Origin of the sequence: Demequina sp. (assembly GCF_016278775.1) — a bacterium.
Classification (GTDB): domain Bacteria; phylum Actinomycetota; class Actinomycetes; order Actinomycetales; family Demequinaceae; genus Demequina.
In genome coordinates, this window is the sequence record NZ_JADQBF010000078.1 from 1 (window position 1) to 43,576 (window position 43,576).

Annotated in this window: 41 protein-coding genes and 1 pseudogene; 24 read left to right on the forward strand and 18 right to left on the reverse strand. The window is 67.2% G+C overall.

The window, feature by feature from the left end:
* Positions 1 to 516: VanZ family protein (locus QZZ33_RS08995; RefSeq protein WP_291379538.1), on the reverse strand; the 516-nt coding region annotated here is incomplete at its 3' end.
* Positions 517 to 658: 142 nt separating this feature from the next.
* Between QZZ33_RS08995 and QZZ33_RS09000 the strand changes: the two genes are divergently transcribed.
* Positions 659 to 898: a hypothetical protein gene (locus QZZ33_RS09000; protein ID WP_291379540.1), complete on the forward strand. Its 240-nt coding sequence runs from the start codon at positions 659 to 661 to the stop codon at positions 896 to 898.
* Positions 899 to 928: 30 nt separating this feature from the next.
* Here the strand turns inward: QZZ33_RS09000 and QZZ33_RS09005 are convergent, their stop codons facing one another.
* From QZZ33_RS09005 to QZZ33_RS09025, 5 genes are all read right to left on the reverse strand, one after another.
* On the reverse strand, positions 929 to 1,243 hold the full coding sequence (locus QZZ33_RS09005; RefSeq protein ID WP_291379541.1) for an AzlD domain-containing protein: 315 nt from the start codon (positions 1,241 to 1,243) through the stop codon (positions 929 to 931).
* Positions 1,240 to 2,010 carry an AzlC family ABC transporter permease gene (locus QZZ33_RS09010; protein ID WP_291379543.1) on the reverse strand — a complete coding sequence of 257 codons (771 nt, stop codon included), beginning with the start codon at positions 2,008 to 2,010 and terminating at the stop codon, positions 1,240 to 1,242. The genes QZZ33_RS09005 and QZZ33_RS09010 overlap by 4 nt, the downstream gene beginning before the upstream one ends.
* A gap of 38 nt (positions 2,011 to 2,048) precedes the next feature.
* Positions 2,049 to 2,714 (reverse strand): hypothetical protein, encoded by a 666-nt coding sequence (locus QZZ33_RS09015; protein WP_291379545.1) that lies wholly within the window; start codon positions 2,712 to 2,714, stop codon positions 2,049 to 2,051.
* A 91-nt stretch (positions 2,715 to 2,805) separates the two neighbouring features.
* Positions 2,806 to 3,120: an AzlD domain-containing protein gene (locus QZZ33_RS09020; RefSeq protein WP_291379547.1), complete on the reverse strand. Its 315-nt coding sequence runs from the start codon at positions 3,118 to 3,120 to the stop codon at positions 2,806 to 2,808.
* Complete coding sequence (locus QZZ33_RS09025) at positions 3,117 to 3,956, reverse strand: AzlC family ABC transporter permease (RefSeq protein ID WP_291379548.1); 840 nt, start codon at positions 3,954 to 3,956, stop codon at positions 3,117 to 3,119. The genes QZZ33_RS09020 and QZZ33_RS09025 overlap by 4 nt, the downstream gene beginning before the upstream one ends.
* Before the next feature lie 345 nt (positions 3,957 to 4,301).
* Here QZZ33_RS09025 and msrB point away from each other — a divergent pair, with 345 nt between their 5' ends.
* Positions 4,302 to 4,733 (forward strand): peptide-methionine (R)-S-oxide reductase MsrB, encoded by a 432-nt coding sequence (gene msrB / locus QZZ33_RS09030; RefSeq protein ID WP_291379549.1) that lies wholly within the window; start codon positions 4,302 to 4,304, stop codon positions 4,731 to 4,733.
* A 33-nt stretch (positions 4,734 to 4,766) separates the two neighbouring features.
* Positions 4,767 to 5,366 carry a hypothetical protein gene (locus QZZ33_RS09035; protein ID WP_291379551.1) on the forward strand — a complete coding sequence of 200 codons (600 nt, stop codon included), beginning with the start codon at positions 4,767 to 4,769 and terminating at the stop codon, positions 5,364 to 5,366.
* Positions 5,367 to 5,571: 205 nt separating this feature from the next.
* On the opposite strand, the gene QZZ33_RS09040 is transcribed toward QZZ33_RS09035, so the two are convergent.
* Both QZZ33_RS09040 and QZZ33_RS09045 read right to left on the reverse strand, forming a co-directional pair.
* Positions 5,572 to 6,546 (reverse strand): NUDIX hydrolase, encoded by a 975-nt coding sequence (locus QZZ33_RS09040; protein ID WP_291379553.1) that lies wholly within the window; start codon positions 6,544 to 6,546, stop codon positions 5,572 to 5,574.
* The gene (locus QZZ33_RS09045; RefSeq protein WP_291379605.1) at positions 6,543 to 8,699 is read right to left on the reverse strand and encodes an RNA degradosome polyphosphate kinase; all 2,157 of its coding nucleotides are present in this window, start codon (positions 8,697 to 8,699) and stop codon (positions 6,543 to 6,545) included. Before QZZ33_RS09045 ends, QZZ33_RS09040 begins: the two co-directional genes overlap by 4 nt.
* Before the next feature lie 443 nt (positions 8,700 to 9,142).
* On the opposite strand from QZZ33_RS09045, the gene QZZ33_RS09050 reads away from it, so the two are divergent.
* The 5 genes from QZZ33_RS09050 (at position 9,143) to QZZ33_RS09070 (ending at position 13,672) form a co-directional block, all read left to right on the forward strand.
* Positions 9,143 to 9,616, forward strand: coding sequence for a MarR family transcriptional regulator (locus QZZ33_RS09050; protein ID WP_291379555.1), 474 nt, complete (start codon positions 9,143 to 9,145; stop codon positions 9,614 to 9,616).
* Positions 9,613 to 10,545 (forward strand): ABC transporter ATP-binding protein, encoded by a 933-nt coding sequence (locus QZZ33_RS09055; RefSeq protein ID WP_291379556.1) that lies wholly within the window; start codon positions 9,613 to 9,615, stop codon positions 10,543 to 10,545. Before QZZ33_RS09050 ends, QZZ33_RS09055 begins: the two co-directional genes overlap by 4 nt.
* Complete coding sequence (locus QZZ33_RS09060) at positions 10,542 to 12,200, forward strand: ABC transporter permease subunit (protein ID WP_291379558.1); 1,659 nt, start codon at positions 10,542 to 10,544, stop codon at positions 12,198 to 12,200. Before QZZ33_RS09055 ends, QZZ33_RS09060 begins: the two co-directional genes overlap by 4 nt.
* Positions 12,201 to 12,265: 65 nt before the next feature.
* Positions 12,266 to 12,961, forward strand: a complete 696-nt coding sequence (locus QZZ33_RS09065; RefSeq protein ID WP_291379560.1) for a hypothetical protein — start codon at positions 12,266 to 12,268, stop codon at positions 12,959 to 12,961.
* Between the two features lie 9 nt (positions 12,962 to 12,970).
* Positions 12,971 to 13,672, forward strand: coding sequence for a phosphatase PAP2 family protein (locus QZZ33_RS09070; RefSeq protein WP_291379561.1), 702 nt, complete (start codon positions 12,971 to 12,973; stop codon positions 13,670 to 13,672).
* On the opposite strand, the gene QZZ33_RS09075 is transcribed toward QZZ33_RS09070, so the two are convergent.
* Entirely contained in the window at positions 13,637 to 15,019 is a 1,383-nt protein-coding gene (locus QZZ33_RS09075) for an FAD-dependent oxidoreductase (RefSeq protein WP_291379562.1), read from the reverse strand. The two genes, QZZ33_RS09070 and QZZ33_RS09075, sit on opposite strands and share 36 nt — an antisense overlap.
* Before the next feature lie 226 nt (positions 15,020 to 15,245).
* Between QZZ33_RS09075 and QZZ33_RS09080 the strand changes: the two genes are divergently transcribed.
* From QZZ33_RS09080 to QZZ33_RS09110, 7 genes are all read left to right on the forward strand, one after another.
* Positions 15,246 to 16,901, forward strand: coding sequence for an ABC transporter substrate-binding protein (locus QZZ33_RS09080; protein ID WP_291379564.1), 1,656 nt, complete (start codon positions 15,246 to 15,248; stop codon positions 16,899 to 16,901).
* A 92-nt stretch (positions 16,902 to 16,993) separates the two neighbouring features.
* Positions 16,994 to 18,067 carry an ABC transporter permease gene (locus tag QZZ33_RS09085; protein ID WP_291379607.1) on the forward strand — a complete coding sequence of 358 codons (1,074 nt, stop codon included), beginning with the start codon at positions 16,994 to 16,996 and terminating at the stop codon, positions 18,065 to 18,067.
* 1 nt (position 18,068) lies between these two features.
* A complete protein-coding gene (locus QZZ33_RS09090) occupies positions 18,069 to 19,094 on the forward strand; it encodes an ABC transporter permease (RefSeq protein ID WP_291379566.1) in 1,026 nt (341 codons plus the stop codon).
* Positions 19,091 to 20,800, forward strand: coding sequence for an ABC transporter ATP-binding protein (locus QZZ33_RS09095; RefSeq protein ID WP_291379567.1), 1,710 nt, complete (start codon positions 19,091 to 19,093; stop codon positions 20,798 to 20,800). The genes QZZ33_RS09090 and QZZ33_RS09095 overlap by 4 nt, the downstream gene beginning before the upstream one ends.
* Before the next feature lie 144 nt (positions 20,801 to 20,944).
* Entirely contained in the window at positions 20,945 to 23,470 is a 2,526-nt protein-coding gene (locus tag QZZ33_RS09100) for a hypothetical protein (RefSeq protein WP_291379568.1), read from the forward strand.
* A gap of 39 nt (positions 23,471 to 23,509) precedes the next feature.
* The gene (locus QZZ33_RS09105; protein ID WP_291379570.1) at positions 23,510 to 26,836 is read left to right on the forward strand and encodes a DUF5979 domain-containing protein; all 3,327 of its coding nucleotides are present in this window, start codon (positions 23,510 to 23,512) and stop codon (positions 26,834 to 26,836) included.
* 135 nt (positions 26,837 to 26,971) lie between these two features.
* Positions 26,972 to 27,754 (forward strand): hypothetical protein, encoded by a 783-nt coding sequence (locus tag QZZ33_RS09110; protein ID WP_291379572.1) that lies wholly within the window; start codon positions 26,972 to 26,974, stop codon positions 27,752 to 27,754.
* Between the two features lie 22 nt (positions 27,755 to 27,776).
* Here QZZ33_RS09110 and acs read toward each other — a convergent pair whose 3' ends face one another.
* On the reverse strand, positions 27,777 to 29,807 hold the full coding sequence (gene acs, locus QZZ33_RS09115; protein ID WP_291379573.1) for an acetate--CoA ligase: 2,031 nt from the start codon (positions 29,805 to 29,807) through the stop codon (positions 27,777 to 27,779).
* 136 nt (positions 29,808 to 29,943) lie between these two features.
* Between acs and QZZ33_RS09120 the strand changes: the two genes are divergently transcribed.
* Positions 29,944 to 31,245 carry an APC family permease gene (locus QZZ33_RS09120; protein WP_291379574.1) on the forward strand — a complete coding sequence of 434 codons (1,302 nt, stop codon included), beginning with the start codon at positions 29,944 to 29,946 and terminating at the stop codon, positions 31,243 to 31,245.
* 87 nt (positions 31,246 to 31,332) lie between these two features.
* On the opposite strand, the gene QZZ33_RS09125 is transcribed toward QZZ33_RS09120, so the two are convergent.
* Together QZZ33_RS09125 and QZZ33_RS09130 are read right to left on the reverse strand one after the other, a co-directional pair.
* Positions 31,333 to 32,841 carry a hypothetical protein gene (locus QZZ33_RS09125; protein WP_291379576.1) on the reverse strand — a complete coding sequence of 503 codons (1,509 nt, stop codon included), beginning with the start codon at positions 32,839 to 32,841 and terminating at the stop codon, positions 31,333 to 31,335.
* Position 32,842: 1 nt separating this feature from the next.
* Positions 32,843 to 33,379, reverse strand: a complete 537-nt coding sequence (locus QZZ33_RS09130) for a sigma-70 family RNA polymerase sigma factor (RefSeq protein ID WP_291379578.1) — start codon at positions 33,377 to 33,379, stop codon at positions 32,843 to 32,845.
* A 116-nt stretch (positions 33,380 to 33,495) separates the two neighbouring features.
* Here QZZ33_RS09130 and QZZ33_RS09135 point away from each other — a divergent pair, with 116 nt between their 5' ends.
* Genes QZZ33_RS09135 through QZZ33_RS09145 form a run of 3 tightly spaced genes read left to right on the forward strand, consistent with a single transcriptional unit; the run spans position 33,496 to position 35,356 of the window.
* On the forward strand, positions 33,496 to 33,690 hold the full coding sequence (locus tag QZZ33_RS09135; RefSeq protein WP_291379580.1) for a hypothetical protein: 195 nt from the start codon (positions 33,496 to 33,498) through the stop codon (positions 33,688 to 33,690).
* 55 nt (positions 33,691 to 33,745) lie between these two features.
* A complete protein-coding gene (locus QZZ33_RS09140; RefSeq protein WP_291379582.1) occupies positions 33,746 to 35,035 on the forward strand; it encodes an acyltransferase in 1,290 nt (429 codons plus the stop codon).
* Positions 35,036 to 35,080: 45 nt separating this feature from the next.
* Complete coding sequence (locus QZZ33_RS09145) at positions 35,081 to 35,356, forward strand: hypothetical protein (RefSeq protein WP_291379584.1); 276 nt, start codon at positions 35,081 to 35,083, stop codon at positions 35,354 to 35,356.
* A 33-nt stretch (positions 35,357 to 35,389) separates the two neighbouring features.
* Here the strand turns inward: QZZ33_RS09145 and QZZ33_RS09150 are convergent, their stop codons facing one another.
* The 6 genes from QZZ33_RS09150 to QZZ33_RS09175 all read right to left on the reverse strand — a co-directional run bounded on the left by QZZ33_RS09150 (position 35,390) and on the right by QZZ33_RS09175 (position 40,965).
* On the reverse strand, positions 35,390 to 36,253 hold the full coding sequence (locus QZZ33_RS09150) for a thioredoxin domain-containing protein (RefSeq protein WP_291379586.1): 864 nt from the start codon (positions 36,251 to 36,253) through the stop codon (positions 35,390 to 35,392).
* Positions 36,250 to 36,813: a sigma-70 family RNA polymerase sigma factor gene (locus QZZ33_RS09155; protein WP_291379588.1), complete on the reverse strand. Its 564-nt coding sequence runs from the start codon at positions 36,811 to 36,813 to the stop codon at positions 36,250 to 36,252. Before QZZ33_RS09155 ends, QZZ33_RS09150 begins: the two co-directional genes overlap by 4 nt.
* A gap of 72 nt (positions 36,814 to 36,885) precedes the next feature.
* The gene (locus tag QZZ33_RS09160) at positions 36,886 to 38,475 is read right to left on the reverse strand and encodes a hypothetical protein (protein WP_291379589.1); all 1,590 of its coding nucleotides are present in this window, start codon (positions 38,473 to 38,475) and stop codon (positions 36,886 to 36,888) included.
* On the reverse strand, positions 38,472 to 39,461 hold the full coding sequence (locus tag QZZ33_RS09165) for a hypothetical protein (protein WP_291379591.1): 990 nt from the start codon (positions 39,459 to 39,461) through the stop codon (positions 38,472 to 38,474). Before QZZ33_RS09165 ends, QZZ33_RS09160 begins: the two co-directional genes overlap by 4 nt.
* The gene (locus QZZ33_RS09170) at positions 39,458 to 40,174 is read right to left on the reverse strand and encodes a hypothetical protein (RefSeq protein WP_291379593.1); all 717 of its coding nucleotides are present in this window, start codon (positions 40,172 to 40,174) and stop codon (positions 39,458 to 39,460) included. Before QZZ33_RS09170 ends, QZZ33_RS09165 begins: the two co-directional genes overlap by 4 nt.
* Entirely contained in the window at positions 40,174 to 40,965 is a 792-nt protein-coding gene (locus tag QZZ33_RS09175; RefSeq protein WP_291379594.1) for an HAD family hydrolase, read from the reverse strand. Before QZZ33_RS09175 ends, QZZ33_RS09170 begins: the two co-directional genes overlap by 1 nt.
* 132 nt (positions 40,966 to 41,097) lie before the next feature.
* On the opposite strand from QZZ33_RS09175, the gene QZZ33_RS09180 reads away from it, so the two are divergent.
* From QZZ33_RS09180 to QZZ33_RS09200, 5 genes and pseudogenes are all read left to right on the forward strand, one after another.
* Entirely contained in the window at positions 41,098 to 42,144 is a 1,047-nt protein-coding gene (locus tag QZZ33_RS09180; protein WP_291379596.1) for an ATPase, T2SS/T4P/T4SS family, read from the forward strand.
* Entirely contained in the window at positions 42,141 to 42,635 is a 495-nt protein-coding gene (locus QZZ33_RS09185) for a hypothetical protein (protein ID WP_291379598.1), read from the forward strand. Before QZZ33_RS09180 ends, QZZ33_RS09185 begins: the two co-directional genes overlap by 4 nt.
* Positions 42,632 to 43,084: a type II secretion system F family protein gene (locus tag QZZ33_RS09190; RefSeq protein WP_291379600.1), complete on the forward strand. Its 453-nt coding sequence runs from the start codon at positions 42,632 to 42,634 to the stop codon at positions 43,082 to 43,084. Before QZZ33_RS09185 ends, QZZ33_RS09190 begins: the two co-directional genes overlap by 4 nt.
* Before the next feature lie 105 nt (positions 43,085 to 43,189).
* Positions 43,190 to 43,372 (forward strand): DUF4244 domain-containing protein, encoded by a 183-nt coding sequence (locus QZZ33_RS09195; protein WP_291379601.1) that lies wholly within the window; start codon positions 43,190 to 43,192, stop codon positions 43,370 to 43,372.
* 4 nt (positions 43,373 to 43,376) lie between these two features.
* Positions 43,377 to 43,576: pseudogene (locus QZZ33_RS09200) on the forward strand (pilus assembly protein TadG-related protein); the annotation flags it as partial.

A 43,576-nucleotide genomic window follows, 5' to 3' on the forward strand; every position in this document is an offset into this window, starting at 1 on the left:
CACCGCGACCATTCCCACCGCAGCGCCCAGCAGGGCGCCCGCTCCGTTGAGAATGACGTCGTCAATATCGGCCACACGCCCGAGCGTGAGTTGCGCCAACTCGATGATGATCGACAGCCCGGTGCCCGCAACGGTTGCCATGATGACGCGGGCGATGAGCGGCGAGGTCCACAGCCACATCAGCAGGAAACCTAGCGGCACGAACATGGCGACGTTGCCCCACACATTCGCGGCGACAGCGTCGGATGCCCCTGCGCGCAGTCCACGGCGAATCTCCACGAAGGGCTCAATGTTGATGCCCCCCGGTGCGTCCGGGTCGCCCACGCTGAACCCCAGCGTCGCCACCAGGATCGTCACGGTGGTCATGGCCAGCAGCACCAAGGGAGTCAGCCGCAGCGCGCGGCGCATTCCGCCCAGCACCGCCACGACCACCACCAACAGTGCCAACGCCGCGACAACGCCGACGCCGACGAGCACTCCCGTCGTCACGCCGAACGACTCCCAGCTGCCCCGCATCACATGCCTCCCTGTGGGCGATCAACGACCGGCGCCGTCCATCGGTGCCTGCGCGTAGCCCCCATGATGACCAGGAAGGATGAAGTCGCCCGCCCATATCGTTGCACTAGTGACCGACCGTTCCCAAGAAAGGGAGTGTGTGATGACCGATCACGAGCATCGTGACCAAGACAAGCCGGTTGACGTCGACAACGCGGCAGATCACCGCCCGGACCATGCGGGAGCGCCTCCGTGGCAGAGCGGTTCGCACAGCGACGGCGACGGCGAGAACCAGAACCCTGACGCCAAGCAGCCGCCCGACTCGCAGATCCAGAAGCAGCAGCGAAGCCAAGGCATGAACCACTCCGGCTGGGAAGGCAAGAAGGGCCCGGTCCAGAAGTAGCGACGACGCTGGCGATGCCCACTCTCCCGCCTACAGTCCGAGCAGGCGGAACACCACGAAACCGACGGCTCCGCCGAGCAGAATCCAGTTGGTGTCGCGCTTCCAGATGGCGACCGCCGCGGCCGCCACGGCCATGAGATGCCACGCGCCAAATCCGCGGAAGCCGTCGTTGTCGAGTAGCAGCGTGTTGGCCGCGATGGCGGCCATGGCCGCTGGCCCTGCGAGTTCCAGGGTGCGCGCCCAGCCTGGTGACAGTTCTCGGTCACCTGCGAACAGCGCGATGCCGGAGTAGCGGATCGCGAACGTCAGCGCGGCGGCCAGCGCGAAGAGGATGAGGGTGCTCATGGGGCGCCCTCCCTTGGCTCGGTCTCCTCACCCGTTGGCGCGCCGCGATACCAACCAGCTGGGGCAACGAGCCTGGTCACGAGGATCCCAGCCAGCGTGGCGACGATGACGTTGGAGCCGTAGGGAAGGTCGCGGGTGGCGACGGCGGTAACCGCCGCAACAAGCACCGCCATGACGCCCGGCCTGTCGCTCACCGTGCGCAGGATGATCGCCAAGAACATGAGCGGCACGATGAACCCGATCTGCCAAGACAGGGGGATCACTGGCCCTACCAGGATCCCCACGAGCGTTCCAGCCATGGCCAGACCGGCGAACAGCGACGCGCCTCCCAAGAAGAACCAGCGTCGTCTCACGGCATCTGGGATGCGCGGCGCGAAGTGCTTCTCGAAGGCCGCGGCCTGATCGGTGAGCAGGAACGCCAAGGCGAGCCGCCATCGGCGAGGGAACACCGTGTACTCGTGCGCTAGCGAGGCGGAGTAGAGCGCGAAGCGCGCCTGCACCACGGCCACAGTGGCCAGGATGATCACCCACGGCGCGCCCTTGGTGGCCAGGTCAATGAGCGCCAGTTGCGCTGCCCCCGCATTGATGAGCACGGTGCCGATCCCGGCGGCCCACAGGGGCATGCCTGACGCCGCGATGAGCGCGCCCATGGCCAGGCCGAATACGGCGCCGCCCACCGACAACGGCAGCATCTGCTTGGCACCTTGCACGAACTGGTGGCGGAGGTGACGCGGGACGCGCAGGCTGAAGGAGTCGCGGTCGGTCACAGAGCGAGTGTGTCACGCAGCGGGGGTGCTCCCGCTAGTCACATCGTGAAGGGGCACGCTCCCGCGAAGTCCTCGGAGCCGTACACCGGCCCGTTGGGGTCCTGGTCGGCGGCGTAGATGCGGATGTTCACCACGGTCCACGGCTCTGTGCCCCACGCGTCCGCGAGCTCGATCGTGACGAAGCCTTCCGGTCCGTCAAGCACCACGAGTTCCGTGCCAGCAAAGGAGGTCACCGAGGGCGTGGCCGGGTAGGCGGCGGCGACATCTGCCTGAGACGAGCCCACGTGAATGCCCTCTGCCGTGGTGAGCGCGGGGTCGTACACGTCGATGCGGTCGATGTTCCCGCCGCTTGAGCCGCCGAGGCTTACGAGTTCGGGCGACGCGATGTACACGTAGCGGCCATCCCCTGCCGAGCAGAAGTCGGCGTCCCACAACACATCGGACTCGCCGGGGTTTCCCGCGACTGGCAGGTTGGTGTCGAGGCAGTTGAGGCGCCCAGGCACGATGCCGTCGTCCGCGCAGTCGGGCGTGGTGGGGGACGGCGACGCGGAGGTCGGCTCCGCTGACGGGCTGGCGGAAGCGGCGGTCGTGGGCGGGTCAGAAGGAGAGGGGCTCGGGCTTGGGGACTCGGCGCCTGTTGAGCATGCGGCGAGAGCGAGCGCGAGGCCTGTGGCCACGCCGACCAGGCGGAGGCGGGCATTCATGACGGACTCCCATCCCGGCAGGCATCCGGTGAGCCTTCGCCGCTTGAAGGCACCAGAATGCATGCCTTCTGAGGCTGGCGCAACGGCTCGGCTACATCCCCGCAAGCAGCAGCAAGGCAAAGGCAGCGGCCCCCAGGGACATCGCCCAGCCGGATGAGCGCTTCCACAACGCCACGGCGATGGCCACGGCGGCACCGAGGTGCCACGCCCCGAACTCCCTCCAACCGTCCTCGTCAAGAAAGAGCGAGTTGACGATGATGGCGCCCATGGCAGTGGGTGCTACCAGGCCCAAGGCGCGGCGCACGCGTGGCGACAACTTCTCCGGATTGCTGAGGAGCGCAATGCCGGACACCCGGACCAGATAGGTGCCAACGGCCACCACCGTGAAGATCAGGAAGACCCTCATAGCCCGCCCTCCGCCTCGTGCTCGGCGGCGTCGGCGAGCGACTCCGGGGGCATTCCGCGCGCGCGCCGACGAGCGTCGGCCCACTCCGCCCACGCGGTACCAGCCACAATGCCGGAGATGATGCCCACCATGACGTTGAGCCCATACGGCAGGCCCCGCGACGCCACCACCACGACCGCGGTGATGCCCAGCGCGACCACGTCCTCCGAACGGCGCAGCGTAGGCACCATCACCGCCACAAACATCAGCGGCACGATGAAGCCGATTTGCCATGAGTCGGGGATGATCGGGCCGGCGACCACCCCCACCAGGGTGCCCACAATCCACACCGTCACAAAGGGCAGCGCGCCGCCCAACACGAACCAGCGACGACGCACGGGGTCGGGGTAGCGGTCAGCATGCTGCAGCGCGACCACGGCCGCCTGATCGGTCATGATGTGGGCGAGGCCCAGCTTCCAGCGTCGCGGGAAGGCCGAGAACACCGGCCCGAGTGCCGCCGAGTAGAGCGCGAAGCGGGCGTTGATGATGAGCGCCGTCACGACGGCAATGACGGCTGGGGCGCCAGCACGCACCGACTCCACCACGGAGATCTGGCTGGCGCCCGCCACCACCGACACCGACGCATACAGGCCGGTCCAGGGGTTGATCCCTGCGACGGGCACGAGCGCACCAAAGGCAAGACCGAAGGCGGCAGAACCGGGCATCAGCGGCGCGATCGCCTTGAGCCCAGCCCAAGCGTCGGCCCATTGCAGGCGGCTGATGCCAAGAACGGGGCCGCCGGTGGCCGCGCCACTGCCGCGGTCAGCCGAGTCAGAATCGGGCCGGTGTGGCGTCACCGGGCCAGTCTGGCACGAGCATCCGACGCCAGTGGCGTGAGAGTTGGCACCCGTGTCAGAACCCGGTTCACCATCGGGCACAATGGCGGGAACAAGTTTCACCGTCCCGTCGTTGGGAACGGTGTACCCGCCAAGGCGCGAGCCTCACGGGGAGATGTAGTGCGGCGCCCAGCTCCAACCCCCCCTCGGAGTTGGGCGCCTGCGCTCTCTTTCCGTGGGTCTCGCACTCTGGCGGGCGTGCGGCTGGTCAAGCTGCGCATGGCCCGGTTCGCCTCTCGACGTCGTGGAGACGCCGTCAAGGCGCCTCCGTCTGGCCCGCTAGCGTGAGGCACGGAAGGAGTGGCAATGTCACCCAACAAGATCGTGAAGACGGACGCCGAATGGCGCGCCCAGCTCGGAGACTTCGAGTACAAGGTGTTGCGCGAGGCCGCCACCGAACGCCCCTGGACCGGCGAGCTGCTGGAGGAGAAGCGAGAGGGCGTCTACCGTTGCCGCGCGTGCGGAGTGGAGTTGTTCCGCTCGGACACCAAGTTTGATTCTCACTGCGGCTGGCCCAGTTTCTTTGAGGCCGAGAACGACGCTGTCACCCTGCTGGAGGACCGCACCCTGGGCATGGTGCGAGTGGAGGCGCGCTGCGCCGCTTGCGACTCTCACTTGGGTCACGTGTTCCCCGATGCTCCGCAGACGCCTACCGGCAACCGCTTCTGCATCAACTCGGTGTCGCTGACCTTTGACGACGGTGAGAACGACGACGCCGATCCGGGCGAGGCCGACTAGGTGGCTGAGCGGCGAAATCACCGGCGCCCCGCCATGCTTGACATGGAGGAGGCCGAGCAGATCGAGGGCGACATTGACCCCTTGGATCGCGCGCTCGTGGCGCACGAGTCCGCGGCGGCGCTCGTCGCTCAGGCAAGGGCGTTGCGCGACCCTGAGGTGACGGCCCGTCTGGTGCGACTCGTGGACGAGGAGGGCATCGACACCGTCGCCATGATGTGGTCCAAGGCCGAGCCGCACACCCTGCCGGGTGCCCTGTGGCGCATCTACATGCTGCGCGAGTGGGTGAAGTTCTCTGCGGAGTCCGTCGCGCGGTCCTATCACCACGGCGTGCAGGCCGCGCAAGTGCGTCACGCGATCGCGGGTGTGGAGGATCCTCCCGGCCCTGACGAGGTGCGCACTCTCGCCGACCTCATCCTGTCGGGGGTGTTCACTGGGGACCTTGCGGTCGCGCTCGAACGGGCAGGCGCGTTTTGTCGCGTGGTCGCCACCGGCGCCGCCTTCGAGGCACAGTCGGACGAGGGCCACGCCGATGCTCGCGCCCACGAGGCCACGGTGCGCGCCGCCCAACTGTTGCGCACCGGCGAAGAGCTGGAACGCTCGGCGATGCTGTGGCGGGAGCAGAAACTCGACTAGGCGCCGCGGGCGCGCGAGGTGTCTTCTTCGTCACTGGTTTGACTCGCGAGCCCGCATGGCGGAGTATCCTGAGAGAGGCGTCGGACCGTGGCAGCCCCGGGCTCCAACACCAGCCGCCTAGAGCGGCCTAAGCGCCGTCTGGCGCTCCCGGTCCGGCGCTTCTTCTTTGCCCATGTGGGCCCCACGCGAGCCGTGGACGGTGCGGCTAGAGGGCTGGCTTGAGCAGGTGGCTCTCGACAGCGATCACGCGCGGCTCGCCCTCGTGGTCGATCACGTGGGCAATCAACACGCCTCCTGCCGGCAGATACGGCATGGTGCGCGGCAACGCTCCGCGCGTCTTCGAGGTGGTGTGTTCCCTCAGGATCTTCACGATGGTCGGCAGGGTGGGCCGGTGCACGCTCACCACCCTGTCGCGCTTCTTGCTGAGCAAGGCCCTGAAGGCCTTGGCGGTCGCCTCTGGATGCTTGGCGTGCTTGGGCTCGGTGAACGACGCGATGGTGCGGATCGGCAGACCCGCGGCCTCCGCGTACGGCTCGAGGGTCTGGCGGCAACGCAGCGCGGGTGAGGATGCAACCTTCGAGGTGCCGAACGCCGCGAAGAGCCCCACCAAGTCGCGCGCCCTCACCCTGCCGGCCTTCGTGATGGGTCGGTCGATGTCCTTGCCCTTCCACGCCTTGCGGCGCTTGGCCCTGGCGTGACGGGTGAGGATGAGCACTCGACTGCGAAGCCTGCCCGCCTCGTACTCGTCGATGAGGCGCTCGAGGGGGCGTAGGTCGTCGTGGAACGTGATGAGGTGTCGTGCCTGCTCGATCGTGAGCCACTTGACGTTGTCGATCTCGTTCTTGGAGGCGTCCTTCACGGCCTCGCGCGCGATCGCTGCGGGGGCCTCGGACGAGATGACCCGCGCCGCCCAGTAGCGCACGATCTTCACCTTGCCGCCCGCGATGGGGTAGCGCAACGTGGGTAAGGGTTGGCCGAGCTCGATCACGCGCCCGGTCTCTTCCGCCACCTCGCGCACGGCACACGCCGGTAGCGTCTCGTCCACGTCCAGCTTGCCCTTGGGCCACGACCAGTCGTCGTAGCGCGGACGATGCACGGCGAGGACTTGAAGCTGGCCGCCCCGCACACGCCACACCAGGGCGCCTGCCGCAAGAACGACGTCGGCGGGCTCTACTTTCACTTGCGCTGTGTCCTACGTCGGGGCTGGCGTTCAATGAACATCGACTGCAAGTCGCGCAGCGGACCGTCAGGACCCGTGGTGGAGCGTTGCCAGGCGCCATCCGAGTTCAACTCCCACGCGGCGACGTCGTCGGCCATGGCGAGGTCGATGTTCTCGATCAGCAGCTCGCGTTGGGCGGGGTCCGCGATGGAGATGAGGGCCTCGATGCGCCTGTCCAAGTTGCGGTGCATGAGGTCCGCAGAGCCGATGTAGACCACGGGCTCTTCCTCCCCGTGGAAGGCGTACACGCGGGAGTGCTCGAGGAACCGACCCAGCACGGAGCGAATACGGATGTTCTCGCTGAGTCCAGGAACGCCCGCTCGCAGGGCGCAGATGCCGCGCACCACCAGGTCGATCTTCACGCCCGCTTGGGAGGCTCGATACAGCGCGTCAATGATCTTCTCATCGACGACGGAATTGACCTTGAACTTGACCCACGCCTCCTTGCCCTCTTTGGCGCGGTCGGACTGGGCGTCAATGAGGTCGATGAGCCCAGCACGTACCGACGTGGGCGCGACCAGCAGTCGACGGAACTTGGCCTTGGGCGCGTAGCCAGAGAGTTGGTTGAAGAGCTTGGTGAGGTCCGACCCGACGTCCGGATCCTTGGTGAGCAGGCCGTAGTCCTCGTAGAGCCGCGCGGTGCGCGGGTGGTAGTTGCCGGTGCCGATGTGGCAATAGCGGTGCAGGCCGTCCTCCTCTTGACGCACCACCAGCAGCAACTTGCAGTGAGTCTTGAGACCCACCAGCCCGTACACCACGTGCACACCAGCCTGTTCGAGCTTGCGCGCCCACGAGATGTTGCGCTGTTCGTCGAACCTCGCCTTGATCTCCACGAGTGCGAGCACCTGCTTGCCGTTGCGGGCCGCCTCGATGAGCGCATCGACGATCGGGGAGTCGCCGGACGTGCGGTAGAGCGTCTGCTTGATGGCAAGCACTCTGGGGTCAACGGCCGCTTGGGCCACGAATGCCTGCACCGAGGTGGAGAACGAGTCGTAGGGGTGGTGCAGCAGCACGTCAGAGCGGCTGAGGGCCTGGAACATGTCCTGTTCGTCTGCCGTCTCCACTGGCGCCAGCCTGTGATGCGTCGTTGGCCTGAACGCGGGGAACTGCAGGCGTGGTCGGTCGAGGTCTGCGATGACGTCGAGCCCGCGTAGGTCGAGGGGAGCCGGCAGGTGGTACACGTCTGAATCCGAAATGCCGAGCTCGCGCACCAGCAGTTCGCGCACCTTGGGGCTCAGGTCTTCTGCGACCTCGAGCCTCACGGCGGGGCCGAAGCGTCGTCGCAACAGCTCGCGCTCCATGGCCTTGAGGAGGTTTTCCGCGTCGTCCTCTTCGACCTCCACGTCTTCGTTGCGGGTGACCCTGAAGGTGTAGTGGTCCACCACGTCCATGCCGGGGAACAGGTAGTCGAGGTGGGCGCCGATGACCTCTTCGAGAGGCACAAAACTGCGCGGCTCGTCCGACAACGCCGAGGCGTCTGTCACTTGCGACGCCTTGCCCTTGGCGTCGACGCTGAGGAACCGTGGGAGAGTCTCCGGCACCTTGACGCGGGCAAAGTAGTCCTTGCCGGTGTCGGGGTCCCTGATCTCCACCGCGAGGTTGAGGGACAGGCCGGAGATGTACGGGAAGGGGTGCGCGGGGTCCACGGCCAGCGGCGTCAGCACGGGGAAGATGTCGGAGCGGAACAGCTTGCGCAGGCGCCGTTGTTCCGGCTCCTCGAGGTCGTCGTGCCTCACGAGCGTGATGCCCTCCTTCGCGAGAGCAGGGCGCACACGGTCGTGGAACACGTCGGCGTGGCGATCCATCAGTTCGTGGGCGTTCTCCGTGAGCAGCTCCACGAGGCGGGTAGCGCTGAGGCCCGTGGCGCTCGGCACGGCGAATCCGGCCGCGATGCGGCGCTTGAGGCCAGCCACCCGCACCATGAAGAACTCGTCGAGGTTGGAGGCGAAGATCGCGAGGAATCTGGCGCGCTCCAGGAGCGGAGTCGACTCGTCCTCCGCGAGCTCGAGCACCCGCTCGTTGAATGCCAACCAACTCAATTCACGGTCGAGGAAGCGATCGTCCGGGAGCCCCTCGGGTGGTTCGTGTGTGGGCTCCATGGGGTTGGGGAGCATCGGCACTGGGAAGGTCTCTTCGGACTCGATGATCGTGAGCGCCTCGGTGGTCGGGTCGGCCGGGAGGTCGTAGTGCTCATCCTCTGGCTCATCCTCTGGCTCGTCATCCAGGTCAGGCGCTGGCTCCTCACGGTGCCCGCGCTCGGGGTAGCCGGTGGGAAGAAGTGAGCCATCGGGCGCCATCGCCACCACGTCGGTGACCTCGTAGTCCGCGTCGTTCACCTGCGGCACCGCGATGTCGTCCTGCTGAGTCGCTTGCTGGCCGGTGTCGGCGGGCTGCTGAGGGTCTTGGGGCATGGCCCCATCGTGGCATGGTGGCGAGGCATGTGGCGAGCGTCTTTGGTGAACGTTCACGCGCCAGACGGGCCGCGCGCCGGAACCTCCGCGCGAAATCATCCGTGGGGATGATGCGAGTTTTCATAAGTTTCAGATAGAACTGAAACATGACCTCGTCACGACGGACCTCAGCGCACGACGCCTTCGCTGCCGAGGCCGCGCAGTTCTGGGAGTACGCAGGAATGTCTCGCGCCGCTGGCGCGATCCTCGGCCACCTCATGGTGTGCGAACCCGCTGCCCAGACTCAGGCGGAACTCGCATCGGCCCTGAGGCTCTCGTCGGGCGCCGTGTCTACCCAACTCCAAGCCCTCATCACGTCTGGCCTCGTGGAACGGGTGCGCCGCCTCGGCGTGCGCACGCAGTTCTATCAACTGCCGGAGGGGGTGTGGCTCAAACTCATGGGGAGCGAAGACGTGCGCATCGCCAAGCTGCGCGCCGTGTCGGACGCCGGCCTTGCCGCTCTTCCCGCCACCCGCCAAGACCGCATCACCACGTTGGACCTCATGGTCCGGTTCTTTGAGGCCGAATGGCCGCGCGTCATGGAGCGCTTTGACGAATTCATGAGAAAGGAAGGGTCATGACCACGACCCCCGTTATCGAGGTAGATCACCTCACCAAGCTCTTCGGCAACTTCACCGCCGTCGACGACGTCTCACTCGCCATTGAACAGGGCGAGATCTTCGGGTTCCTCGGCCCCAACGGCGCGGGAAAATCGACGACGATCAGGGCGATCCTCGACCTCATCCGCCCCACGTCTGGCACGTGTCGGGTGCTGGGCCTCGACTCCCGCAAGGACGCGGTCGAGATCCGCCGAAGCCTCGGCTTTCTCCCGTCAGATCTGGCGCTCTACCCCAACCTCACTGGCAAGCAGACGCTTCAGTACCTGGCGAACCTGCGCGGTGGCATCGACTGGGCTTGGGTGGACACACTCACCGCCCGCTTTGACGCTGACCTGTCCAAGAAGGTCGGCGAGCTGTCGTCTGGAAACCGCCAGAAGGTCGGCCTCATCCAGGCCTTCATGCACCGGCCGCGCGTCGTGATCCTCGACGAACCGATCACCGGCCTTGACCCGTTGGTTCAACTCGAGTTCCACAACCTCATGCGCGAACACGTGGGCGAGGGCAACACCGTCTTCCTGTCCTCCCACACCTTGAGCGAGGTGGAACGCGTCGCCGACCGCGTCGGCTTCATTCGCCGCGGCCACCTCATCGCGGTCGAGGCCATGGCCGACCTTCAGGACAAGGCCCTGCGCCGCATCACCCTCGAGTTCCCTGAGCCAGTGCCCGCGGGGGACTTCCAGGGAATTGAGGGGGTGCATGAGGTGAGCGCCGAGGGCGCGTCAGTGACCGCCCAGTACGAGGGGTCGATGGCGCCGCTGCTCAAGGCCGCCACCGCGCACGGCGTGCTGTCGGTGAGCTCGGCGACAGTCGATCTTGATGAGATGTTCCTCGAGTTCTACCGCGACGAGGTCGAGGCTTCCGGCGAGGCAGAACAGGGGTCGGCGGCATGATGCTGCGCACCGTCTACCTCAAGAGCATCCGCGACCGGTGGCTCGGCGCTTCTATCGCCGTCGGCTCACTGTTTCTGGTCGCGTGGATGGGGCTGTGGGCATACGCGGATAGCGACGACGCCGTTGGCGAGTACATGGCCAGCTTGCCCGACGCGTACACGTCCCTGCTTGGCGTTCCCCAGGACTCGGGAACGGCCGGACTGATGCTGGCAAACATGTTCAACTTCCTCGGCCCCTTCGTGCTGTGCGGCATCGCGGTGTCCATGGGTGCGCAGGCCTTCGCCGGCGAAGAGCGAGACGGCACCATGAACCTGCTCGCCACCGTGCCGCGCAGCCGTAGCAGGCTGCTTGCCTCGAAGACGCTCGCGGCCACCACGATCATCGTGGCGGCCTCCGTGTTGTCCTTCGCGTCCTACGTACTCGCCGCGGCCATCAGCGGATCCGATGCTGGCTCGCTCAACCTGGCGGCCGCCGCCGTTCACCTCGGCGCGGTCACGCTCGCCTACGGTGCATTCGCGCTCGCGGTCGGCGCTCTCACAGGGAACAGGGGCCTCGCCTCTGGTGCAGGCACTGGACTCATCGTGGTGTCGTTCTTGGCGTCGGGACTGCTCCCCATGATCGAGGGGTGGGCGGGCATCGCGAAGATCTTCCCGTGGTACTACATCGGCGGCGCACAACCGCTCATCAACGGCGTCAACTGGACGCAGGTCGTGGTGCTGGTGGCGATCGCGGGGGCACTCGCGGGCTTGGCTTGGTGGGGCGTCAACCACCGCGACTTGAGGTCAGCCGACACTTCCGGTTCCCTCCTTGATCGGCTACGCGACAACCCTTACCTGGAGCGCTCACTGGCGCTGCTCGCGGGTTCTGGCAGCAGTCGGGGCCTGGTGTCAAAGGCGCTGAGCGACTCGCGGGCCGTGCTCACCATCGCGGCCGGTGGCCTGTTCATGGTGTTGGTGATGCAGGGCCTCATGTTCCCCACGATTCAAGACTCGCTCGGTGGACTGGTCGAGGCCTTGCCGGAGGCGATGATGGCCATGGTCGGCTTCGCGGACTTCACCACGGCAACTGGGTGGTACTTCGGCGAGGGGCTCAGCATCACGGCGCCCATCGCGGTCGCGGTGGTCGCGATCGGCGCCGGTGCCGCGCTCGCGGGAGAAGAGAAGCGGCGCACGGTGAGCGTGGTGCTTGGCACCCCCACGTCGAGGGCTCGGTTCGCGTGGAGCAAAGCGGCCGCCATGGCCGTGGGCAGCGTCATCGTCGGCGCAGCAGTAGCTGCAGGCATCGCGGTGGGCAACCTCATCGTGGGCTTGGGTCTCGACTACGGGAACATCCTCGCTGCTGGCGCACTGACAGCGGGCCTCGGCGCGGTGCTGGGCGGCGCGGCGTTCTTTGCAGGGGCGTTGACCGGGCGCTCCGTGATCGCCACGGGCTTCGGCACGGGAGTCGCGGTGCTGGGTTGGGGGATCAACGCCTTCATTCCGGTGAATCCCGACCTGGCGAGCTGGGCGAAGGTTTCCCCCTTCTACTACTACGCGACACCGAACCCCTTGGAGGCCGGGCTCACGTTGTCTCACCTTGGGGTCTTGCTGGGCGTGGCAGCCGTGCTCGTGGCCGCCGGGGTGTTGGCGTACGGGAGGCGCGATCTGAACGGATAGCAGGTGCGTTCACGCTCACGACATCTGGTGGCGCTAGAGTTCCTCCAGACAACAGGAGGGGCGATATGGCACAGCGCTCGGAGAGCACGTCCGCGATTCTGGTGATGATTCTCGCGGTGGTCGGTGCCGCCGCGCTGCTGGTGGTACTGATGGGCCCCAGCGTCGTCATGGCCGCCGCGCGCGACGCGGTGGACTTTTTTGAGGGCGACGACGCCGATACGACGCCGACCACGGAGGTTGCCGCGGAACCCACCGAACAGGACGACGCGGCTCAGGACGACGCGGCCCTAGACGGTGCAGAGTTCGACGCCGCGTTCTCGTCTGGAGGCGAACCGAGCCCCCTTGCTGTGTCGGGGGACCTGCTTCCCGCTGGCGTGCCGGTCGACATCGACATGGTGGACTTCTTCGACAACGTGCACCCGATGACCGTCACGATCGACGGTGTGACCCAGCGTGGCGAGTGCACGGTGGTGCTGATGCAGGTGACACCCGATGCGGAACTCGGCGGCTTCGACCTGCCCACCGTAGGAATCGTCAGCGGCGGTTTGCACTACGAGGGCGGTGGGTGCGACACGACCGGGCTCGAAGACGCCGGCTATGCCTCGAGCATCGGGCTCGAGATTCCCGCCGGCCAGACGGCGGCGTACTACGACTTCGCCCAGCGACCCGATGGCACGCTCGCGGAGGTGGAGGCCGTCACGGTGGAGGTGGCCGAGGGCGAGTACCTGTTCTTTGAGCCAGTGGAGAAGACGCTGACCTAGGCTGGTCCGATGGTGGAGGACCTCTTGAGGCGGCTCACTTCCCCCACGGCGCGGGCGCTGTTGCCAGGGCTCCTGCTCACCGTCGCTGGCGTGTGGGCATTCGTGGGAGTGCTGGACCAGTTCCTTGAGCGGGACGACATCTACCATGTCGACCAACCCGCGCTGGATTGGTTGATCGAGGTCCGCACCCCCTGGCTTACCACTGTCCTCACGGGAGTCACCAACACCTTCGGGCCGGTGATTCTGCCGTTTCTGGTGGGCATCGCGTGCGCGGTGTGGGCGAAGGTCAGCGGCGCATGGCGAGACCCCCTGCTGCTGGCGTCGGCCATGGTGATGTCCACCCTGATCGCCATGGTGGTCAAGAGCATCGTCGCCCGGCCGCGTCCCGCCGATGACCTGCAGGTCATTCCCGGCCTCGAGACGTCCTACTCGTTTCCGTCGGGCCACACCACGGGCGCGGCCACGCTGGTGCTGGTGACGGCCTATCTGCTGTGGCGCCATCGGCGTGGCGGTCGGTCACTCGCCGTGTGGGCGGCCGTGTCTGCTGGCATCGTTCTGCTCGTGGGCGGTAGCCGCCTGTACCTCGGCTATCACTTTGTGACGGACGTGCTCGCAGGGGCGTGCCTCGGCGTGGTGACGCTCGGAATGGTGGTGGCTACGTCGCGATGGCTCGACCTACGCGGGCTCGAGGCCCCCGTAGATGGTGGGTAGGAACTCGGCCACCGTGGGGTGGATGGCGAGCCACGTGCCCAGGGCGGACGCGGGGGCATCCACGTGCATGAGGATCGACAGCGCGTGGATGACTTCGTCGCCATGGAGGCCGAACACTGCGGCGCCCACCAGCCTGTCAGCGTCGTCGTCCACCACGAGGCGAATCACTCCTGGGCTGACGCCATCGAGGGCGGCGCGGGTCACCGAGGCCATCTCGTAGTTGGCGACGGAGATGTTCAGCCCCGCCTCGCGGGCCTGCGTCTGCGTCATCCCCACCCGTCCCAGCGGGGGATCGGTGAAGAGCGCGTATGTCGGGATCCGGCCCTCCACCGACCGGTCGCCCCCGGCCAGGTGGTCGGCGAGGATCTCGTGATCTTGGTAACTGGTGTGCGTGAAGGCTCCACGACCGTTGACGTCGCCCAGCGCGTAGATGCCGGGCGCCGAGGTGAGGAAGTGCTCATCCGTGGTGATGTAGCCGCGCTTGTCGGTCGCGACGCCGACGGTGTCGAGCCCCAGGTCCTCGCTGTTCGGGATGCGCCCTGCCGCCACCAGCACGCGGTCGCCCGCGAGGCGCTCTCCGCTCGCCAGCACCACCACCACACCGTCGCCATCGGCCTCGACGCTCTCGATCTGCACGCCAGTGCGGACGTCCAGGCCCTCGTCGCGAAGCATCTGCGCCACCGCATCGGACACGTCGTTGTCCTCCCGGGCAATCACGCGGTCCCCGTGCTCCAGGATCGTGACGCGTGAGCCGAACCGTGCCCACACCTGACCCAACTCGAGGCCGATGTACGAGCCACCGATGACGATCAGGTGACCCGGAGCCTCCTTGAGGTCCAGCAGCGTGTGGTGGTCCAGGTAGTCGACAGTGTCGAGTCCGTCGATGGGCGGGGGGACTGACCTTGCCCCGGGGTTGAGGACGATGCGCGGCGCGGTGACCGTGGTGTCGCCAAAGGTGACCCTGTAGTTGTCGCCGTCCTTGCCGTCGAGCCGCGCGCGGGCGGTCACGTAGCTGATGGTCTCGTGATTCTCGTAGTAATCGGTGGCGCCGTCTCGCCAGGCGCCGATGAGCGCATCCTTGCGGTCGATGGCCTCCGCGACGTTGACCGTGACGCCCTCGACGTGGACCCCGTAAGGAGCGCCCGTGCGGGCGGCGTGGGCGGCGTGAGCCGATGCGCGCAGCGCCTTGGTGGGCCGGCAGCCGTCGTTCAGGCACGTGCCCCCGAAGGGGCCCTCCTGGAAGACGGCGACCCTCTCTCCGCTGGCGTCGAGCTTGGAGGCCAGCGACGGTCCCGCCTGGCCACCGCCGATGACGATGGTGTCGAACTGCGTGTGGTGAAGGGTCATGTGAAGGCAAGCGTGTGGCGCGGCAGGTGTATTCCCTCGCGGTCCCTCGCGCTCACGCAAAGGATCACAATTTGGTAACGGTGTGGGGGCGGGCGGTCGCGAGGTGTTGCCACGATGTAAAGAAATCCATCTGCGCAGGTAAAACCGGTATCTTGCTGTGCTAACAAGGAGACTCGCAAGACCGTCGGACGCATGTGCGACGGCGCCACAAGAAAGAAGGATAAGGATGCTGCGCTCGCTCACTCACCGGCGTGCGGCGGTCGTGTCCGGAATCGCCATCGCCACGCTGGCCCTCGCGGCCTGTTCAGGCGATGATGACGATTCGGACCCCACCGGCGACAACGGCTCAAATGAGTCGCTCATTATTGGCACCACCGACAAGATCACCACCATTGACCCCGCGGGCTCGTATGACAACGGCTCATTCGCGGTCATGAACCAGGTGTTCCCGTTCCTCATGAACTCGCCGTATGGCACCTCCGATGTGGAGCCCGACATCGCGGCTTCCGCCGAGTTCACCTCTCCAGCCGAGTACACGGTCACCCTCAAGCCAGGGCTGACGTTCGCGAACGGCAACGACCTCACGGCCTCAGATGTGAAGTTCACTTTCGACCGCCAGATGGCGATCTTCGAGTCCGGCGCCGACGACGGCAATGGCCCCGGTTCGCTGTTGTACAACCTCGACAGCGTCGCCGCTCCCGACGACACCACGGTGGTCTTCACCTTGAAGTCGCCCAACGACCAGATCTTCCCGCAGATTCTGTCGAGCCCAGCTGGCCCGATCGTTGACGAAGAGGTGTTCGCGGCTGACGCGCTGACGCCAGACGCCGACATCGTGGCTGGCGAGGCCTTTGCTGGCCCGTACACGATCACGAGTTACGACCAGAACAACCTCATCAGCTACGAGGCGAACGAGGCCTACCAGGGCGTGCTGGGAGCTCCGAAGACCTCGGTGATCAACGTGAAGTACTACACCGAGGAGTCGAACCTCAAGCTGGACATCCAGCAGGGCAACATTGACGTGGCATACCGCTCGCTGTCGGCCACCGACATTGAGGACCTGCGCGGCGATGACGGCGTCAAGGTGGTTGACGGACCAGGCGGAGAGATTCGCTACATCGTCTTCAACTTCAACACTCAGCCTTATGGCGCGGCAACCCCGGAGGCGGACGCTAACAAGGCGCTCGCCGTCCGTCAGGCGGTCGCCCACCTGGTCGACAGGGCAGAGATCTCTTCGCAGGTCTACCGCGACACCTACATCCCGTTGTACTCGTTCGTGCCAGCAGGCCTGACCGGTCAGACGGAGTCGCTCAAGGGAATGTACGGCGATGGCTCAGGTGGTCCTGACGCCGATGCTGCGGAGGCCGTGTTGGCCGACGCAGGGGTGAGCACGCCCGTCGAGCTCGACCTCCAGTACAACCCCGACCACTACGGCGGTGGCTCCGCAGACGAGTACGCGTTGGTCAAGGACCAGCTCGAGTCGAGCGGACTGTTCTCTGTCAACCTGCAGTCCACCGAGTGGGTGCAGTACGCGAAGGACCGCACCGCCGACGTCTACCCGGCGTACCAGCTGGGCTGGTACCCGGACTACTCCGACGCCGATAACTACCTGGCGCCGTTCTTCCTGGTCGACAACTTCCTGGGCAACCACTACGCCAACCAGGAAGTCAACGACATGATCCTGGAGCAGGCGGTCACGAATGACCCGGCCGCACGCACCGCCCTCATCGAGGACATTCAGGATGCCGTCGCCGCAGATCTGTCCACCCTGCCGCTGTTGCAAGGCGCGCAGGTGGCGGTGACCCGTGCCGACGTGTCGGGCGCAGAGGACACCTTGGACGCCTCGTTCAAGTTCCGCTACGGCGCCCTGTCCAAGGGCTAATCGCGAGGCGTGGGGGTCGGGATTCCCGGCCCCCACGCTTTTGCGTTCCCGCCCGCCTGTAGAGTCCAGCCGTGGACATTGAGGACGCGAGTATGACGACGTCGGTTGACACCAAGGCTCCTGAAGCGCGCCGAGAGAAATCGAGCGGCTCACTCGGGCGGTACATCGCAGTCAGAGCGCTGCTCATCATCCCGACGGTGTTCATCCTCGTCACCACCGTGTTCGTGCTGATGCGCTCCACGGGTGACCCCATCACCGCAGCTCAAGGCGGAAAGCTGCCGCCCGACCAACTCGCTGAGCGGATTGCGCAGGCTGGCTACGACCGCCCCATTCTTGTGCAGTACTGGGACTACCTCACCGACATCGCGAGCGGCGACTTTGGCACCACCTTGTCGGACCATCGGCCGGTCACCGAGGTGCTCACCAACTTTGGCGCCGCCACTCTCGAGTTGGCCTTCTATGCGCTGATCGTTGCCTTCGCGCTCGGCATCCCGCTGGGAAGGCTCGCGGCGTATCACCGTGACAAGGCGCCCGACGCCATCTTGCGTGTCTCCGCCATCCTCGCCTATGCGACGCCGGTGTTCTTCGCCGGCCTGTTGCTCAAACTGATCTTCGCGGTGTGGCTCGATGTGCTGCCGGTTGCTGGTCGCGCATCGACTCGAACGGAACTCGAACTCCAACTGGTGGACAATCCCACCAACATCTATCTGATCGACGCCCTCAAGACTGGCGACGGTGCGGTGATCGGTGACGTGCTGCAACATGCTGTGTTGCCGGCGCTCGCACTGGGCCTCCTCACCGCCGGAGTGTTCTTGCGACTGGTGCGCACCAACGTGATCTCGACCTTTGGGGCGGGGTTCATTGAGGCGGCACGCTCGCGTGGAGTGCCCGAGCGCCGACTGCTGCGCAAGCACGCCTACCGTCCGGCCCTCATCCCCATCGTGACCGTTATGGGCCTGCAGATTGCGCTCTTGCTGAGCGGCGCAGTGCTGACGGAGACCACCTTCGAGTGGAAGGGCCTGGGCTTCCAACTTGCCCAGTACCTGCAGGCGCGCGACTTCGTGGCCGTCCAGGGCATCGTCGCCCTCTTGGCGGTGATCGTCGCGCTGACCAACTTCTTTGTCGACATCATCGCCGCGCTGATCGACCCGAGGGTGAGGTACTGACGTGAGCCAGACACCCGCTGAGGACCTCGCACCCCACCGCTCCCGCTGGCAGCGACTGCCCATCGTCTCCCACTTGCGTATCAGCGTGGGAGTGCAGCACGGCATGCTCGTCGTCGGGCTGGTGCTGACCGGCATCTTCCTGCTCACCGCCCTGTTCGCACCCCTGCTTGCGCCTTACGGCTTCTCCCAGTTGCGCGATGACTCCGGCATGTTCGGCGCACAACAGCCGCCGTCGAGCGAGCACTGGCTGGGCACCACTCAGGGAGGGCTCGACGTCCTATCGCGGCTCATCTGGGGCTCGCGCACGGCGTTGTACGTGATCGTGGTGGCGGTAGCCGCATCGATCGTCATCGGCGTCATCCTTGGCCTCATCTCCGGTTACTTCGGTGGTTGGCTCGACCGCACGCTGATCGTCATCGCGGACGCCATCTACTCGTTCCCGTCCCTGCTGCTCGCCATCGTGTTGGCGATCGTGATCAGCGGAGGGCAGTCCGACATGTGGGGAGGCATCTTTGCCGCGGCGCTGTCGATCACGGTGATCTTCATCCCGCAGTACTTGCGCGTCACCCGAGCGGAGGTGGTGCGCGTCAAGGCGGAGGCATTCGTGGAATCGGCCCGCGTCATCGGCGCGTCCAACCTGCGCATCATGACCAAGCACGTGCTGCGCAACGCCACCAGAACGCTTCCGCTGATCCTGACGCTCAATGCGTCTGAGGCGATCCTCACGCTCGCAGGGCTCGGCTTTCTTGGTTTTGGGATCGAGCCGACCGCAGCCGCTGAGTGGGGCTACGACCTCAACAAGTCGCTGTCGGACGTGACGAGCGGCATCTGGTGGACGTCGGTGTTCCCAGGCGCCGCCATCGTGCTCGTCGTGCTCGGCCTCACCCTGGTGGGCGAGAGTCTCAACGACCTCGCGGACCCGAGGCTACGCAAGCGAGCGGCTGGCGCGGAGCCGGTCGAGGATCTTGGCGTGGAGTTGCCCCGCACTGACGAGGGCGCGCAGACGCCACGAGAGGGGACGCTGTGACCAACGTCGTCGATATCCGCGACCTGGCGGTCACGTTCGCCACCGACTCGGGGCCGGTGAAGGCCGTCGATGGCGTGAGCTTCGCCGTGCGCGAGGGTGAGGTGCTCGCCGTCGTCGGGGAGTCGGGCAGTGGCAAGACCGTCACGGCCAAGACCATCTTGGGGCTGCTTCCAGAGACCGCGACCTTGCGAGGCGCGGTGGTGCTGAGCAGCAGGGACGGAACCACGGAGGGTGACGTAGTTCAGGTTTCCGGCTCTCGGCTGCGCGAACTGCGGGGGCGCGACGCAGCGATGGTGTTCCAGGAGCCGTCCACAGCACTCAACCCTGTCTTCCCTGTGGGTTGGCAGATTGCCGAGGGCCTGCGCGCCCACGGGAAGCTGTCGCGCAAGGAGATTCGGACCAAGGTGCTCGACGTGATGCGCCGGGTGGGAATCCCCGACCCGGAGTCGCGCATCAACCACTACCCCCACCAGTTCTCTGGCGGCCAGAAGCAGCGCATCGTCATCGCTCAGGCCCTGGTGCTCAACCCCGGCGTGATCGTGGCGGACGAGCCGACCACGGCGCTCGACGTCACCGTGCAGGCCGAGATCCTCGACCTGTTGCGTCGCTGCAGGGACGAGTTTGGTGCGGCGATCGTGCTCATCACCCACAACATGGGCGTGGTGGCAGACCTGGCGGACCGCGTGGCCGTGATGTATCAGGGCAAGATCGTCGAGCACGCCGACGTGAAGACGCTGTTCAGCTCTCCCAAGGACCCCTATACGCAGCAGTTGCTCGCGGCCGTGCCGCGCATCGGCGAGGGTCTGGCGAGAGCGCACGAGCGCGCCGCCCGTAGGCCAGAGGGCTGGTCCGACCAGAAGCCCGTGGTCGAGGCGAAAGACCTTCGCATCACCTATCCCGGGCGCTTCCGCCAGCCCGACTTTGTGGCCGTCGACGGCGTCGACCTCGCCATCCGACCAGGCGAGGTGCTTGGCCTGGTGGGGGAGTCCGGCAGCGGCAAGACCACCATTGGGCGCGCGATGGCCGGGCTCACCAGGGTCTCTGGCGGATCCTTGCGGGTGCTCGACGTCGAGATGCACGGGGTGCGCGAGCGGCAGTTCCGCCCCACACGCCGTCGCATCGGCTTTGTTTTCCAGGACCCGGCGACCAGCTTCAACCCGCTGCTCACCATCGCGCAGTGCGTGGCTGAGCCGCTCGTGGTGCACGGGCTGGCGGAGAACGCCAACGACGCTCGCGTGAAGGTGAACGAACTGCTCGAGGCCGTGCAACTTCCCGCCGCCTTTGGCAACCGCTACCCCCACGAGCTCTCTGGCGGTCAACGGCAGCGGGCCTCGCTCGCGAGGGCGATCGCGCTCGACCCCGAACTGCTGATCGCCGACGAGCCGACGTCGGCGCTCGACGTGTCGGTGCAGGCGCGGGTGCTCGACCTGTTCGACGAGCTCCACAGGGAACTGGGATTTGCGGCACTGTTCATCAGCCACGACCTGGCGGTGGTGGACATGCTTGCTGACAGGATCGCCGTGCTACACAGGGGGCTCTTGGTCGAGGAGGGAACAGGCGACGAGGTGCTCGGTTCGCCGCGCGAGCCGTATACCCAGCGGTTGCTCGCCTCGCTTCCTGTGCCGGACCCCGTTGAGCAAGCACAACGCCGAACTCAGTGGGAGGCGCTGCGCGAGGCCGACGAGCGGTCCGCGGCAGCAAGATAGCGGGTAAACGGCGCATTTCGGGCGGCGTTGGTTGCCGGTGTGGCATTTGTCACGTTGGCCTGACGGTGCACTTCCGACGTGATCAGCGCCTTGCGTCCCGCGGCGCGCGACGGCGGAGTGAACTAGCTGAGGGGCTATTCCTCCATGAGGGTGTTTTCATTCGCGCGGCCACTATGGGCCGCCCTGTTGGCGGTCGTGGTTCTTGGAACAACGGTGGTGACCGCTGGCCCCGCCCAGGCAGGCCCCGACGACCCGCTCTACCTGTCGGTCACCAAGACAGTGTCGAACGCCACGCCAGACCCCGGCGAGCCCTTCACGTACACCATCCGGGTGAGTTGTTCGGAGGCGTCGTGCCTCAACGCCGTCCTCGAAGACACCCTGCCAGCTGAGCTGGCGGGCTACTCCATCGAGGATGTGGCGTTCAACCCGAGCGCCTCTGTCATCCCGCGCGACATCACCTGGACGGTCGACGGCGTGCCTGGACCCTCCGCTCCGGCCGTGGCGACGGCGGACACGCAGTTGCTGGTGGAGTTCCAGGAAACCGTCACCGCCCCCACCGGCGTCGGCCTCCAGAATGGTCAAACCTTCACGGTCCTGTTGACCTTGCAGGTGCCCAGCGAGCTGCCACCGGGGACCACGGAGATCACTAACACGGCCAGTACGAGGGCCGACAACTCCTCCGACTCGACGGACTCCGCCACCATCACGGTGACCATGCCGGAGCGCATCGAGGTGGATGTCACCAAGGCCTGGACGCCCGCGACGCAGACCTTCCAGGTGGGACGCGCGTCGGCGATCGCACTGTCGGCCACCAACACGTCCAACATCACCGTCGACTCGCTCGTGGTGCAAGAGCCTCAGATAGCACCGGACGGCGCGACCACGCTCGATGCGTCCAACCCGTTCTCCATCACCGACTTCACCGGCTTCGCCGGATTCGCGATGCCCGCAGGAGCCACCACGGTCCAGGTTGACGCGTACGTGTTCGAGGCGGGTTCGTGGGGCTGGGTTGCGGGCAGCCCTGGGGCCGCTCCCGCCCTCCCTGCAGGCGTCACGGCGGCCGACGTTGGGGGCCTGCGCTTCGTGTTCGCGGGGGGCGACATCGAGCCGGACGCGTCGACAACGGTGACGCTCGACCTCGCCCAGCGCGCGACCGACCGCGAGGGAGCGGACCTCTCCGCGGCCGTCCAGACCGTCCCCAACGTCGTCGAGGCGACGGCGACGGCCGACGGCCACACCCCCGCCACCGACACCGCGACGGCCACCCACACGGTCAACCCCGCGACGGTGCTGGCGGCGACCACCAAGGACATCACGCCAGGCCGGATCGCCGCAGGCGCGACCGCCAGCGGACACATCGTCGCGACCAACGCCTCCGACGTCGGTGTGGTGGAGTTGCGCGCGGCAGACCTCGGCTACTTCACGGCAGAAGTGACGTTCGGCGGCTTCACCGCGCCGCCCACCTGGCCCACGGGGGCGGAGTCAGCCGCCGTCATCTACCACCCCCTGGATGGCAGCCCCGCGGTCACCGTTCCCTTTGCCTCCGGCGCGACTCCGGCGGACCCGATACCGGCGATCTCGGGCTTTGAGGTCGTGTTCTCTTCCGCGACAGGAGCCATTGCGCCAGCCTCGTTCAGCGTCATCGACTTTGACATCGACACCACTGAGGACGCGATCGGCGGCCTCGCATCTGTCACCACCACCAACACGGTGGAGACCTCGGTTGAGGCGTCGAACGGACTCACCGATAGCGCGACCGACCCCGCCAACTTGGTGCTGCTCGAGCCAGCCATAGACGTCACGTTGAACAAGTCGATCTTGCCGTCCGCCGCGGTTGCTCCAGGCGAGCGCGTCGTGACCAGACTGGAGACGCGCCTGACCACTACCTCCGACTACATCACGGCCGACACGATTGTGGTCGCGGACTCGTGGAGCGGTGCCGGTAGTTTCTGGGACGCCTTCGAGTTGGACAGTCTCGCGCCCACTCAGGTGCCAGCGGGCACCTCTCTCACGGTCGAGGTACTGGGCCCTGACACGGTGACGTGGGCAGTCGTGGGCACCTTCGCAGCGGACCCCTCACCCTTTCTCGCATCGATGACGGAGGCCCAACTGGTGACGGCGCTCGCGAGCGAGCCCTTCACGCTGCCTGAGGTCACGGGCATTCGCTTCACGTTCGAGAACTCAACGGGATTCGCGTCAGACACCACGGTCACCCCGTATGTGGTCTCGCGGGCCATGGACACTCTGCGCAGCACCGGCGGCCCGACGGCGCCAGCGGACGGGACGGTCGTGTATGAGAACTCCGGCTTTGCGGGCGGGTCTGGCGAGACCGAGAGCGGCACTCCTCTGAGCGACACTGACGACGACGTCGACCCCTCCACTGTCGAATCGGCAGCAGGCGCTGGCACTGCAAGCATCGAGAAGGCGTGGAGCCAGATCACGGTGCCTGCGCAGTCCGGTGCGGAGCGCTCCACGAGCCTGACGTGGTCCGTCGGCGAGTCGAACACGCAAGTAGCGATCACGGACTCGGCGGGCCTCACGGACCCCGACGCGCCGGAGGACACTGTCTTCGAGGCATTCGATCTGTTGTCACTCGACCCGATTGCGGCCAGTGACACACCCTTCACCAACGGCTGGTACATGAAGTACGACACTGTCGAGTCCGTGTGACTGTACCGCGCGGGTCTCTGGCAGGAAGTGCTAGAGCCGGTGAGTGGCTGGGTTGACGCGTCAGGCCGCTTCGTGGGTTACGAACTGACGGCCACCGAGTCGGATGAGGCCACCGGCGTCAGGATCGTCCTCAGCGAGAACGCGACCGCGCGGGCCGACGCCCGTGCGGTGGGCGAGGACTACGATCCCTACGCCCCCGAGGTGGGAAGCGGCGTGGCGTCGAGCAGCGAGGCGCGCGAGTTCTCGCTGACGTGGCAGCTGCGCGACAAGATGCGCGGGAGCGGCGCGTGGGTCACGGATACCGCGCTGTACAACGGCGGCGCGCCCGGCGTGGTCGACAACACGGTGCTGCTGGAGGCGACACCCGAGAGTGGCGGCCCTGTCACCGGCACCGCCAATGACGAGATCGTGATCACCGACCCGGGCCCCGGCGTCACGGTCGACAAGTCCGTCTCGCCCACCTCCCTGCTCTACGTGCCGATGGAGGGAAGCCTCGCGTCGAGTTACCCGACCGCCAGGTTCCGGGTGGTCGCCCGAAACAACTCGGTCTCGCAGGCGTCCTACGTACGCGTCATGGACTCTCCTGTGTGTACCGATAGCGCGGACATTGTCACCTGCGAAAGCCCGGCCACGGCGGCAGGGGCGCTCGCAGACCCGTTCACGTCCGGCGTGAACTGGCTGACAGCGGCTGGCCAGGGAAATCCGTTTGACCGCTTCAACCTCACCGATGTGGCCATCGCGGCGTCGATTCCGGCTCAGGTCGATCTCAATGCCTCGACGGTGTGGCTGCTGCACTACAACGCAGGGGTGTACTCGACCACGAGCCACACGGCCGCCCAGGTCAACGCGATGTCTTCCAGCTCCCTGGCCGACGTCGTCGGCATCTCCGTGACGTTCCAGGACACAGACCCTGTCACCGACGGCGGCAGCATCTCGTCGGCCAATAACCTGACCGTCACGCTCTACACCCGCTTGCGCACGCACCTACGTGTCAGCGGCGACGCGCAAACCGTCGCCGCGAACGAGCGGCTGAACGTGCCAAACCGCGCCTTCGCCCAGTCCTACGACCCCGTCCTGAACGACGGCGTCGGCACTGGAGCGGTGGACGCGGTATCGGCCAGGTTGACTGGCGGCGACATCAATGTGGCAGCGCTCAAGTCGGTCTCCCCTGCCGCGTTGACGGAACCCACGCGCAACGACCCGGTCACGGTCACGCTCGGTGCGAACCAGGGCACCGCGCCCGTCAGTTCACTCCCGCCTGCGGAGGTGCGCCTCACGGACGACGCTTCCACGTCGCCCGAGTTCTGGAACCAGTTCTCTTTCACCGGCCTGGGCACCCTCACGCCGCCTGCCGGAGCCGACCAGGTGGTCGTCTCCGTTTACGGGCCGTTTGGACCTGCGGGAACCATGACCTGGGTGTCGAGTGCCGCCACCTCGATTGCCGGTGCGACGGTGCCGGTGCCCTCTGGGCAGTACGCAGACATCCAGGGCTTGCAACTCGCGTTCTCACGGGCAGACGGCGGCTTCTTCTCGAACACCATGCCAGCCGCGTCGTGGAGCACATCGTCCACCTTCACGGTGAGTCTGAGGGACACCTATCGCGACTCCGGCGACACCGTGGCGCTCACGGGAACGGTGGACAACACGGTCACGGTCATCAGCGACCGCCTCAACGGCGAAACCTCGGTAGAGAGGACGGCCGCGGCGCAGATCAGCCTGAGCCCAGGCACCTATGAGCTCGAGGTGAACAAGCTCGCGAACGACGGCAACCACACCGCCAGTGCAGGCGAGTCGGTGCCGTGGGACCTGACCTTCACGAACGCTGGCACGGGCTTCCTCACCATCACCGAGTTGCGAGACACGCTTCCCGCGGACCTGGTGTACCTGGGGGATACGGCACCCGTGTACACCCCGGACGCGTCTGGAATGCTGCCTGAGCCTGCCGACATGACGCAGGTGGGCAACGAGCTCGTGTTCACCTGGCCCTCCGACGCACGCACCATGGCGCCTGGCGAGACCTTCTCCTTGAGGCTGATGCTGGAGGTGCAACCCGGCCTCGCCGCAGGCGACCGGGCCACCAACGAGATGACGGTCACCACCGCCGAGACCCTCGCCTCGTGTGCCAACATCGACGACGGCGGTTCCACCACGTCGGCGTGGGCTGACGACCCCACCACGTGTGGCACGACGGACTACGTCACCCCCAGCGTCGGCCCCAACCTGTTCACGGTGAAGGGCGTGCGCGGCTCTCTCGACGGTGCGTCGAACCCGCTCAACCCCGAACAGGAGTGCCTGGCTTCTCTCGACGCCACCGGCGGCTCGTACTTCCGCGCACCTTGCGCCGCCAACAGCGTCATCGGCGGAGTCGATGACTGGGTGCTGCGTGCTCAGAATGCTGGCACCACCGGCCTGGACGAGATGGTGATGTTCGACGCATTGCCAGGGCCGGGCGACAGGTACTTGATCTCCGGTTCGAGCCGCGGCTCCAGCTACCGCCCGCAGATGCTCGACAACCTCGACATCGACGCCCCCACGGGAACGGACATCCAGATCGAGGTGACGGTCTCGCCGAACCCATGCGCCGGGACGTGGGCAGGCCTTGAGGGACAAGAACCGTGTGAGCAGAACTCCGAGGTGTGGGTGCTGTCGGGCCCCGGCACCGACTGGTCCACCGTGACCGCCTTCCGGATCTTCCTCGACTTCGCTTCCACCGACTCAGGAATGCTCTCCCCTGGAGACATCGTCGACGTCACCTACAGCACCGCGAACGTGCCAGCCACGTCGTCGGATCCCACGGGCGCCGAAGTTGACGTGCCGGTCGCCGACTCCTATGCGTGGAATCAGTTCGGTGTGAAGTACCTCGATACAGGGGCGACCGCGTACCGCAAGATCGCCCCCGCTCGCATGGGCATCCACCTCATGACGGGCGCGCTGCAACTCGACAAGGTGGTGACAGGCGTGTACTCCCGCCTCGCGCCGAGCAGCTTTGTCGTGGACGTGGCGTGCACCGTGGAGGGTGCACCCGTGAACATGGGGGACTTCTCGCGACTGACGCTGAGTCGTGCGGACGGGTTCTCGGCCCTCATTGAGGGCGTGCCCGTTGGTTCCGAGTGCGTGTTGACGGAATCCGACTCCGGAAGGGCCAACTCGGCGACCTTTGCAGGAGACGGCGTCACGCGAGTGTCCAGCGTGAGCGCCTCCGTACCCATCACGGCCGGGACCGTCACTGTCACGCTCACCAACAGGTTCGACAGCGAGCTTGCTTTCACGGGAGTCAGCGGGGTCTCGACCCTCATCCTGCTTGCGGTCGCTCTGGTTGGCCTCGGTCTGGTGCTGGCGGTGAGAGGGCACAGGCGACGCACCTGAGGTCGAGCGTCCGGACGCCGCGAGCGTGTGCGGGGGTGTCAGTGCCCTGCAGCTGTGGCACATTGTGTGCAATGCATGTGTGAGGCTGCGCGCGGAGGGAGGGTCCGATGGGCCGACGTGAGGTTGCGGGGCGCGATGGTGGATAGGCGCCTGCGTGTGATCGGGTGGAGCCTGATCGTGGGCGGACTCGTCGGATTGACGGTGCTCGCTGCGGCGTTCTACGCGATGGAGTACCTGCCGGACAGGGATGCTGAGGGCAGACCTCTCCCCAGCGCCTCCCCGGCCACGGCTACCGCCACCGCCACCGCCACCGAGCCAGCCTCGCCGAGCGAGAGCGCGCCTGCGTCGTCGTTTGACGACAGCGGGCTAGAGGCGCTCGAGGATCTCACGGTGCTGGGCGGGACCGATGTGCCAGCCGGGCTGTACCGCGTGATCGAACCCGTTGAAGGCGACAGCGGCGTCAACGGCGGGATCCTGTTTGACCGCTCCTGCAAGTGGGGCCTGTACGAGGGTGCCGAGCGGGGGATTGACCAGATCGCGATGGCCAACGTGACGGACGGCGGCCATCCTGTGATGCGCATCGCTGACGGACAGCGCGCGTACTCCCAGAACTGCGGAGCGTGGGCGCTCGTGGACGAGCCCTTGCCAGCGTCGGCCGACCTCGCTACGTCCATCGACGACGGCTACTGGGCGGTGGGCATCGATGTCGCCGAGGGCACCTATGAGCGGCTCGGAGTTGTCGACGGTGACGACCCAGACACCTGGTGTGTATGGACGGTGCTTGAATCCTTTGAGCCAGGCGCCGCGACCGTCGCGCAAGAGTTCGACTTCACGGGGGACGGCCCCAGAACGGTGGACTTGGCCGACGGTCAGGTGTTGGACTCGAGCGTGTGCGGCGGCTGGCAGCGCGTCGGGTAGTCGCGCGCCGAGCAGTCGCGCATCAGTCCGCCTTGCCTGCGGCCAGGCCCTCCCGGATCGCATCCATCACCGACGAGTCGGCGAGCGTCGTCACGTCGCCCACCACCCTGTTCTCTGCCACATCGCGCAACAGCCGCCGCATGATCTTGCCGGAGCGGGTCTTGGGCACCTCGGCCACCACCAGGATGTCGCGCGGCTTGGCGAGCGGCCCGATCTGCTTGCGCACATGCTCGCGCAGAGCAGTGGTGACGGCCTCGCCCTCCGTCGGCACATCGGCCGCGTCGGAGCGCACAATCACGAACGCCACCACGGCCTGGCCAGTGATCTCGTCGTTGGCGCCCACCACGGCCGCCTCCGCGACCCACGGGTGGGACACGAGCGCGTGCTCAATCTCCGTGGTGGTGAGGCGGTGGCCTGAGACGTTCATGACGTCGTCAACGCGGCCCAGCAGCCACAGGTCTCCGTCCACGTCCTTCTTGGCCCCGTCGCCAGCGAAGTACATGCCGTCAAAGTGGTTCCAATACGTGGACTGGTAGCGGTGGCGGTCGCCCCAGATGCCGCGCAGCATCGACGGCCACGGCTCGGTGATGACCAGGTAGCCGCCCTCGCCGTTGCGCACTGGCGACCCGGCGTCGTCCACCACCTCGATGGCGACGCCAGGGATGGCCGTCATGGCCGAACCCGGCTTGGTGCCCGTCACTCCCGGCAGCGGGGAGATCATGATGGAGCCGGTCTCCGTCTGCCACCAGGTGTCGACGATGGGGCAGCGGTCGTAGCCGATCACCCGGCGGTACCACATCCACGCCTCGGGGTTGATGGGCTCTCCCACGGAGCCGAGCAGCCTCAGCGAGCTCAGGTCGTACTGGTCGGGAATGGCCTCTCCCCACTTCATGAAGGTGCGAATCGCGGTGGGGGCGGTGTAGAGGATGGTGACCTTGTACTCCTGGATGATCTCCCACCAGCGGCCCTCGTGCGGGGTGTTGGGCGTGCCCTCATAGAGCACCTGGGTGGTGCCGTTGATCATGGGTCCGTAGACGATGTAGGAGTGGCCGGTCACCCAGCCGACGTCGGCGGAGCACCAGTACACGTCGGTCTCCGGCTTGATGTCGAAGACGATCCGGTGCGTGTGTGCCACTCCAGTGAGGTAGCCGCCGGTGGTGTGATAGAGCCCCTTGGGGGTGCCGGTGGTGCCCGAGGTGTAGAGGATGAACAGGGGGTGCTCCGCCTCGACCCACACGGGCTCGTGCTCTGCCGGCTGCGGGTCCACCACGTCGTGCCACCAGATGTCGCGGCCGTCCTGCCACGCTGTCTCTTGGCCGGTGCGCTTCACGGTGAGGATGTGTTCGACGCTCTTGCACGGCCCTGGATGCGCGGTGCCTTCACCGTGGCTGGCGAGGGCCTCGTCCACCAGGGGCTTCAAGGCGAGGTGGGAGCCCCGCCTGTTGCCGCCGTCGGCCGTGATGACCAACTTGGCCTCGGCGTCGTCAATCCTTTGGCGGAGGCTCTCGGCGCTGAAGCCGCCAAAGACCACCGAGTGGATGGCCCCGACGCGGGCGCAGGCGAGCATGGCGACCACGGCTTCTGGGATTTGGGGCAGGTAGATGGCGACCCTGTCGCCCTTGCCGATGCCGATCGACTCGAGGCCGCGCGCCGCCTTCTGGACGCGCTCGAGCATGTCGGCGTAGGTGAGGGTCTGGGTGTCGCCTGGCTCGCCCACAAAGTGGAAGGCGACGCGGTCGCCGCGGCCCTCGCGCACGTGGCGGTCCACCGCGTTGTCGCACGCATTGAGGGTGCCGTCGTGGAACCAGCGGGCCACAGGGGCGTCGGACCAGTCGAGGATCTCGGTGAAGGGTTCGTGCCACTCCAGGCGCAGCGCGGCCTCCCGCCAGTACTGGAGCGGATCGACCTTGGCCTTCTTGTACTCGTAGCTGGTCGCGTTGGCGTGCGCGGCCATGCCTACAAGAGGCGGGAAGATCCGCTTCTCGGTGTGCAGGTTCTCGAGGGTGTGACGGGACGGAGCGTAGCCGCCGGGGACATGGGCATCTTTGACCATGGGGACAGCCTAGGCCTTAGGTCATGGGTCGCTCAACGCCCGGTTATGCGCGGCTCGCTCGGCAGTGCCCGAGTCCACGTTGCGGGCCCGCGGCGCTCCGAGGGCGCTCGCAGCACGTTCGTGCCAGCATGGATGGATGGCTGACACCACGTATCGCGAGGGGTCTCTGTCGCTCCGAGGCGCGGTCGCCATGGGCACAGGCGTCATGGTGGGGGCGGGCATCTTTGCCCTCACGGGCCAGGTGGCCGACCTTGCCGGGCCGCTGTTCCCTCTCGCGCTCTTGGCCGCCGCTGGGGTCGCAGGCCTCGGCTCCTACTCGTACATCAAGGTGACCCGAGCCCACCCGTCGGCCGGTGGCATCGCCATGATTCTGAACCAGGCGTACGGGCGTTCCACCGTGACGGCCGGATCGGCCATGCTGATGGCGCTGTCGATGGTGCTCAACGAGGCGCTCGTGGCGCGCACATTCGGCACCTACCTGCTGGAGCCGTTCGGGTGGGGTTCGAGGTGGTTGGTCTCTGCCTTGGCACTGCTCCTCATCGTGGTGGCCGTGGCCATCAACCTGGCTCGCAACGAGAACATCGGCTGGTTCCAGACGGTGGGCGCGGTCGTCAAGATCGGCGGCATCGGGGCGCTCGCCATCGCCGCCATGATTGCCGCTGGGGGCGGCTACGAGGCTGGGTCAGAGGGACTCACCGCCGGATCGGGGGTCCTGGGCTTCATCGCCGCCGCAGGTCTAGGAGTGCTGGCCTACAAGGGCTTCACCACCATCACCAACGACGGAGCCGAGCTCAAAGACCCCTCCCGCAACGTCGGCCGGGCCATCGTCATCTCGCTTGAGATTTGCGCGGCCGTGTACTTGGTGGTCGCCTTGGGTGCAGGGTCCTCCCTCACGGTCCAAGAGATCGTGGCCGCGCAGGACTACGCGCTGGCAGAGGCTGCCCGTCCCGCGCTCGGCAGCGCTGGCGTGATCGCGACAGTGGCCGTCGTGGTGGTCGCTTGCGCCACCGGGCTGGTGGCCTCCATGTACGCGGTGTCGCGGATGCTCACCATGGTGACCGACATGACGATGATCCCGCACCGCCACTTCGGGATGCCAGGCCAGGTGCGCCATCACATGCTCGTGTACTTGGGCGTGGTGGCGGCGGTGCTGGCGGTGAGCCTGGACCTGTCGCAGATCGCCGCCGTCGGCATCATCTTCTACCTGGTCATGGACGTGGTGATCCACTGGGGCGTACTGACACGGTTGCGGGAGGACGTGGGCGCGCGGCGGTGGGTGGTCATCTCCGCGATTGCGGCCGACGCTGTGGTGCTGGGCGCGTTCATGGCGGCACGGGGCGCCGGGCAGCCGTGGGTGATCGTCGGTGCGGTGGTCGCGGTGGCCGTGGTGTACGCGCTCGAGGCGTGGTATCTGAAGCGGCACCCTGACGAGGGCTAGCTCGGCTCGCGCTGGAAGTGCATGAGAGCACGCTGGGGCCTCAAGCGCGCACCTGGTGCACTTCCAGCGCGGCGCACACAGCCGCCACTAACCTTCCGCACGGCCTCTCAGGGTGATGGCGTCGGCTGTGGTGGTGGTGCCGTCCTCCCAGTCAACGCGGAAGTCTCCCTGGATTGCCAGCAGCCACTGCACGACGGACGGGTCGCGATTGAGGAGCGTCCACGGTGGCTCAGTGGGCTCGGGGCATTCCGTCATGCTCTCGAGTCGCACGGACGCGTCCGGATAGCCCTTAGAGCGGTCGATGGCCACCTCGCTGGGCGTGAACACGGGAGTGCCCACCGTAGCGACCCAGTAGGTCCCGACTCCTCCCTCGATGAGTAGCGCCGCCGTGGCGTCGTCCTGGATGTGCAGTGTGCCGCGACTCCGATTGCCGCTGGTGTACACGTCGATCAGGATCGGCACCTCGGCACCGGCGGCGAGGTCCGCGAAGCTCGGGATGTCCATGAAGTCCGTCTCGAACTCGTCGTAGCCACCACTCCCGGTGAACTCGCCGCAGGCGAGGCGCTGGACGGGATCCGGCTCGGTGGGGGGCGGAGTGAAACCCAGATCGCCAAAGGTGATGTCGTGGTCAAGCGTCACGCCGACGGGTTCGGATACCAGGGTGACATCCAAGTCGTCCGAGTAGTCGGCCGAGTGAAAGGGCAGTGTCACCGAGCCGGACTCCCGGTCCAGTTGCACACCCGGCGGCAACGTCTCGGCGCATTCGAGGGGGACCACTTGGTTCCAGGATCGCCCGTCGTCGACGTATGACTGGCAATCGATGGAGCCGGGGTTCAGCACACCCCTCGTGGTGCCCGCCACGTAGTATCCATTGCCCTCGAGCTCGTGAAGCGCGACCAGCGGCGCACTCGTGTCCGCCTGTGACACCACGTACACCTGATACTCGCCAGCCGGGTAGGCGACGTCGTCGGAGCTCGGCCATGCACCCTGGTAGGCGAGGCACGGCAGGTCCTGGAACAACGCTTGGTCGAGTACCCTGCCGGCGGTCCAGTGGCTGCCGCGCGTCACCGTTTCGAAACTGTCGTCCCCGCCACCGCCACTGAAGCTATATCCGACCACCGCGTTGTTGTAGGTCAGCACCGCATAGCCACGGTTGACGAACACGGGCGCGCGGTCCGGGCCGTTGTAGTCCACGGCAGCCGTGATGCGCAGAGCGTCACTGGAGTTGCCGGCCCTGTCGACAGCGATAGATTGCGTGAAGCCTTGGTCCTCCGTCAACGTGGGCGGCACCTCCTCTCCGCAATCAAGAAAGCCCACATCCAGTTGGTTCAGGGCATCGACGTCCGTCGTGATGAACTCAACCGCGTCCGGATCGGCTGACGCCGGCGCATCGTCCCTGCGGGACTCCTGCACCACTCCCGCCACCACCAGCGCGCCCACGGCCAACGCCGACGACCCTCCCGCCATCGCCGCGTTGCGCCGCCTGCGTCGCCCGATGAGTCCACGAGTGGAACCCCCGGGTGAAGCATCGGCCGCCTGGAGGGCCCTGGCCCTGCCGTCGATCGACTCTGACATGAGGTCGTGAAGTGTGGGCATGTCACTTCTCCCTTCGCGGGGTCACGAGGACCTCGACGCGTTCTTCATCCGGATCGGCACCGAGCTCGCCTCGCAAGGCCTCGGCGCCGTCGTGCAGGTAGCGCTTCACGGTGCCGACGGCGAGGTGCAGGTGGTCGGCGATTTGCGCCATCGTGAGGTCGTCGTAGTAGCGCAGCACCACGCAGGCGCGCACCTGTGGGCTCAGCGAGGCGAGGGCGACGGTCACGGCGTCGCGGGCGTCGACATTGCTGGCGTGGTCGGGGCCGACGTCGGCGTGGGCAAGCCGCGCGGCGGAGCGCCTGAACAGCTGCTCGCGTCGCTTGTCATCCACAAACACGGACGCGATCGCTCGCCGCACGTAGTGCTCGGCGTGCCGGGCGGAGCTTAGCCTGCGGGGAGAGGAGAAGGTCCTCACCATGGCTTCCTGGACAAGGTCCTCCGCGGTGGCCTGCTGGCCGGTGAAGGCTACGGCGTACGCGAGCAGCGCGGGATAGCGCTGGTCAGCGAGCTCGTCGTAGAAGCCTTGCCACCGTGCCATGCCTCCCCCTTGCTCGGTATTCTCTTCCGCGTCTCTCATACAACACGAGCGCGAGCGGCAAAAGGTTGGTGCGCGCCCCAGCGTACGGGCCCCGGCGCGGCGGGAGGAGAAGACCGATGGGCAAGGCAGAGGGGTTCGAGTACCGCGAGCGCAAGGGCGGCGAGGTGGCCATCACCCACCATGGGCGACCGGCCACCATTCTTCGCAAGGGCGCTGCCGCGCGGTTTCTGCGCGAGGTTGAGGCCGGAGATGCTCAAGTGGTGATGGCACGGGTCACCGGCAACTACAAACGCGGAAACGAGCGCGGCTGACCCCGTGGCCCAAAGGCGCACGGCGCCCCCGTGAACAGGCGCTATCCTCCGGTGCATGGGCAATGCAGCCGACCAACGCCACGCTGACCGCATCATGGGCGCCGACGGGATACGGGCCGCCGCCGCGCTCGCCGTGATCTTCTCGCACATCTACCAACGCCTCACCCTGCCAATGCAGGCGGAGTGGTACCAGCAGGTCCAAGTCGTGTTTCTCAAGGGCGCCTTCGGCGTGTCCATTTTCTTCGTGCTGTCGGGCATGCTGTTGAGCTATCCGTTCTGGAAGGCGTACCTGGCGGGAGCGCCGATGCCGAGCATGCGGCACTACGTCCGGCGCCGTGCCGCACGCATCGTGCCCGGGTACTACGTCGGCCTGCTGGTGAGCTTTGCGCTCGCGTTCTGGCTCACGCCCGACGCCGATTACAAGGTGTGGCGGCTCATCTCTGGCCTCACCTTCACATCGGGCTTTCATTACAAGACGTGGTTCCCGTCGTCGGTTAACGGCCCCCTATGGTCCATCAGCATCGAGGTCTTCAGCTACGTGCTGTTGGCAGGCATGATGGCGCTGCTGTTCTGGTGGGTGACGCGCCGCGCGGCCCGCAGCGACCGCGCCCCGCACCCGGGCACCCCGCTGCGCGGCCTGGCCTATTGGGCAGGCAACTTCGCGCTCGTGATCGTCCTCAATGGGTTGGTGGTGTCCACCTTCACGCTGTCCGACGAGGGAAAGGGATGGGGCTTCGGCGACATCGGCGGAGCCAAGGAATGGATGCCGGGCTACAACCCCTTGGGCTTCTTCGCGCACTTCGCTCTCGGGATCCTGGCCGCGTGGGCGATCGCATCGTGGCGTTCTCGCGAGAACCGTCGGCAGACTGGCCCCGGTCCGGTGAACCTCACCCGCTGGTGGTGGGACGTCGTCGCCCTGGCGGGCTTTGCCGGCGCCGGCTTCCTTGTGTGGCGCTACCGCTGGCCCGCCGAACCCAGCAACCTCGACGGCTTCCAACAACAGCCCTATCTCTTCCCCCTCTTCACGCTCTCGATCGCCGTCATCCTGGTAGGGCTCGCGCACTCCCGGCTGGTGGGGCGCCTCGTCGACAACCGCTTTGCCCGCTACACCGCCACCATCTCGTTCGGCCTGTACATCTGGCACTACCTGCTGCTGTACCTGTTCTCGAACATCACCGAAGGCCAGTTTGAGTACTTCGGCATCACCGACTGGGGTCGACACCTCGCCATCGGTGGGGCGATGCTGGCGATCGCCTACGGCATTGCGACCCTCAGTTGGCAGTGGATCGAGCGCCCTGCTTTGCGGTCGCGGTGGGCGAACAAGCGATACCCGGCCAAGCAATAGGCGGCTGAGGTTGCAGGGGGCGCCCGCACGTGGTCCCATGAGCCTATGAGTGGACCTAATGGATTCGACTACCGCACCCGCAAGAACGGCGAGGTTCACATCTTCCATCACGGCAAGCTGGCCAAGATGCTTAAAGATGAGGACGCACAGAAGTTCCTGGCGGCCATCAAGGATGGCGACCCGCAGCAAATCATGGACGACGCCGTGGGCACCCAGAACTCGACCGGCAGGGTCTCCGGGGGTCCGACCGGTCCCGGCTCACACCTGCACGGCAACGGCGCGGGTCACGCGCCCACGCAGTTCCGGCGCAAGACCGGCTGACACGCGGGGAGTCACCGGAACGCTGCCTCGAGCCTAGGGAGCCGGTGACGCCGCCGCCTCCCTGGACTCGCGTTCGGCGTTGACGGAGGCGATCGCGGCGTCAATGTCCATGGCCTTGCCGCGAGCCACCTCGCGAATCGGATCCACGACGTCCTGCCACGAGTCAGCGAAATAGCCTGTGCCGTCCGCGTACACCGCTGGCGTTGCTGCCACGCCCGCGGCCGTTGCGGCGTCGGTCGCAGTCGCTATGGCGTCGGCGTAGCGGTGCTCGGGAAACCGCGCCACGACGTCGTGTGGAACGCCGATGCTGGCGGCGAGGTCCCCGAGTTGCTCATCGGTGAGCGTCGAGCCCTCGGCGGGCTGGTGTTGCCACAGCAGGTGGAGGAACGCACCCACATGCTGTGGCGAACCGGCGGCCACCTCGTGAATGGCAGAGCCCGCGCGCGTCGAGTACGACCCGTCAGAGGAGAGGGAGTCGAAGAAGGCGATCGGATGGATGACGACGGTGGCGCCGTCGATCGCGCGAAGTTGGGGCTCGATGCTGGCGCCGAAGTCCGCGCAAGCTGGGCAGATGGGGTCGAGATAGACGTCCACCACCACGGTCTCCGCTGGCACCGACACCAGCACGGAGCCATCCTCGCCGAGCGGTAGCCCCTGATGGCCCGCAGTCGCGGCATCGCCGATCGCCGCGGTGCTGTATGGCCAGAAGGCGGGAATCGTCCAGGCGACTCCGAGCGCGAGCGCCCCCGTACTCACGGTCGCGGCCGACGCGATGGTCGCCCGCCGCACCACCCGTCGGCGGTGGGCACGCTGGCGCAGTGACGGTCGCTCGATCGCGGCGAGGTCGATCTCCGTCGCGGCGACATGCTGGCGCAGCGCGTCGTGAAGGGTGTTCATGGCCGGTCCTTTCGGTGCGAGGTGACGAGCACGGTGTTGCGGCGTTCGTTGCCGAGGCGGTCCCGGACGACGTCGGCGCCAAGGAGGTCGGCAAGGCGCGCGGACGCGTCGGACAGATAGCGCTTGACGGTGCCGTCCGCCAGGCCAAGGCGCGCGGCGATCTGGGACACCGTGAGGTCGTCGTAGAACCGCAACACGGCACACGCGCGCTCGCGCGGGCTCAACTGCGCGAGCGCGCCCCGCACATCCACGGCCGCCACCACGGAGGGCTCGGGTCCTGGAACCGCGCCCTGCTCCACGGATCGTGAGTAGGCCCTGGTGAGTCGGGATCGCCTCCGGTGAGCATCGACAAACGCGCTCACGACGGCGCGGCGCACGTAGTTCTCGGCGTGGTGCACGTCCGCAAAGCCCTTGGTCCGCGCATAACTGCGCACAATCGCTTCCTGTACCAGGTCTTCTGCTGTGGGCCGGTCGCCCGCGGTGAGCATCGTCGCGTAGGCGACGAGCGCCGGGTAGCGGCGCTCGACCAGTTCGCCCAAGTGCGCGTCCCAGCGGCTCACGCGATGTCCTTTGCGTCTGTCATGTGCACCTCTACGCCCGTGGCGCCCAATACGTTGGGGAGGGACCTCCCCCTAGCCGTCGAGCTGTATCTCGACAGATAGCGGCAAACGAGCTTGGGTCGTGGAGATCCGTTCGTGCTTGCTCTGGGGCCCCTGGACGGGGGTGACTGTCCACGTACCCACCACGGCCGTGTGGCCGCTGAGGCGACCGTCGTCTTGGTCGATGCCGGCGCACCATTCTGGTTCTCCTACGCGTAGTCGTACGTTGGTGGGTCCCGCGTAGCGGTCGTAAGGGATCACGCCAAGCATCTCAAGCGGCGCGAAGCCCACCACCTCGTACTCGGGCCATCCGACCTCACCAGCGACAGACCGGTACCGCATGTAGACGACGCGCGCGCCGGCGTCGAGCCGCACGGAGGCGCCGTCACTGGCAAGCCACGGCATGACCTGCGCCTGCACGATGCCAGGAGAGAGATTCTCGAAGGCGGGAAAGGGGGCCTCGATGCTCACGTCATCACGGCCGCCGTCGGTGTCGAAGCGCGACTCGCCCGTCGCCTCGAAGGCGCTGTAGTCGTTGACCACCGCGCCGCACACCACGTCGGCTCCTGACGCGAAACGAGTCGCGTCGCTCGTGTCGAAGCGGAAGAACCCCGTCCCCTCTTGGTCGTCGGGATAAGGGGCGAGCGTGAGGCTGAGCGGTTCGCTGACGAGCGTGACGTCGAGCGGCGCTCCGAGCTCGGTGGGGTCGTACATCAAGGACAGGGTCTGGCGGTCTGCATCCACCTGAGCGCCTGGTACGACGTCAGGCAGGCATGCGCGGACGATTTCGAGATTCGCCTCCAGCACCGCGCAGTCATAGGAGCCCGGTTGGTAGACGCCGCCTGGCAGCTTGGCGGACTCGTCAATCTCGAAGCCGCGCGGAAGTGCCTGGCCGAGCGCCACGGACTCCACGGTGGCGAAGATGCGGGTGTATGCCACCGCCGTGTACTCGCCGGGCTCGACGGGGAACAGGTCGTATTCGCGCGGTCCACGCAATGACAACTTGCGACACGAGAAGATGTCGCTCAACGCGGGCACGCCAAACTCGGCGGGATCGGCTTCGGGCGTGACCGCCTCACGAAGTCGCTGCACGTCGAGCTTCGCGGCGCCGGCGATGGCACCGTCCTCGATGAGCACCACCCACAGAGGGCCACGAGCGGTCAGCCCGGGGTCGCCTTCGTTGTATGCGATGCTCGCCCAAAGGGAATCGACGGTCGCATTCGGCCAGATATCCTCGGTCGGTGCGACCGATGCCGCAATCGAGAAGCCCCGTTCGCTGGCATTCGGTTCCGGGGCTGGCTCGCCGCAGATCGGGTAGTCGTTGAGCGACGCGAACTCGGCGCCTCCCCCAAGCGGGATCTGCGCAACACCCGGCAAGGCAGCTTCGGTCAGCGTGGGTGATGCCGAGGCCCCAGCGTCGGCCGCCCTGGTGGCCGATATCCACGCACCCGCGCCAGCGAACACCAGCGCGCCCGCCGCCGCGACCGTCACTGTGCGCAAGGCCCACCGTTTCGCGAGCAGGCGCCCGATGGCCCGTTCCGCTTCGCGCGTGAGCGCAGGCGCGGCGTCGCGGCGTTCCCGGTGAAGCGACGCAAGCACGTCCTGAAGGCGACGTGACGTCACTCAATCACCATATGGAGCGGCTCGCTCACGAGCGTCACGTCAAACTCGTGAGGCAGTGCAGAGGCGTCGTATAGCAGCCGCACCGTGCCCAGTTCCTCGTTGAGCTGCGCTGTGGGGACGGCGTCTGGAAGGCATGCTCGCGCCGTCACCGACTGGAACTGGAGCGCCCGGCAACCCCGGGAGCCCGGGGTGTACTCGACGCCTTTTTGTTTGGCACGCTCGTCCACCGTGCGGTAGTCCGTACTCTCCAGTGACTGGTACAGCGCCACCGACTCGGGGGTGGCGAACACCCTGATGGCCGCGAAGACCTCATAGGTTCCAGGGTCGAGATCGTGTTCCAGGTAGATGTAGGCGCCCGAGTTGGTGTCCACGCTGATGCAGTAGAACTGGTCGGCAGCCAGCGAGGCGTGACCAGTGAGGCTGCTGCTCTGACCGAATTGTTGCCAGCCGAGCGTGGAGTCTTGAGTGATGATGGTCCCCGCCACCACGCCGTCGCGCACCGCGATGATTTCCATGGCGCCGGCAGTGATCACCGGTTCGCTTCGGCCCACAGGGACCTCAGCCGGCGCTGCCCACGTCACGGAAGCCGTTGCCATGCCGACGTCGCCGCTGCTCGTGATGTCGATCGAGAGGCGCTCGTCTGGCGCCGTGGCGTGCGGGGCTGGGGCCTCGTCGCCGCACGTGAACTCGCCCCACCTGTGCTCATACTGCGGGCCGCCTTCGAGGGGGATGTGCGCCACCGCGGGGAGGGCGGCGTCCTCCAGCGCTGGCTCGCTCGCGACAGTGTCGCTCCACGACGAGAGGGCGGCCGTGGCGCCAACGTACCCGCCAAGACCCACCACAGCGACAGTGGCGGCTCGGGCACCCCATCGCATCGCAAGGTGGCGGCGAATCGCTCGTTCCTCGTCGGGCGTCAGTGCGGCCGACGCATCGCGGCCAGCGCGGAACAGCGAAGCCAACGCCTCACGGAGAATGGGTGCGCTCATCGCGTCACCACCTCGATCTCCAACTCCTCAGCACTGACGGTGAAGTCGGGAAGATCGTGCTCGCCCACCAGCGGCGCCAAGACGGCCGTGACGGCCTCGAGCAACGCGACCGCCTCTGCCCGGCCGGTGCGGAACAGGGCAGCCACCGAGTCGACCGACTCGCCGTCGAGGTAGTACCGCACTGCCGCGAGGCGCTCGTGTGGGCGCAACTCCACGAGGGCGTCGGCGAGGCGCTCGCGAGGGGTGCGTTGGTCTGGCTCGGGGGCCTCGTCTGCTGTCCGTGTGGTGCCCGCGTCTTGTTGGTGGGACACGCGATTGCTGCCGCGCTGCGCGTTTCCAGGAAGGTAGGGCGACGACGCATCGGCTGGCTCACGCTCGGCCACGGGCTGGCGCGGCGCTGGGTCTTGCACGTCGGCGGCGCTCGACGCTGCGGCACGCGATGGCGCTTCGGCTTCCGGCGTCGGTTGCTGCTCGTCGGCGGGAGGCGCGACCGGGGCGGCGAACTCGCCGCCCGCGAGCCTGCGTGCCATGTCGTCCCGAGCAGCGCGAGCAAGGGCGGACACGGTGCCGATGCCTGCTGCGGACGCCGCCACCACTACGGCGTCTGACGCCATCCGCCTGGCCTGGTCATCGTTGCCCATCACCAACTCGGCCCAGGCGGTGACCGCAGGAAGCGCCTCACGCGCAAGGGCGACACGACCCGACCTGGACATCAGGACTCGAGCCTGCGCCGTCGAGCGGCCCTCATGAACAGAGCACCCACGACGACTCCTAGGGCCACAAAGAGGACCGAGGCGATCGCCGGGCCAGTCGCGTCGGCCTTGCGAAGGGCCACGGGCTTGCGGAAGTACAGCACGCCCCAACCGTTCTTGACGGCGGCGCGGCGCAGGCTCCTGTCGGGGTTCACCACAAAGCCGTGACCTACGGCGTTGAGCATGGGCGCGTCAGTGATGGAATCCGAGTAGGCGTACGACGCGTCCAAGTCGTAGCCGCGTTCTGCGGCGAGCTCGCGGATAGCTGTTGCCTTGTGTTGGCCGTAGGCATAGAAGGTGATCTGGCCCGTGTACGTGCCGTCCTTGATCTCCATCTGGGAGGCGATCCAGTGGTCCGCGCCCAAGAGCGTGGCGATGGGCGCAACGAGTTCCCCGCCAGAGGCGCTCACGACGACGACGTCGCGGCCGTTTTCTTGATGCCGACGGATCAGCGCAAGGGCCTCTTGGTATACGACGGGGTCGATGAGGTCGTGGACAGTCTCGGACACGATCTCCGTCACTTTGGAGACGTCCCAACCCTTCGCTAGCTCCGACAGGGCGTCGCGCAGCCTGCTGGTCTGGCGCTCGTCGGCGCCACCAACCGAGAACAGGAAGTGCGCGTACGCGGCGCGCAAGGCGTCGGTGCGAGTCACCAGGCCCTCGCGCATGAAGGGGCGGGAGAACGCTGCCGACGACGACGTGGCAATGATCGTCTTGTCGAGGTCGAAGAACGCGGCGCCGCTGCTAGCCATACCTCAGCCTAACCTCAAGGGACGACGCGTGGAAGCGTCACTGCGTCGTCCCCAGGCGCGCGTTTCGCGGCGTCTCCCCTGGTGAGCGGGCCCACGCCAAGGTCAGCGGCCAGCCGCCGCCACGGTGGGCTTGTGACAACACTCGAGTGGGTTCCCGACTGGCTACGCCGTCTCTTGGAAGTGCCGGGCATCACGGACGTGCTCATCAACTCGCCCCGCGAGATCTGGATCGATCGCGGCCTGGGGCTAGAACGGGCCGACGACGTGGTGCCGGGGGTGCTCCCGCGGTGGGAGGCGGCGGACGTGCGCGCGCTGGCCGTACGCTTCGCGTCATTGGGAGGGCGCCGGCTCGACGACGCGGCGCCCGCCGTGGATGCCCGATTGCCTGACGGCACGCGGCTGCACGCCGTGCTGCCTCCCGTCGCCGACGGCTGCGCCGTGGTGTCGCTGCGCATCGTCAGGTCTTCGTCGCTTGAGTGGGAAGACCTGGCGGTGTCAGGCATGCTCCACCGCGACCTCGCCCCCGTGGTGCGCGGCCTGGTGCGGTCGCGGCAATCGCTCATCCTGTCGGGCGCGACCGGGTCGGGGAAGACGACGCTTCTCGCGTCCTGCCTGGCTCAAGTGGACGCGGCGGAGCGCATCGTGCTGATTGAGGAGGCGGGGGAGGTGAGGGCAGACCATCCCCACGTAGTGCGGCTCGTGGAGCGGGCGGCCAACGTGGACGGCGCTGGCGCCGTCGGCTTGTCCAGACTGGTGCGGGAGGCGCTGCGCATGCGCCCCGACCGCATCGTGCTGGGGGAGTGTCGAGGCGCCGAGATCAGGGACGTGTTGCTCGCGCTCAACACGGGCCACCGAGGGAGCCTCACCACGCTCCACGCGAACGCTGCGGAAGACGTGCCCGCCCGTCTAGTGGGGCTTGGCGCGCTGGCGGACCTCAGCGAGCGCGCCGTCGCGCTTCACGCGGCCGCCGCCTTCGGGGGCGTCGTGCACCTGGTGCAACAGGACGGCAGGCGGCGGGTCGCGCAGGTTGCGCTGCTCGATATGGCCGACGGTCGGTTGCGGACGGTCCCTGCCGCCGAGGTTGACGCCGAAGGGCGCCTGACACCCGCCGTTGCCTGGCCGCGCCTCGTGGAGGCGGCGGGACTAATCGCCCCGGCCGAGCCTGTGAGGGCCGCATGAGCGAGCAGCCCTCTGACATCGAAGGGCTTGCCGCCGTCGCCGCAGCGTCCCGGGCAGGCCTCGCAGCGCCCGATGCCTGGCGTGCGTGGGACCCGAGTCTGGCGCTCGACGGTCATGGAGCACCGGTGTGGGACCGCGCCGACACCCTGGCTGGCGAGGTACAGGCGGCCGCCCGGCTTGCGCACTCATCCGGCGTTCCTCTCGCCGACGTGGTCGAATCCTTGGTGCGGGTGGAACGCGCGCGTGGCGACGCCGCCAGGAGGCGTCACGCCGCGATGGCAGGAGCGCGGGCCTCGTCAAGGGTGCTCGCGTGGCTCCCGGCCGTGGGCATCGGGCTGGGACTGCTCGTCGAGCCGCGCACGGCAACGGTGTTACTCGCGACGCCCTTCGGTTGGGCGCTGCTGGCCGCATCGGCGCTTCTCGTATGGCTCGGAAGGTGGTGGATGCGCGCACTCGTGCGCGCTGCAATTGCGGCGGGTCGCGTGCCATGACCGCGCCCACCTCCTTGGTTGCCGTCGTCGCGCTGATGGGCGCCGCCGTCCGTTCCGGCCTCGACGTCAGAAGTGCTCTCGAGCAGGTGGGACGCGCGTGTGGCGGCGACGCTGAGGCGCTCTGCGCGGTGGCCGCCGCACTCGGTACGGGTGCGCCGTGGGACGACGCGTGGGGCACGGCGCCCGCGCGCCTCGAGGTACTGGCGCGGGCACTGGCGCCTGCGTGGCACCAGGGCTCGAGCCCTGTGAGCGCCCTGACGTCATGTGCTGACTCCTTGTTGGACAAGGCGAGCGCCGCGGGGGAGGGCGCCGCCGCCGAGTTGGGCGTGAGGATTGCGCTGCCGCTGGCCCTGTGCCTGATGCCGGCCTTTGTGCTGACGGGAGTCGTCCCGCTGCTGATCGCCCTCGCGGGCGCCGTCATGAGCGACTCCGGCGGGGTTGCACCGTGATGAGCGGCGTCGCACGTGTCGCAACCCGCGCGACCCCTCGACTTCCCCGGCGGCCGTCGGGGAGCAACCGCGGGGCGCCGCCCCGCCAAGGAAGGGAACATCACCATGATTGCTCGTTGGACAAGACGCCTCGGCTCACGCAACGACGACGGTATGGCCACGGTCGAATACGCGCTCGTCACCGTGGCGGCGGCAGCCTTCGCCGCAGTACTCATCGCCATCATCAAGTCGCCAGAGGTGCGATCAGCTTTGGCGTCGTTGGTGAGTGGCGCCCTCGGAGCCGGGTGACTCTGTGAGGCACCTGGCGGCGCACGGGCGCGAGGCGGAGCGCGGCTCCGTCACCGTCGAGTTTGCGCTAGGCCTGCCAAGCGTGGTGCTGGTGGTGGCCCTGGCGCTCAGCGCTATGGCGTGGTCGCTTGAGGTGCAGGCGGCGCAGCGCGGCGCGGGCGAGGCCGCGCGAGCGGCGATCGTGCTGACCGATGCGGGCGCGCC

Coding starts and splice junctions, on each gene's coding strand:
- QZZ33_RS09000 (WP_291379540.1), top strand. CDS start 659: ATGACCGATCACGAGCATCGTGACCAAGACAAGCCGGTTGACGTCGAC.
- QZZ33_RS09005 (WP_291379541.1), bottom strand. CDS start 1,243: ATGAGCACCCTCATCCTCTTCGCGCTGGCCGCCGCGCTGACGTTCGCG.
- QZZ33_RS09015 (WP_291379545.1), bottom strand. CDS start 2,714: ATGAATGCCCGCCTCCGCCTGGTCGGCGTGGCCACAGGCCTCGCGCTC.
- QZZ33_RS09020 (WP_291379547.1), bottom strand. CDS start 3,120: ATGAGGGTCTTCCTGATCTTCACGGTGGTGGCCGTTGGCACCTATCTG.
- msrB (WP_291379549.1), top strand. CDS start 4,302: ATGTCACCCAACAAGATCGTGAAGACGGACGCCGAATGGCGCGCCCAG.
- QZZ33_RS09035 (WP_291379551.1), top strand. CDS start 4,767: ATGCTTGACATGGAGGAGGCCGAGCAGATCGAGGGCGACATTGACCCC.
- QZZ33_RS09045 (WP_291379605.1), bottom strand. CDS start 8,699: ATGCTCCCCAACCCCATGGAGCCCACACACGAACCACCCGAGGGGCTC.
- QZZ33_RS09050 (WP_291379555.1), top strand. CDS start 9,143: ATGACCTCGTCACGACGGACCTCAGCGCACGACGCCTTCGCTGCCGAG.
- QZZ33_RS09055 (WP_291379556.1), top strand. CDS start 9,613: ATGACCACGACCCCCGTTATCGAGGTAGATCACCTCACCAAGCTCTTC.
- QZZ33_RS09060 (WP_291379558.1), top strand. CDS start 10,542: ATGATGCTGCGCACCGTCTACCTCAAGAGCATCCGCGACCGGTGGCTC.
- QZZ33_RS09065 (WP_291379560.1), top strand. CDS start 12,266: ATGGCACAGCGCTCGGAGAGCACGTCCGCGATTCTGGTGATGATTCTC.
- QZZ33_RS09070 (WP_291379561.1), top strand. CDS start 12,971: ATGGTGGAGGACCTCTTGAGGCGGCTCACTTCCCCCACGGCGCGGGCG.
- QZZ33_RS09075 (WP_291379562.1), bottom strand. CDS start 15,019: ATGACCCTTCACCACACGCAGTTCGACACCATCGTCATCGGCGGTGGC.
- QZZ33_RS09080 (WP_291379564.1), top strand. CDS start 15,246: ATGCTGCGCTCGCTCACTCACCGGCGTGCGGCGGTCGTGTCCGGAATC.
- QZZ33_RS09085 (WP_291379607.1), top strand. CDS start 16,994: ATGACGACGTCGGTTGACACCAAGGCTCCTGAAGCGCGCCGAGAGAAA.
- QZZ33_RS09100 (WP_291379568.1), top strand. CDS start 20,945: ATGAGGGTGTTTTCATTCGCGCGGCCACTATGGGCCGCCCTGTTGGCG.
- QZZ33_RS09110 (WP_291379572.1), top strand. CDS start 26,972: ATGGTGGATAGGCGCCTGCGTGTGATCGGGTGGAGCCTGATCGTGGGC.
- acs (WP_291379573.1), bottom strand. CDS start 29,807: ATGGTCAAAGATGCCCATGTCCCCGGCGGCTACGCTCCGTCCCGTCAC.
- QZZ33_RS09120 (WP_291379574.1), top strand. CDS start 29,944: ATGGCTGACACCACGTATCGCGAGGGGTCTCTGTCGCTCCGAGGCGCG.
- QZZ33_RS09125 (WP_291379576.1), bottom strand. CDS start 32,841: ATGCCCACACTTCACGACCTCATGTCAGAGTCGATCGACGGCAGGGCC.
- QZZ33_RS09130 (WP_291379578.1), bottom strand. CDS start 33,379: ATGGCACGGTGGCAAGGCTTCTACGACGAGCTCGCTGACCAGCGCTAT.
- QZZ33_RS09135 (WP_291379580.1), top strand. CDS start 33,496: ATGGGCAAGGCAGAGGGGTTCGAGTACCGCGAGCGCAAGGGCGGCGAG.
- QZZ33_RS09140 (WP_291379582.1), top strand. CDS start 33,746: ATGGGCAATGCAGCCGACCAACGCCACGCTGACCGCATCATGGGCGCC.
- QZZ33_RS09145 (WP_291379584.1), top strand. CDS start 35,081: ATGAGTGGACCTAATGGATTCGACTACCGCACCCGCAAGAACGGCGAG.
- QZZ33_RS09150 (WP_291379586.1), bottom strand. CDS start 36,253: ATGAACACCCTTCACGACGCGCTGCGCCAGCATGTCGCCGCGACGGAG.
- QZZ33_RS09165 (WP_291379591.1), bottom strand. CDS start 39,461: ATGAGCGCACCCATTCTCCGTGAGGCGTTGGCTTCGCTGTTCCGCGCT.
- QZZ33_RS09170 (WP_291379593.1), bottom strand. CDS start 40,174: ATGTCCAGGTCGGGTCGTGTCGCCCTTGCGCGTGAGGCGCTTCCTGCG.
- QZZ33_RS09175 (WP_291379594.1), bottom strand. CDS start 40,965: ATGGCTAGCAGCGGCGCCGCGTTCTTCGACCTCGACAAGACGATCATT.
- QZZ33_RS09185 (WP_291379598.1), top strand. CDS start 42,141: ATGAGCGAGCAGCCCTCTGACATCGAAGGGCTTGCCGCCGTCGCCGCA.
- QZZ33_RS09190 (WP_291379600.1), top strand. CDS start 42,632: ATGACCGCGCCCACCTCCTTGGTTGCCGTCGTCGCGCTGATGGGCGCC.
- QZZ33_RS09195 (WP_291379601.1), top strand. CDS start 43,190: ATGATTGCTCGTTGGACAAGACGCCTCGGCTCACGCAACGACGACGGT.